The sequence below is a fragment of the Dolichospermum sp. UHCC 0259 genome (assembly GCF_009711935.1).
GTDB lineage: Bacteria > Cyanobacteriota > Cyanobacteriia > Cyanobacteriales > Nostocaceae > Dolichospermum.
Genome location: NZ_VIKX01000275.1, coordinates 1 through 53,049, shown reverse-complemented (window position 1 = coordinate 53,049; position 53,049 = coordinate 1). Strand labels below are relative to the sequence as shown.

The 53,049-nt window shown below is 39.0% G+C and carries 57 protein-coding genes and 1 tRNA gene; 35 read left to right on the top strand and 23 right to left on the bottom strand.

All coding sequences use genetic code 11. The annotated features are described in order from the left end of the window. Window positions 1-485 precede the first annotated feature (485 nt). Window positions 486-1,145, top strand: a complete 660-nt coding sequence (locus FJR05_RS23555; protein WP_168646360.1) for a rhomboid family intramembrane serine protease — start codon at window positions 486-488, stop codon at window positions 1,143-1,145. Between the two features lie 232 nt (window positions 1,146-1,377). Here the strand turns inward: FJR05_RS23555 and FJR05_RS23550 are convergent, their stop codons facing one another. Together FJR05_RS23550 and FJR05_RS23545 are read right to left on the bottom strand one after the other, a co-directional pair. Continuing rightward, window positions 1,378-1,854, bottom strand: coding sequence for a DUF1499 domain-containing protein (locus FJR05_RS23550; RefSeq protein ID WP_168646359.1), 477 nt, complete (start codon window positions 1,852-1,854; stop codon window positions 1,378-1,380). Window positions 1,855-1,989: 135 nt separating this feature from the next. Next, window positions 1,990-3,498, bottom strand: coding sequence for a UbiD family decarboxylase (locus FJR05_RS23545; protein ID WP_168646358.1), 1,509 nt, complete (start codon window positions 3,496-3,498; stop codon window positions 1,990-1,992). A gap of 170 nt (window positions 3,499-3,668) precedes the next feature. Here FJR05_RS23545 and FJR05_RS23540 point away from each other — a divergent pair, with 170 nt between their 5' ends. After that, window positions 3,669-5,036, top strand: coding sequence for a hypothetical protein (locus FJR05_RS23540; RefSeq protein WP_168646357.1), 1,368 nt, complete (start codon window positions 3,669-3,671; stop codon window positions 5,034-5,036). A gap of 60 nt (window positions 5,037-5,096) precedes the next feature. Here the strand turns inward: FJR05_RS23540 and FJR05_RS23535 are convergent, their stop codons facing one another. Next, window positions 5,097-6,350, bottom strand: coding sequence for an FGGY-family carbohydrate kinase (locus FJR05_RS23535; protein WP_168646356.1), 1,254 nt, complete (start codon window positions 6,348-6,350; stop codon window positions 5,097-5,099). Window positions 6,351-6,545: 195 nt separating this feature from the next. Between FJR05_RS23535 and psaM the strand changes: the two genes are divergently transcribed. Both psaM and FJR05_RS23525 read left to right on the top strand, forming a co-directional pair. Next, window positions 6,546-6,641, top strand: coding sequence for a photosystem I reaction center subunit XII (psaM, locus tag FJR05_RS23530; protein WP_027404816.1), 96 nt, complete (start codon window positions 6,546-6,548; stop codon window positions 6,639-6,641). 249 nt (window positions 6,642-6,890) lie between these two features. Further along, window positions 6,891-7,301 (top strand): hypothetical protein, encoded by a 411-nt coding sequence (locus tag FJR05_RS23525; RefSeq protein WP_168646355.1) that lies wholly within the window; start codon window positions 6,891-6,893, stop codon window positions 7,299-7,301. A 43-nt stretch (window positions 7,302-7,344) separates the two neighbouring features. On the opposite strand, the gene FJR05_RS23520 is transcribed toward FJR05_RS23525, so the two are convergent. Beyond that, window positions 7,345-8,055, bottom strand: a complete 711-nt coding sequence (locus FJR05_RS23520; protein WP_168646354.1) for a tetratricopeptide repeat protein — start codon at window positions 8,053-8,055, stop codon at window positions 7,345-7,347. A 297-nt stretch (window positions 8,056-8,352) separates the two neighbouring features. On the opposite strand from FJR05_RS23520, the gene FJR05_RS23515 reads away from it, so the two are divergent. Both FJR05_RS23515 and FJR05_RS23510 read left to right on the top strand, forming a co-directional pair. After that, window positions 8,353-8,817 carry a hypothetical protein gene (locus FJR05_RS23515; RefSeq protein ID WP_168646353.1) on the top strand — a complete coding sequence of 155 codons (465 nt, stop codon included), beginning with the start codon at window positions 8,353-8,355 and terminating at the stop codon, window positions 8,815-8,817. Window positions 8,818-8,831: 14 nt separating this feature from the next. Further along, on the top strand, window positions 8,832-9,386 hold the full coding sequence (locus FJR05_RS23510) for a glutathione S-transferase family protein (RefSeq protein WP_168646363.1): 555 nt from the start codon (window positions 8,832-8,834) through the stop codon (window positions 9,384-9,386). 120 nt (window positions 9,387-9,506) lie between these two features. On the opposite strand, the gene FJR05_RS23505 is transcribed toward FJR05_RS23510, so the two are convergent. The 5 genes from FJR05_RS23505 to cofG form a co-directional block, all read right to left on the bottom strand. Then, window positions 9,507-9,998 carry a YajQ family cyclic di-GMP-binding protein gene (locus FJR05_RS23505; RefSeq protein ID WP_168646352.1) on the bottom strand — a complete coding sequence of 164 codons (492 nt, stop codon included), beginning with the start codon at window positions 9,996-9,998 and terminating at the stop codon, window positions 9,507-9,509. A gap of 187 nt (window positions 9,999-10,185) precedes the next feature. Next, entirely contained in the window at window positions 10,186-10,602 is a 417-nt protein-coding gene (locus FJR05_RS23500) for an MAPEG family protein (RefSeq protein WP_168646351.1), read from the bottom strand. A gap of 138 nt (window positions 10,603-10,740) precedes the next feature. Continuing rightward, the gene (locus FJR05_RS23495; RefSeq protein ID WP_168646350.1) at window positions 10,741-11,244 is read right to left on the bottom strand and encodes a DNA recombination-mediator protein A; all 504 of its coding nucleotides are present in this window, start codon (window positions 11,242-11,244) and stop codon (window positions 10,741-10,743) included. A gap of 250 nt (window positions 11,245-11,494) precedes the next feature. After that, window positions 11,495-12,376 carry an HpsJ family protein gene (locus FJR05_RS23490; RefSeq protein WP_168646349.1) on the bottom strand — a complete coding sequence of 294 codons (882 nt, stop codon included), beginning with the start codon at window positions 12,374-12,376 and terminating at the stop codon, window positions 11,495-11,497. Window positions 12,377-12,538: 162 nt separating this feature from the next. After that, on the bottom strand, window positions 12,539-13,501 hold the full coding sequence (cofG, locus tag FJR05_RS23485) for a 7,8-didemethyl-8-hydroxy-5-deazariboflavin synthase subunit CofG (protein ID WP_168646348.1): 963 nt from the start codon (window positions 13,499-13,501) through the stop codon (window positions 12,539-12,541). 266 nt (window positions 13,502-13,767) lie between these two features. Here cofG and psbA point away from each other — a divergent pair, with 266 nt between their 5' ends. Next, the gene (psbA, locus tag FJR05_RS23480) at window positions 13,768-14,850 is read left to right on the top strand and encodes a photosystem II q(b) protein (RefSeq protein ID WP_168646347.1); all 1,083 of its coding nucleotides are present in this window, start codon (window positions 13,768-13,770) and stop codon (window positions 14,848-14,850) included. A 54-nt stretch (window positions 14,851-14,904) separates the two neighbouring features. On the opposite strand, the gene FJR05_RS23475 is transcribed toward psbA, so the two are convergent. Continuing rightward, complete coding sequence (locus tag FJR05_RS23475) at window positions 14,905-15,351, bottom strand: SRPBCC family protein (RefSeq protein ID WP_168646346.1); 447 nt, start codon at window positions 15,349-15,351, stop codon at window positions 14,905-14,907. A 369-nt stretch (window positions 15,352-15,720) separates the two neighbouring features. Between FJR05_RS23475 and FJR05_RS23470 the strand changes: the two genes are divergently transcribed. Beyond that, window positions 15,721-16,035: an RNA-binding protein gene (locus FJR05_RS23470; RefSeq protein ID WP_168646345.1), complete on the top strand. Its 315-nt coding sequence runs from the start codon at window positions 15,721-15,723 to the stop codon at window positions 16,033-16,035. A gap of 11 nt (window positions 16,036-16,046) precedes the next feature. On the opposite strand, the gene FJR05_RS23465 is transcribed toward FJR05_RS23470, so the two are convergent. Continuing rightward, window positions 16,047-16,196, bottom strand: coding sequence for a hypothetical protein (locus FJR05_RS23465; protein WP_168646344.1), 150 nt, complete (start codon window positions 16,194-16,196; stop codon window positions 16,047-16,049). A 52-nt stretch (window positions 16,197-16,248) separates the two neighbouring features. On the opposite strand from FJR05_RS23465, the gene FJR05_RS23460 reads away from it, so the two are divergent. Both FJR05_RS23460 and FJR05_RS23455 read left to right on the top strand, forming a co-directional pair. Beyond that, a complete protein-coding gene (locus FJR05_RS23460) occupies window positions 16,249-17,163 on the top strand; it encodes a ribonuclease D (protein WP_168646343.1) in 915 nt (304 codons plus the stop codon). A 321-nt stretch (window positions 17,164-17,484) separates the two neighbouring features. Next, window positions 17,485-18,327 carry a tetratricopeptide repeat protein gene (locus FJR05_RS23455; protein ID WP_168646342.1) on the top strand — a complete coding sequence of 281 codons (843 nt, stop codon included), beginning with the start codon at window positions 17,485-17,487 and terminating at the stop codon, window positions 18,325-18,327. Between the two features lie 9 nt (window positions 18,328-18,336). Here FJR05_RS23455 and FJR05_RS23450 read toward each other — a convergent pair whose 3' ends face one another. The 4 genes from FJR05_RS23450 to glpX all read right to left on the bottom strand — a co-directional run bounded on the left by FJR05_RS23450 (window position 18,337) and on the right by glpX (window position 23,199). Further along, window positions 18,337-19,992: a sodium:solute symporter family protein gene (locus FJR05_RS23450; protein ID WP_168646341.1), complete on the bottom strand. Its 1,656-nt coding sequence runs from the start codon at window positions 19,990-19,992 to the stop codon at window positions 18,337-18,339. Between the two features lie 9 nt (window positions 19,993-20,001). Then, window positions 20,002-20,253, bottom strand: a complete 252-nt coding sequence (locus FJR05_RS23445; RefSeq protein ID WP_168646340.1) for a DUF4212 domain-containing protein — start codon at window positions 20,251-20,253, stop codon at window positions 20,002-20,004. 485 nt (window positions 20,254-20,738) lie between these two features. Next, window positions 20,739-22,025: a glutamyl-tRNA reductase gene (locus FJR05_RS23440; protein WP_168646339.1), complete on the bottom strand. Its 1,287-nt coding sequence runs from the start codon at window positions 22,023-22,025 to the stop codon at window positions 20,739-20,741. 136 nt (window positions 22,026-22,161) lie between these two features. Then, the gene (glpX, locus tag FJR05_RS23435) at window positions 22,162-23,199 is read right to left on the bottom strand and encodes a class II fructose-bisphosphatase (protein ID WP_168646338.1); all 1,038 of its coding nucleotides are present in this window, start codon (window positions 23,197-23,199) and stop codon (window positions 22,162-22,164) included. 265 nt (window positions 23,200-23,464) lie between these two features. On the opposite strand from glpX, the gene FJR05_RS23430 reads away from it, so the two are divergent. The 7 genes from FJR05_RS23430 to FJR05_RS23400 all read left to right on the top strand — a co-directional run bounded on the left by FJR05_RS23430 (window position 23,465) and on the right by FJR05_RS23400 (window position 29,157). Further along, window positions 23,465-24,022, top strand: a complete 558-nt coding sequence (locus tag FJR05_RS23430) for a hypothetical protein (RefSeq protein WP_168646362.1) — start codon at window positions 23,465-23,467, stop codon at window positions 24,020-24,022. Between the two features lie 78 nt (window positions 24,023-24,100). Further along, a complete protein-coding gene (locus tag FJR05_RS23425) occupies window positions 24,101-24,742 on the top strand; it encodes a DUF3318 domain-containing protein (RefSeq protein ID WP_168646337.1) in 642 nt (213 codons plus the stop codon). A gap of 861 nt (window positions 24,743-25,603) precedes the next feature. Next, a complete protein-coding gene (locus FJR05_RS23420) occupies window positions 25,604-26,653 on the top strand; it encodes a sugar transferase (protein WP_168646336.1) in 1,050 nt (349 codons plus the stop codon). A 358-nt stretch (window positions 26,654-27,011) separates the two neighbouring features. After that, window positions 27,012-27,449 (top strand): ribosome silencing factor, encoded by a 438-nt coding sequence (rsfS, locus tag FJR05_RS23415; RefSeq protein WP_168646335.1) that lies wholly within the window; start codon window positions 27,012-27,014, stop codon window positions 27,447-27,449. 5 nt (window positions 27,450-27,454) lie between these two features. Beyond that, window positions 27,455-27,955 carry a CGLD27 family protein gene (locus FJR05_RS23410; protein ID WP_168646334.1) on the top strand — a complete coding sequence of 167 codons (501 nt, stop codon included), beginning with the start codon at window positions 27,455-27,457 and terminating at the stop codon, window positions 27,953-27,955. Between the two features lie 111 nt (window positions 27,956-28,066). Next, on the top strand, window positions 28,067-29,020 hold the full coding sequence (locus tag FJR05_RS23405; protein ID WP_168646333.1) for an asparaginase: 954 nt from the start codon (window positions 28,067-28,069) through the stop codon (window positions 29,018-29,020). A gap of 60 nt (window positions 29,021-29,080) precedes the next feature. Next, window positions 29,081-29,157: transfer RNA gene (locus FJR05_RS23400), tRNA-Met, on the top strand. A 125-nt stretch (window positions 29,158-29,282) separates the two neighbouring features. Here the strand turns inward: FJR05_RS23400 and FJR05_RS23395 are convergent. After that, window positions 29,283-29,621 (bottom strand): metalloregulator ArsR/SmtB family transcription factor, encoded by a 339-nt coding sequence (locus FJR05_RS23395; protein WP_168646332.1) that lies wholly within the window; start codon window positions 29,619-29,621, stop codon window positions 29,283-29,285. Between the two features lie 421 nt (window positions 29,622-30,042). Here FJR05_RS23395 and FJR05_RS23390 point away from each other — a divergent pair, with 421 nt between their 5' ends. From FJR05_RS23390 to FJR05_RS23345, 10 genes are all read left to right on the top strand, one after another. Beyond that, window positions 30,043-31,248 (top strand): DUF4336 domain-containing protein, encoded by a 1,206-nt coding sequence (locus tag FJR05_RS23390; protein ID WP_168646331.1) that lies wholly within the window; start codon window positions 30,043-30,045, stop codon window positions 31,246-31,248. A gap of 49 nt (window positions 31,249-31,297) precedes the next feature. Further along, window positions 31,298-32,758 (top strand): aminotransferase class I/II-fold pyridoxal phosphate-dependent enzyme, encoded by a 1,461-nt coding sequence (locus FJR05_RS23385; RefSeq protein ID WP_168646330.1) that lies wholly within the window; start codon window positions 31,298-31,300, stop codon window positions 32,756-32,758. 115 nt (window positions 32,759-32,873) lie between these two features. Continuing rightward, a complete protein-coding gene (locus tag FJR05_RS23380) occupies window positions 32,874-33,209 on the top strand; it encodes a cation:proton antiporter subunit C (protein ID WP_168646329.1) in 336 nt (111 codons plus the stop codon). After that, a complete protein-coding gene (locus FJR05_RS23375) occupies window positions 33,206-34,639 on the top strand; it encodes a cation:proton antiporter (RefSeq protein ID WP_168646328.1) in 1,434 nt (477 codons plus the stop codon). Before FJR05_RS23380 ends, FJR05_RS23375 begins: the two co-directional genes overlap by 4 nt. After that, window positions 34,636-35,022 (top strand): Na+/H+ antiporter subunit E, encoded by a 387-nt coding sequence (locus tag FJR05_RS23370; protein ID WP_168646327.1) that lies wholly within the window; start codon window positions 34,636-34,638, stop codon window positions 35,020-35,022. The genes FJR05_RS23375 and FJR05_RS23370 overlap by 4 nt, the downstream gene beginning before the upstream one ends. Further along, on the top strand, window positions 35,019-35,276 hold the full coding sequence (locus tag FJR05_RS23365; RefSeq protein WP_096671064.1) for a hypothetical protein: 258 nt from the start codon (window positions 35,019-35,021) through the stop codon (window positions 35,274-35,276). Before FJR05_RS23370 ends, FJR05_RS23365 begins: the two co-directional genes overlap by 4 nt. Further along, window positions 35,273-35,551, top strand: a complete 279-nt coding sequence (locus FJR05_RS23360; RefSeq protein WP_168646326.1) for a monovalent cation/H(+) antiporter subunit G — start codon at window positions 35,273-35,275, stop codon at window positions 35,549-35,551. Before FJR05_RS23365 ends, FJR05_RS23360 begins: the two co-directional genes overlap by 4 nt. Next, on the top strand, window positions 35,544-36,110 hold the full coding sequence (locus FJR05_RS23355) for a DUF4040 domain-containing protein (RefSeq protein WP_168646325.1): 567 nt from the start codon (window positions 35,544-35,546) through the stop codon (window positions 36,108-36,110). The genes FJR05_RS23360 and FJR05_RS23355 overlap by 8 nt, the downstream gene beginning before the upstream one ends. Next, window positions 36,107-36,769, top strand: a complete 663-nt coding sequence (locus FJR05_RS23350; RefSeq protein WP_168646324.1) for a Na(+)/H(+) antiporter subunit B — start codon at window positions 36,107-36,109, stop codon at window positions 36,767-36,769. Before FJR05_RS23355 ends, FJR05_RS23350 begins: the two co-directional genes overlap by 4 nt. Before the next feature lie 87 nt (window positions 36,770-36,856). Next, window positions 36,857-37,357: a DUF2059 domain-containing protein gene (locus FJR05_RS23345; RefSeq protein WP_168646323.1), complete on the top strand. Its 501-nt coding sequence runs from the start codon at window positions 36,857-36,859 to the stop codon at window positions 37,355-37,357. Between the two features lie 104 nt (window positions 37,358-37,461). On the opposite strand, the gene dusB is transcribed toward FJR05_RS23345, so the two are convergent. Next, entirely contained in the window at window positions 37,462-38,514 is a 1,053-nt protein-coding gene (dusB, locus tag FJR05_RS23340) for a tRNA dihydrouridine synthase DusB (protein WP_168646322.1), read from the bottom strand. Window positions 38,515-38,620: 106 nt separating this feature from the next. Here dusB and FJR05_RS23335 point away from each other — a divergent pair, with 106 nt between their 5' ends. After that, a complete protein-coding gene (locus tag FJR05_RS23335; protein WP_168646321.1) occupies window positions 38,621-39,115 on the top strand; it encodes a TM2 domain-containing protein in 495 nt (164 codons plus the stop codon). 200 nt (window positions 39,116-39,315) lie between these two features. On the opposite strand, the gene nth is transcribed toward FJR05_RS23335, so the two are convergent. Both nth and rseP read right to left on the bottom strand, forming a co-directional pair. Beyond that, complete coding sequence (gene nth / locus FJR05_RS23330) at window positions 39,316-39,987, bottom strand: endonuclease III (protein ID WP_371416936.1); 672 nt, start codon at window positions 39,985-39,987, stop codon at window positions 39,316-39,318. Between the two features lie 309 nt (window positions 39,988-40,296). After that, entirely contained in the window at window positions 40,297-41,403 is a 1,107-nt protein-coding gene (rseP, locus tag FJR05_RS23325; RefSeq protein WP_168646320.1) for an RIP metalloprotease RseP, read from the bottom strand. Between the two features lie 276 nt (window positions 41,404-41,679). Between rseP and FJR05_RS23320 the strand changes: the two genes are divergently transcribed. The 4 genes from FJR05_RS23320 (at window position 41,680) to FJR05_RS23305 (ending at window position 44,806) form a co-directional block, all read left to right on the top strand. Further along, a complete protein-coding gene (locus tag FJR05_RS23320; RefSeq protein WP_168646319.1) occupies window positions 41,680-42,300 on the top strand; it encodes a Uma2 family endonuclease in 621 nt (206 codons plus the stop codon). A 214-nt stretch (window positions 42,301-42,514) separates the two neighbouring features. After that, complete coding sequence (locus FJR05_RS23315) at window positions 42,515-43,630, top strand: RRXRR domain-containing protein (protein WP_168646318.1); 1,116 nt, start codon at window positions 42,515-42,517, stop codon at window positions 43,628-43,630. A gap of 28 nt (window positions 43,631-43,658) precedes the next feature. Further along, on the top strand, window positions 43,659-44,549 hold the full coding sequence (locus tag FJR05_RS23310) for an ABC transporter permease (RefSeq protein ID WP_168646317.1): 891 nt from the start codon (window positions 43,659-43,661) through the stop codon (window positions 44,547-44,549). Window positions 44,550-44,632: 83 nt separating this feature from the next. Beyond that, on the top strand, window positions 44,633-44,806 hold the full coding sequence (locus tag FJR05_RS23305) for a hypothetical protein (RefSeq protein ID WP_168646316.1): 174 nt from the start codon (window positions 44,633-44,635) through the stop codon (window positions 44,804-44,806). A 10-nt stretch (window positions 44,807-44,816) separates the two neighbouring features. On the opposite strand, the gene FJR05_RS23300 is transcribed toward FJR05_RS23305, so the two are convergent. Together FJR05_RS23300 and FJR05_RS23295 are read right to left on the bottom strand one after the other, a co-directional pair. Beyond that, on the bottom strand, window positions 44,817-45,332 hold the full coding sequence (locus tag FJR05_RS23300; RefSeq protein WP_168646315.1) for a type IV pilin-like G/H family protein: 516 nt from the start codon (window positions 45,330-45,332) through the stop codon (window positions 44,817-44,819). Window positions 45,333-45,471: 139 nt separating this feature from the next. Further along, window positions 45,472-45,633 carry a hypothetical protein gene (locus tag FJR05_RS23295; RefSeq protein WP_168646314.1) on the bottom strand — a complete coding sequence of 54 codons (162 nt, stop codon included), beginning with the start codon at window positions 45,631-45,633 and terminating at the stop codon, window positions 45,472-45,474. 213 nt (window positions 45,634-45,846) lie between these two features. On the opposite strand from FJR05_RS23295, the gene FJR05_RS23290 reads away from it, so the two are divergent. Next, window positions 45,847-46,734: an ROK family protein gene (locus FJR05_RS23290; protein WP_168646313.1), complete on the top strand. Its 888-nt coding sequence runs from the start codon at window positions 45,847-45,849 to the stop codon at window positions 46,732-46,734. Window positions 46,735-46,950: 216 nt separating this feature from the next. Here the strand turns inward: FJR05_RS23290 and FJR05_RS23285 are convergent, their stop codons facing one another. Further along, window positions 46,951-48,588 (bottom strand): CTP synthase, encoded by a 1,638-nt coding sequence (locus FJR05_RS23285; protein WP_168646312.1) that lies wholly within the window; start codon window positions 48,586-48,588, stop codon window positions 46,951-46,953. Between the two features lie 208 nt (window positions 48,589-48,796). Here FJR05_RS23285 and FJR05_RS23280 point away from each other — a divergent pair, with 208 nt between their 5' ends. Both FJR05_RS23280 and FJR05_RS23275 read left to right on the top strand, forming a co-directional pair. Next, window positions 48,797-50,548, top strand: a complete 1,752-nt coding sequence (locus tag FJR05_RS23280; protein WP_168646311.1) for an N-acetylmuramoyl-L-alanine amidase — start codon at window positions 48,797-48,799, stop codon at window positions 50,546-50,548. Window positions 50,549-50,782: 234 nt separating this feature from the next. Next, window positions 50,783-52,537, top strand: a complete 1,755-nt coding sequence (locus tag FJR05_RS23275; RefSeq protein ID WP_168646310.1) for an N-acetylmuramoyl-L-alanine amidase — start codon at window positions 50,783-50,785, stop codon at window positions 52,535-52,537. A gap of 46 nt (window positions 52,538-52,583) precedes the next feature. On the opposite strand, the gene FJR05_RS23270 is transcribed toward FJR05_RS23275, so the two are convergent. After that, a complete protein-coding gene (locus tag FJR05_RS23270; protein WP_168646309.1) occupies window positions 52,584-52,829 on the bottom strand; it encodes an HNH endonuclease in 246 nt (81 codons plus the stop codon). Between the last annotated feature and the right edge of the window lie 220 nt (window positions 52,830-53,049).

The following is a 53,049-nucleotide window of genomic DNA, read 5'->3' as shown; positions in this document are numbered from 1 at the left end:
TCAGCCGTTAGTTCAAGTTTAGATAAATAAATTTTGGGTATCGGGAATGCGACAGCGAACCGCGACCTAGTAATCGCTATTATTGACAAATAATTTCTCCATGAACAACGCACAATTCTTTTCCTAAATGTTTCATAAGAGCTTCAGTAATTCAGGCTATACATGATCCTCAACAGTTTGTCTTTGCTTAGAATTTAATTGGCTTGTTGAAGTTTAGCTCAATACGTTAACTCCTGACTGGGCAAAATTCCATTGATTTTGGGTCTTGCTACAACCCAACATACACAAGTTACAGCAAGTGGCGTAGTTTGGAAGGTACAGAATCTAAATTAAAACCTATACACAAAGCCAGTTTTACTCGGCGACTCCTGACTCGGTGACTCCTGAATTCTGCCGTAAATTAATATTCTTTTCCAGAAGGAGAGCGGTAAAACCGAAATTATTATGATTAACTGTAGATATACAGTTAAATATTTGCGATATTTGTGTTTCCCCTTTACGATGAAAACCCGACCCGAATTACGCCATATTTTACCTATGGTTTAATCGGCATGAATATTCTAGTTTTTCTCCATGAAATAAGTTTGTCGAATTTACAACTAGAACAATTTTTCCAATTGTATGCTGTAATACCGCAAGAATTAACCATCAACTGGAGTGGAGAGTGGACAACCTTATTTACCTCGCAATTTTTGCATGGAGGTTGGTGGCACTTAATATCTAATATGGTCTATCTGTGGGTATTTGGTAACAATATTGAAGACCGATTAGGGCATTTTAAATATCTATTGTTTTATTTAATCTGTGGTGCTATAGCTGCTTTATGTCAATGGTTTATTGGTATATACTCCACAATTCCTTCCTTGGGTGCAAGTGGGGCAATTTCTGGAGTTTTAGGCGCATATTTGATCTGGTTTCCTCAAGCAAGAATTACCACTTTAGTGTTCCTCGGTTTTTTCATTACCACAATTAATATTCCTGCATTAGTAGTTATTGGTATTTTCTTTATACAAAATCTCATCGCTGGTTTTGCCAGTCTCCAAGCAGCAGCTAAAATGAGTGTAGAAACGGGAGGAGTTGCTTATTGGGCGCATCTTGGAGGTTTTGTTGTGGGAAGTATTTTTGCCCTGGTAAATAGAGAATAGAGAATAGAGAATTGGTAATTGGTAATTGGTAATAAAATCTGGCGTTGCTGAATCAAGATACGAAAATCAAAAATTCCATTTCTCAAACTCTTCCTCTCTGCGCCTCTGCGTGAGATTAATTCATACTTTCATTCACCAACGCCGATAATAAAATCTCTATTCTCATCCTGTTAATCCTTAAATCCTGGAAATCCTGATATGGCTTGCGCCACGCTACGCTATCAGACAATAATTAAATATTCAAATCCTGTAAAGCTAACCGAATTTGTTCTAAGCGTGTGCGGTTGACACCAAAATCAGAATCTCCTACACGAGATGCAGAACGGATATGAATGACTGATTTATCACTAGGAAAATAAAACTCCACATCATCAACAAACTTGAAAATGCGACTTTTAGAAATTGCATGAATATAATTATCTGTTTGTGATACAATTGTGGTGCGGGGAACAACAGTGAGAACTTTTAGTAAAGTTTCTCTCGCTTTATCTCGTTCTCCATGATAAGTAATCGGTTCAATAGCGTGTTTAGCATCAGCATTTTGACTAACAACACAATTAGGAGAATTTGGACAAGAACTAAGACTACCTGACTCAATTCCTATGCTAGAAGCCGAGGCAGTTGCAGGGATTATAAAACTAATGATCAAAGTTAGAAAAATCGAGACAATAATCTTTTGTAGTTGAGCGATTGTTGTTAAATTGAACATAATTCAGTCAATCTTTATCTTCTGTTATTTTTTGTATATTATCAGCTTTCTATACATTATCATCAAATTAGGTTTTTCAGATTTTCCATCTTCAAATCACACTCCCCTCCTGATCAAGAAGGGAAAGTGTGGGTATTACTTCATATCGTAACCAAATAAATTAGGATCAACTTCTCCTAATTGTAAATCTGCTAAACCATATTCTTGCCAACGTCTTTCTACCATTTCCGCAACATCGGGATCTGATTTTAATGGTTCACCCCATTCATGTTCTGTTTCTGGAGGAATTTTTGTAGTGGCATCTATGCCCATTCTCCCACCTAAACCAAGTTTTTCACTAGCAAAATCTAAAGTATCAAAGGGAGTATTTGGTAATATAAATACATCTCTGGTAGGATCAACTTTGGAACTGATTGCCCAAACCACTTGACGGGGATCACGAACATTGATATCTTTATCAACGACAATCACAAATTTAGTGTAAGTAAATTGTGGTAACGCACTCCAAAACGCTAAAGCTGCTCGTCGTGCTTGTCCTGGATAGGCTTTATCTATGGAAATAATTGCGGCTTTGTAACTTAACGCTTCCATTGGCAGGAAGAAATCAACTATTTCTGATACTTGTTGTCGTAAAATAGGGGTGTAAATGCGGTTAAGAGCGATCGCCATCATGGCTTCTTCTTTCGGTGGCAACCCGCTAAATGTGGTAAGATAGATTGGGTCTTTGCGGTGTGTCATACACTGAAACCGCACCAAAGGTGAATCTTCCACTCCGCCATAATATCCCATGTGGTCGCCAAAAGGGCCATCCGGTAAAACTTCCCCCGGTGTAATTGTCCCTTCTAAAACAAATTCGGAATCTGCGGGAACTTCCAAATCTACGGTTTTACATTTGGCTAAGTTAACTCCCGAACCGCCATACAATCCAGCAAACAACCATTCGGATAAATCTACAGGAATGGGTGTGGCTGCTGCCATAATGATTAAAGGATCTACACCGAGAGCGATCGCAACTTCTAACTTTTTACCACGTTCTGCCGCTTTGCGTAAATGTCTCGCACCACCTCGTACCGATAGCCAATGTACGGTCATAGTATTGTTGGATTGTAGTTGTAAGCGATACACACCTACATTGGGGATTCCTGTCTCACAATCCTTAGTAATTACCAATCCTAGCGTAATAATCTTTCCGGCATCTCCCGGATAAGGACGTATTAAAGGTAACTTATTTAAATCTAAATCATTCCCTTCAATTACCACCTGTTGACAAGCGGGAAAAAAGTCCCTTCCCGGTTTAGCTTTCACCACATCAAACAGAACTTTACCAAAATCTATAGCTTGGGAAATCTTTTTCGGTGGTTTGGGTTGCTGAAGCATACTTAGCTTCTTTCCCAGGGTTTCCAACTCTTCCGGTTTTTCCATATTCATCGCCCAGCATATCCTTTCCACAGTCCCCATTAAGTTAACTGCGACGGGAAAAGATGCACCTTTAACATTTTCAAAGATTAAGCCTGGACCACCTTTTTGCAGCATTCGGTTGGAAATCTCCGCAATTTCCATATCTGAGTCAACTAAAGCTGAAATTCGCTTCAATTGTCCTCTTTCTTCTAGAATTTTAATGAATCCCCGTAAATCTCGCGCCATTTTTTTCTTTTAATTATTAAGAAGTGTAAAGCTATTTTTATTTTAGTCTTCATTCAGGTAATTTGACTTTTTAGTATATATGTACTATAATGAGAGAAACATAGATTTTCCTCTCCACCCTTCTGCGTGAGGGAAATAGAGTTTTTACCTGATAAAAGTTAGGGGGTTTTATGTCGAAGTTAAATCACCAGATTTCCCTGTTAGAACTTATCCAAATTTTATCGGCACATCGTCAACATATCATTTTGAATTTACATAAATTAAAGGAAGATTACCAGCGAACCGGAATTAAACGGGTAAAGGGTGTTAGAGATATTAATGGTGATTTGATTTCTCCTAGTTTACAAACTGACGATATTTATGCTAGTGATTTTGTGCAAATGGGTGTGTTTGCTATAAATCGCAACACTGCTACTATTAATATGTTGGTAAAGCGGAAAGTTAAACTACTAAAGTCTGAAGATAATACCCCTATTATTGAAGTTGCGGGTTTGCTGGCTCATGATTTGGATAATTTTAACAATTATACCATTGTCAAAGATGGTAAAGTTCATGTTTCGGCTTTAAATATCAAAATCAGCAATAAGAAAGTATTTGATTTATTGCAATCTAAAGGTGTAATTCTTGCTGATAAGTTTGAATTTGATTGTGAATATCAGATTCAATTAGATAATTTACCATTAGTTCCTGTTAATATCAATTTTGGTAATATTGATGGCTTATTTACGCAATTAGCAGAAATTAAGGTGATTACAAGTATTTTGTCTGCTTGTTTACGCCATCAATCAGAATTATTTGTGAGTAACCAAGTAGAGGAATTAAAACAACATTATTTGTCAAAGAATCTCTATCTAAATTTTCCCACAACTCAGGAGTATTCAGATCCAATTGACTCTCATATTAGTCATAAAATTGAGTTTGGTAATCAGGATATTCTGAATTTGAGTAAATTATATGCTGCTAACCAGTTTTTAGGGCGGAGATATGAAGTTTATGATCAAGAAACTGGCGAGATTTTCCTGAAACCAACTTTAGAAATGGTGTTAAATCAAAATACCGCTTTTCGACAAAAAGCCATTTCTGCAAGAATGAAACTAACCAAGGTTGATGATTTAATGAAACCCATTTTTGATGACTTTCTGGGAATCAATATCAATGGAAAAGTAGGAGAAATTCTCAGCAAAGTTGGTGAGCATAACTTGGCGTTATTATTGTATACTCAACACGCTAATAAATCTGTTAATAAAGAAGATTTGATCGAAGCTATGACGACAGCTTACAAAAAGTTAGCAGCTTATGTTGAGCAAATTTACCAAGAAAATATTTCTCCTATGGTGTTTTATATTGGTTCGACAGGACTCTTACCAAATAAAATCCCTGCTACAGCGTTAACGGCTGATCAATTAGCGGTTAAATACCCACATTTGCAATTTTCTAAAAATGAACAATCAGGAACATTTTTTGAAGTTGGAAATACCATTATTAGCATTTACCCGCAAACAGAATATTACAGTAAAAAGTCATTAGCCGTTAGTTAAGTAGAATAAGATCCCCGACTTCTCCAAGAAGTCGGGGATCTGAATAATCTGAATCTTCAACTATATCTGTACTTTTCCCATTGCTAAAAGTGCTGTTCCATAAGCTGCTTCCGTATGAATTGATGAAACAACTGGTACTTTCAAATAACGTTGACGAATAGCTGTCCAAGTGGAATTAGTCGCACCACCACCAGCAGTATAAATATGGGTTAAAGAATCTGCACCTAGATTTTGTAATAGTTCATATCCTCTAGTTTCTATTCTCGCCATACTTTCTAATAAACCATGTAGAAATTCTTTATTTTGATCTGGACGCGGTTCTAGTCTGGGTAATAATTGGGGATCATTAATGGGAAAGCGATCGCCTGGTTGCAATAATGGGTAATAATCTAACTCACTAGGTTGAGTCGGATCAATTTCTGCACTTAACCTTACTAACTCAACATTGCTAAAAAAGTGCTTTAAAACAGCACCTCCCGTATTAGAAGCACCTCCAGTCAACCATAAATCACCTAAACGGTGACTATAAATTCCATATCGCGCATCTTCAATTCTTTGACGACTTAAAAGTTTTAGTACCAAAGTCGAACCCAGGGAAGTTACCGCTTCCCCCGGAAATTTAGCTCCACTGGCTAGAAAAGCCGCAATACTATCTGTCGTACCAGCAACCACCAAACAATCGCCTTTAAAGCCAAAATCAGCCGCAATCTGGGGAAGTAATTCACCAATAGCAGTTCCGGGTGCTAAGACCTGTGGTAAATGAAGGGGAATTTGTAACTGTTCCAACCATTCTGGATATTGCAATTTTTCTACGTCATAACCTAATTTTAAGGCGTTATGGTAATCGCTAATACCTAACTTGCCATGTAAAAGAAACCCCAGCCAATCGGCTTGATGTAATAAATATCTGGCTTTTGCAAAATCAGGTAATGCTTGCATCCAGAGGAGTTTCGCTAGACTAGATGTAGCACTTAACACAGTATTATTCGCTGGAGCAACCTGACTCAACCGTTCTAAAACCACCGCACCCCGACCATCATTGTACAACAGCGGCGCGTCCACAGGCTCTCCAGCCCCATCAGTCAGCAAAATAGTGGAAGAAGTCCCATTAATAGCGATCGCCCCTATTTTCCCCCTTAAAGCCCCCGGAATTTGCCCCAATAGACTCCATAAAGCCTCTCGCCAACATTTTACCCAATCAACAGTCTCAGCCAGCCAATAATGACGCATTTCCGACAAAACGCGACCTTCTTCATCAATTACCACACCCCGTGCGCCAGAAGTGCCAAAGTCAATACCAAGGGATAAATTCATAAGATTCAGGTGACAGGGAGCAGGGGAGCAGGGGAGCAGAGGAGAAAATTATCCAATGACCAATGACCAATGACCAATAACCAATGACCAGTTTTTGTTGCATCTTGTAACAAGATGTTTCCTAATCTTGCTAAAACAGGGAAAAGTAGTAAACGAAGTCTTGAAAATCTAGTTCAACTTAGGAGGATTTCCATCATGCCTATCTCAGATACTCAAGTTTACATTGCGTTGGTTGTAGCACTAATTCCAGGAATTCTAGCTTGGCGTTTAGCTACAGAACTATACAAATAACACCAATGTAACTCTGTTACAGGTGATCAAGCCTAGTATACGTAAGTGTGATTTCTAAATTCTTGTAGTTCTAAGCTATGGGGATTTTGAAAATTGCACCTTACCTTACTAGGTAATATTTTATTCATTTTCATACTTGTATAAATTTCCCAAAAATGAAGTAATATAGCAGCTAAATTAAGCCGCAATTAGCACCTGTTTGCTTCTGACGGTCATTACCGTAAATTATGCAAGCCTCTTGTTAGCACCATGAATGCGTTTCAACCATCTAGACCTCCTCTACAACCCGTAGAACAAAAACGAACTGTACCAAGACCTAAACGACATTTACGCCAACGTGCTTATAAGATAATGGCACTGGAAACTACAGCCAAAGTAGCAGTTAATATAGTTATTAGTGCAGCAGCGGTATCTGCTTTAGTACAATTATTGCCTTATCATTGGTCACAACAGGATAAGTTACGAACAGTCCGTACCGAAGTAAAAGTTATGGAAGGGCGGGTGCAAAACTTGCAGACAGAATTTAGCCGCAACTTTGATCCCGGTGAAGCTAAAAGTATTATGCAACAAAAATCATTTCGCTTTGACCCTAATCAGCGTCCAGTTATATTGATGAATCAAGATCAGACTGTAATAGAACAATCTAATTCAGCACCTTGATACTCCCCCTGATAATTCTGAATTAAGTCATCTACTGCTAAAATTAATCTTCAAAAAAAAGCAACTCATTTAACCAGGTTTCGAGTTGTAAACGCAAGCGATAACCAGAAACATCTTGATAATTCAAAGATGGTAGCTCTGCCAATGCGCGACGGTAATCAGCGATCGCACAATTCCAATCACCCCAGAGATGATAAGTCCGTCCCCGTTCCGCCCAAATATGGCCTTTGAGTTGACCAAATAGCATAGCAATTTCCAAGTTTTCAATAGCTTCGGCATAGTTTCCCAAATCGCGTAAAGTAATACTACGATTAATCCAAGCCCGAACATGATGGGGATTGAGATCTAACGCCTGTTCATAGTCAGCTAATGCGTCCGTTAATTGACCACAAGCAGCGTAATAATTAGCCCGATTATTGTAGGCACTAGCTAATTTAGAATTTAGATCCAAGGCTTTGTTATAATCGGAGATGGCTTTTTGACTATCACCACTTTGAAAATAAATTAGTCCCCGGTTATTGTAATCAACGGCATTTTCGGGATGATGGTCAATCAGGTGACTTAACAGAGCGATCGCTTTGGTATAATCCCCTTGTTGTGCTAACTTCAAAGCACAAGAGCGTAAATAACGTTCTTCTAGCATTGATTCATTACCATCTTGTAACCGCTCACATTGATAACAAGGATTGTTTTGATCAGAAACACATACTTGATTGTTTTGAATATCAGAATTTAAAAAAGAGTGCTTATTCATACGTTGCCTATTTGATTTACTTGATTTGTCAAATAAAATTACAGTCTTTGTGTCTTGATGCCTCTAGGATTGTTGAAGAACGTGGATTTTACATCCAGCAACAGATGAGCCATAAGTCTAATAATGTATACTTCATACCCAAGTTCAATTCCCGAATCAGTAAAATTCTAAAGAATTGAAGTGTAAATTTTAATGATGACAGGGAAAAAGCAAAGGAAAGAAGCACAAGACAAGAGAAATTTTTACCAGTAACAACTGACAAACCCCTATTTCCCAATTTTAGAAGAGACATTTCTTATGACAACAACAATTTCTTATGCTGATGCAACCGACCTCAATACCGAGGACTATATTGTTCTTGGTTTAGCTACGTGCTTTTATAAAGAAGATGGGGAAGTGCATCAAATTGAAGTGATAGAACCCATTCCTTCCGCAGCTTTAGAAGCTATATGTAAACAAATTCCCACCTCTTACAGATTGATTTATGCAACAACTTTGGGATCTGTATTAGAGGGTGATAAACTATTTTTGCCAGAAGGGTTTCCAGAGTCAGCGCAATTTGGAGATGAGTTTCCATTACGGTTATTTTCTGCGGCTCGTACCTATAAGCGCCGTGAAGTAGCCCAAACATTGATTCCCTTGGGAACTACTAAAACCGATTTGAATTATTCGACAGAGCGCAAACGGGTACTAAATGCAGCTAGAGTTGTCACCAAAGACGACAACGTAAAACAACACTCTCACACTCACAAAGTTCTTTAATATTTCAGATGACTATGTTGAAACTTTACGGCGGCGCTCGCAGTCGGGCTGCGATTATCCAGTGGTATTTAGAAGAACTGGAAGTTCCTTATGAATTTGTGCTGTTAGATATGAAAGCAGGGGAACATATCCAGCCTGAGTTCCTCAAAATTAACCCTATGGGTAAAGTTCCCGCGATTGTGGATGGTGATTTACAGCTTTGGGAATCAGGGGCAATTTTGCTTTATTTGGCGGAAAAATACGCCAAAACGGCTTATTCTTTGGAAGAAAAAGCCATATTTGCCCAGTGGGTATTATTTGCTAACTCTAGTTTAGGAACAGGTATTTTTATAGAAGCTAATCGTGAACGAGAAATGCCACGATTATTGACTCCTTTAAATGAAATTTTGACAAAGCAGCCTTTCTTACTAGGTAATGATTTTACCGTTGCTGATGTAGCAGTGGGATCAATTCTCTGTTATATCCCTATCATGCTCAAATTAGATTTAAGTGCTTACCCAGCAATTGTGAACTATATTCAATCAATGTCTGAACGTCCCGCATTTCAAAAAAGCATCGGGGGAAGTTAAGTAATTTAGTCATTGGTCATTGGTCATTGGTCATTGGTCATTGGTCATTGGTAAGAATTTATTCCTTCCTTTTATCTCTTCCCAATGACAACGGACAACTGACAACTGACCAATAACTCTTTAACGATAATTGGTAAATTGCAAGGCAACTGGGAAATCTTCTTGTTTAAGACGTTGAATCACCAGTTGTAAATCATCTTTTGATTTAGCACTCACTCGCACAGCATCACCTTGAATTGAGGCTTGCACCTTTTTAAGTTCGTCTCGAATCAACTTAGAAATTTGTTTGGCAATTTCTTGGCTGATGCCTTTTTTGAGGGTGATTTCTTGACGGACACGATTGCCGCTGGCAGATTCGATTTTACCAAATTCAAAGATTTTTTGGGAAAGGTTACGCTTGGCAGCTTTTTCTCGCAGAATAGTATGGACAGACTCTAAGGTAAAGTCGCTGTCAGTGCCAACGGTAATTTTTTCTTCGCCTAATTCAATTGTGGTTTGAGTATCTTTAAGATCGTAACGGCTTTTAACGTCTCTTGTGACTTGATCAATAGTATTAACTAATTCTTGTCTATCAAAGTCGCTGACAATATCAAAAGAAAAAGAAGCAGCCATAAATAAAATTGGTAATTGGTAATTGGTAATTGGTGATTGGTGATTGGTGATTGGTGATTGGTGATTGGTGATTGGTGATTGGTGATTGGGAAGAGGCAAGAGGCAAGAGGCAAGAGGCAAGAGGCAAGAGGCAAGAGGCAAGAGGCAAGATGAAAAATAAATATTCTCCTTATTCCCTTTTGCCTAATTATTTGATTTGCATGAGACTGAGGTAAAACAGAGTTCCAGAACTGAAAGAAGCAATACCGAACATGAGCGATCGCAACAGGGGTATATTCGTAATATAGAAAATAGAGTATAGCAAACGAGCAATATTAAAAGCGATCGCTGCGGTTACTGCTTCAGTGGAATTCACCCCAGTCACATAGGCCATTAACGCCGCTGCTGCAAAAACCATAAACCCTTCAAAGGAATTTTCATGGGCCCATGTTGCCCTTTGGGCATAAGGTGGCAACTTGTCAAACATAGCACGAGGCGCAGACAGATCATATCCTACTTGCACTCTAGCAAAAGCTACCAATAAATAGGGTAGATAAACGAGAATAGCCGCAACGACAATAGAGTATAAAAAAATAGCAGGTACTGGTAATAGAGATAGCGACATTCAACTAATTTAATTAGGGTACTTGGTCAAGCATTAATCATTCTTATCAATGGATAAGGGGTAATTTGGTTAACTTATTACCCTTTACCCAACATTTTCCCGTCTCCATCATTCGCTTTGCAAAAACAGCAGTTCACTCTAGTCAAAGTAGAAGAGTGTTACCACTTTTCGCTGGTCTTCTGCATCACTACAGGTTTGTAGCAGAGTCCGACTATCATGAAATGCAAAACAGATTAGTTGTTGACAACGAGAAATGATTTCTTTGTTACATAAGTAACTCGCTTCAGCTAGAGACAAGTTATCATTACTGGGGTTTTCCACCAAGTGCATTACCTGTTCTAATTGCTGGCGCGATTCTTGGGGTTGACGTTCCAAGCTTTGGGGTAAAATTACCGTGAGTAAGTTGGGATCAGCCTTAGTTGCGCCCCGGATGGCCGCAGAGTTTGTGCCTGTAGCGCCAGAAGTAATGATGCGGTTGCCCGATAAAATCAGAGCATAGGTCATCATTTCAATTAGGTTCTGGTGGGTAATTGGCACATGACGAGAGCCTAGCAAGGCAATCCGCTTGGAACCTGTTTGCTGGATAGTTGCTAGTTCTTGGGCTAATGTATCGAGGTTGATAGTTTCTATTGACTGACTCAAAGATGAAGATCATGAGATTAAACAACCTAGATATTCTACCAAACAGCGTGTAGATGGCAAACTAACTAGAGTTACAAGTTTATTAAACAGGAGTCAGGAGTCAGGAGTCAGGAGTCAGGAGTTCAGGAGTTCAGGAGTTCAGGAGTTCAGGAGTTCAGGAGTTAGAAGGAAGAAGGAAGAATAAAATTACCCAATGACCAATGACCAATGACCAATGACCAATGACCAATGACCAATGACCAATGACCCATTACCTACCTTTTAATCCTGTCCAACCAATAACGATATAACCAATGGACAACAATATACTACTAATCCCAATCCGTAATTCCTTCCAAGCATCTTCCTGAGTTTTTTTCAACTGTTGTGCTTTTTGGGTGCGAAGTTGGGTGATTTTTTGGTTGGCTTCTTGAGTAATTTTAGTGATTCTCTGGGTTGCTAAGGCGGCTAATTGTTGGGGATCTGTTTGCTGACTGATAAAATCATCGAGAGCTTGAGGATTTGATTTATACTGCTTGAGTAAATTCTTTTGTGCTTCTGGTAAGTCTTTATTATTAAGTGCCTGATTATACTTATTCTCATCTTTAATCAGTTCATTTAATTGAGCGGCTAACTGCTGTTTTAATACCGGACGTTGTTTCTCTACAGCGGCTTTTATTTGCTCATTACCAAATTGATTTTGTATTTGTGCTAATTGATTGTTAATTTCGGTTTGCTCTTGTGTTAATTGATTTTTAATTTGGCTTTCTAGCTGTTCAGATTCTTGATTAATCCGGGTTAAAGCCTGATTCTTCACTTGATTGACGTTACTGAGGTGGAGAGGAAAAATTAATAAAAATATCAGTCCTAACAAACTGGAGAGGATAAAAACTGGCAACTTGAGACGCGAAGATGAGCGACGGGTTTCATCAACTCTATCCAACCAATATGCCGTTAAAATTGCTCCTAAACCCAGCATTGGTTCGATACCACGTTCTACAAAAGTTCTGGACAAGTTGATTTGCCAAAGTTTATCTGTGAGTTGCAAAGGTAATAATAAAAATAGAAAGTTGAGAACAAAGGACAATATACAGATTATACCGATGAATTTCAGTAAAAAAGATGTATTTGAGGGTGTTGTATGGGTAGCCATATTTGTTGATACTGTGAATACATTAGATTAATTAGCATATAACCTTTCCTAGTTTGATGAAGTACAAATTCATCTGCGTTTATCTGCGTCCATCTTCCTTCCATCTGCGGTTAATTATTTTATTATTTTTTGTCATTTTCATCATATTCTCCGCAAAATCAACTAAAATCTTCCTCGCCATTCTTGTACCTGCTGTAGTAACTCTGCACCCAACCACTCATCAAACTGGGGATACAGTGGTAAACGTGGTACTAAGTCCCAGCCTCCAGACTCTAAAATGTTTCTGAGTTCCTGTTCCTCTAAATGGGGATAATCAGGATTAACTTCATCTTTGGGACTTATTCCTCCTAAATCCCTCGCTCCAGCGGCTATACAAGCAAGTAACCAATTTTCATCTGCAACTAAATTGGGAGGAATCTGAATTGTAATGTCTGCTGGTAAAATTTCCCGCGCTTTAGCGATAACTTCCGGTAATTGCTGGGGGTTAAATGGTGGTGCATCAAAGGTTTGCACAGTTCCAGGGCTGTGGGGTTGAAGAATTACCTCTTGAATATGATGGTAATGTCCATGAGATTCGGAAATAGCGGTTAAAGTTTCCCACCAATCTGCTTCTGTTTCTCCTATTCCTAAAAGTAATCCTGTGGTGAAGGGGATTTTTAGCTCTCCTGCCCATTGTAATTGTTGCGATCGCACTTGGGGCAATTTACTCGGCGCATGACGATGGACTGTATTTAATAGTTGTGGTGTTAACTGCTCCAACATTAACCCCATTGACACATTCACGGTTTTAAGTTTCTCCATTTCTGTCCAACTCAATGGACCAACGTTGGTATGGGGTAAAAATCCCATTGCTAATGCTAACGCACACAAATCATAAATTCGCTCCAACCAAGCTTCCCTTCTAGCTGAATGAGGATGGACTTCACCACTCAAAATCAGGATTTCACAGACATTTTGATTTTGAAGTTGTAAAAAAATCTCTTTAGCAGCCTCAAGAGTCAACCAAGGACTTTTACCCGGTTCTGTGCGGAAATTGCAATAGGAACAGCGGTTAAAGCATTCATAAGTCGGGACAATAGTATAAGCAGGACTGTAGGTAACAATATTTTGACCAGATAGCGACATATACAGTAGGGGCGCAGGGCCTGCGCCCAAAATTTCAGGGTCTGCACCCAAAACTCCAGCGGTTTATGAGAAATTTTTACAAAAGAGATTAATAGCTAAAACCCTCACTCAATCTAGGATACAAGCTTATCAATCACCAAAATTTTGAGATTTGTTAAAAAATATTACGAAAACCCCTTTACAAATCGAAACATAAGGCTTAATATAAATTCATGAGGTAGAAACACCTACCAAAACATACATAACTCAAACGCAATTATAAACACATGACAACCACCTTACAACAGCGCGAAAGTGCTAACGTATGGAGCCGCTTCTGCGAGTGGATCACCAGCACCGACAACCGCCTATACATCGGCTGGTTCGGCGTAATCATGATCCCCACCCTCCTATCTGCGATCGCTTGCTTCGTAATTGCATTCATCGCTGCTCCTCCCGTAGACATTGACGGTATCCGCGAACCAGTTGCAGGTTCTTTACTCTACGGAAACAACATCATCTCCGGTGCAGTAGTTCCTTCCTCCAACGCTATCGGTTTACACTTCTACCCCATTTGGGAAGCTGCTTCCTTAGACGAGTGGTTGTACAACGGCGGTCCTTACCAATTAGTAGTATTCCACTTCTTAATCGGCGTATTCTGCTACCTCGGTCGTGAATGGGAACTTTCCTACCGCTTAGGTATGCGTCCTTGGATTTGCCTAGCATTCTCCGCACCTGTAGCAGCAGCTACCGCAGTATTCTTGATCTACCCCATCGGTCAAGGTTCATTCTCTGACGGTATGCCTTTAGGTATCTCTGGAACATTCAACTTCATGATCGTGTTTCAAGCTGAACACAACATCTTGATGCACCCCTTCCACATGTTAGGTGTAGCTGGTGTCTTCGGTGGTTCTTTGTTCTCCGCAATGCACGGTTCACTCGTTACTTCTTCCTTGGTTAAAGAAACAACCGAAAACGAATCACAAAACTACGGTTACAAATTCGGTCAAGAAGAAGAAACCTATAACATCGTTGCTGCTCACGGTTACTTCGGTCGCTTGATTTTCCAATACGCTTCCTTCAACAACAGCCGTTCCTTACACTTCTTACTCGCTGCATGGCCTGTAATTGGTATCTGGTTCACCGCTTTGGGCATCAGCACAATGGCGTTCAACCTGAACGGTTTCAACTTCAACCAATCCATCATGGATTCTCAAGGTCGCGTCATCGCTACCTGGGCTGACGTAATCAACCGCGCTAACTTAGGTATGGAAGTAATGCACGAGCGTAACGCTCACAACTTCCCCCTAGACTTGGCTGCTGCTGATGTTGCTCCTGTTGCTTTAACTGCTCCTGCAATCAACGGTTAATAAGTTTAGTTAAATAAAAAACGCTCTCCAATCATGGGGGGCGTTTTTTTGTGTTCATTTTTCACATTCGCGTTTAGTCACATAATGCCGATAGCGAAACATTGCTTCTAGTTGTGCTTGCACTAACCAACCACTCATAAATTCTATGCCATCACCGCCGGGCATGGCATAAGTAATATTATCAGTTAATTGAGTTTTGCCATTTTCTTCTGTAAATTCATGACGATGTACCCAGGACTCAAAAGGTCCAGATATCTGTTCATCGGTAAACCAATGATATTTTTCATAGTCTGTGTGCCGTGCTAACCAAGTTAAAGGTAAAATTCCTAGAAAAAGCCGAAATTCTGTAATTGCCCCAGTTCCTAGTCCTCCTTCTCGTCTAACGATTTGTACAGGTTGCCAAGGTGGAGTGAGTATTTGCAGTATGTCTGGTCTTTCGTGGAATTGCCAAACTACTTCAACTGGTGCATTAATGATTGAGGAATGTTTAAAGTGCAACATGAACAAAAAACCTAAAATTGAGCCTTTAGATTCATTATTGACAATTTTATGAGTAAATAGGCGGAAAAACCCGGAACTGATATCTAAAAATAGTTAAATTTAGTATAACGAGAGAATGCGTTAAAAAGCTGATGCAGCGATAGGGAAGCCCTGCTGCAAGCAGTTCGCTAATTTAGGTATAAAAAAATATTTTATAAAATATTTGGAATTTATCCGTCTTTATATCATTTATTGTGCAATAATGGGAGTCGAGAAGTAATTCGGTGGACCTCGTTTGTTTTTAGTATTGATAGGCTTTTTCCCTTTGGTATTTACAGACTTTTCTCCGAAATCTAAATCTCTACACTCTTATGATTTTGGAGAAAATCTATGTCAATTTATGTAGGCAACCTCTCTTATGAAGTTACCCAAGACGGCTTGAGCGAAATTTTTAAGGAATATGGCACTGTAAAGCGTGTTCAGCTACCTACCGACCGAGAAACTGGTAAAGTTCGCGGTTTCGGTTTTGTAGAAATGGACTCAGATGCAGAAGAAGAAAAAGCCATTGAAGCCCTTGATGGTGCTGAGTGGATGGGACGCGATTTAAAAGTGAACAAGGCTAAACCAAGAGAAGAACGCAGTTCTTTTGGTGGTGGAAATCGTGGTGGTGGAAACTTCGGCGGTGGAAACCGTAACCGTTACTAATATCTATAGATTTAAGGTGGATAAATATCCGCCTTGAGGATAATTAGGTTTAACAAAAGCTCAGGAATGAATACCTGGGCTTTTTTCATGGCAAGTTTTCTCCACAAAATCAATATGGTATCAGAAGAGGTATTTTGGCAATAATCATCATGATTAGTCATAAAATGTTACGTTAGAAAACTATAACTAAGTTACATTTTCCGACATCTACCCATGCCTTATCTTACCACTGCGGGGGAAATTCGTTCCCTAATTACTGAATATGGAAAAGCCAAAACTCTGTGGATAGATACAGAAGTTGCTGATTATAAAACTCGTAATCCTAGATTATCACTAATTCAGGTGTTGGATAATCCTGAAGATATGACTGGTAATAGTGTTTATTTGTTAGATGTTCTCGATAAATCAGATGTAGTTGCTGATTTTGTGGAGAGGATTATGATTAATGATGCTATTGAAAAAGTTTTTCATAATGCTGGTTATGATGTGCAATATTTGGGAGGTAAAAGGGCTAAAAATATTACTTGTACTTTGGCAATGGCTAAGAAAATTCCTGTTTATTTACTACCGTTACCTAATTATCAACTAAAAACTTTAGCCACTGAACTTTGTAATTTTCATGATATTGATAAACAAGAACAAGGGAGTGATTGGGGAAAAAGACCATTAACTGAAGCGCAAATAGAATATGCTTATCTTGATTGTATTTATTTGGCTCAAGTACATTTACGATTATTAGAATTAGAGGCTAATTTTCAGGTAGATCCAATTAAGGAAGATTTAAGTTTATTGACTGCTAGATATAGAGAAATTGAACAGCAACAAAAAATACTTAAGTCAGAATTTGAGCATTTACAAGAACGGGTAAAAAAAGCGATGTTAGTTCAAAATGTTTCTGAAACATCACATTGTAAACTAACAAGTTATGAGCGAAAAACTTTTAAGACTCAGTTTCAAGAATTGGTAAATTTAGTAGAAAATCAAGGTGTTGATTTAGATTTTACCATTACTTTAACTGAAGATATTCGCAAAAATTTGGGAGTAAATCTAGAAAAATTGCCTGTAAATGTTGATACAAATACATATTGGAAAATCGCTCCTAAAAATCACGAAGATGAGGAAGAATAAGAACAAATACTAAAAAACTCCGTGAACTAATTTTAATCCTACTTGGGGATACTGGTATGAAAATTTTCCTGAAAGTGCTAACAAAATTAACAGAACTATCTGCGGAAGTTTAGTAATAATATAAATGTAGAGAGCAAGGATTTTATTTTTAATATTTACTAATATGCGGTGATTGGCTGGATAAATTTATTCCTTAATTCTCCATAACTTCAGGGAAGTTTATAATTTGAATTGAATATTAATCAAAAAGCAGGCATATTGCAGAAGTAAGTAATTTAGTGGCTGATTTACTCCCAGTAAGATGGCAATTTTTGGTAAATTATGAAATGGCAGTTATTGACACAAAAACGGCAAGGAGTAAACAGGGCATTCACTATAGCAATGTTTACAATTTTCAGTAGTATTATTTGCGTTTCTTGCGTTAATAATCAAGATGTTTTGGTGACGGAAAGGGGGGCTAGTACCCCAAATCCACAGATAGGGAGAACATCTAAAGCTGGAGAATTTTATGTTCAGGGACAAACTCAACATCTGAAAGGTAACTCCCAAGCGGCTATTGCTGCCTATAGTAAGTCTATTAGTCTTAATCCTGAGTATGCACCAGCATTTAAAGGACGGGGATTAGTTTATTTTGATATTGGTAATAAAGAGGGAGCGATCGCAGATTATAATCAGGCATTACGTCTCAATCCCCAGGATGCGGAAGCATATAATAACCGTGCTAATGCTTTTGCTTCTATGGGAGATTATAGAAGAGCGCTTGCGGATTATAATCAAGCAATTAGCATTGCCCCAAAATCGGCTGAGGTTTACAATAATCGAGGTAATGCCCGTGCTAACCAAGGTGATAAGAACGGGGCGTTAGAGGACTATACTCAAGCGATTCGGATTGATCAAGAATATGCTGTAGCTTATAATAATCGCGGTAACGCCTATGCTGCAAGAGGAGAACAGCAAAAAGCAATATCTGATTATAATGAAGCTGTTCGCATTAATCCTAATTTTGGTGCTGCTTATAATAATCGTGGTAACGCCTATGCTGCAATTGGCGATAAACGGGGCGCATTAAAAGATTTACAACGGGCGGCAGCTATTTTTGACAAACGAGGAAATAAGGACTTGTATCAACAAGCAATGAAGAATATTGAGGAATTGGCTAAGTAATTGTGTCATCTATTCTTCAATAATTGGGGTGCGTAAATCCTCTACCAAAGCCTGAATTTCTGCGGGTGGTGGTGGTGTAAGTCGAGAAACTGTGAGGGTGACAATAAAGTTAATAATCATCCCTAAAGTGCCAATTCCTTCAGCAGAAACGCCAAAAAACCAAGGTGTCATACCGACAAATTTTACGCCGACAATGTAGATAACTGTAAATATCAAACCTGTTAACATTCCGGCAATTGCACCTTCAGAATTGGTGCGTTTATCAAAAATTCCCAGAAATATTACCGGGAAAAAACTTGCAGCCGCTAAACCAAAGGCAAAAGCTACCACTTCACTCACAAATCCTGGTGGATTTACACCAAAATATCCAGCGAGAACAATGGCGAAACCAACAACAACTCGCCCTACAAATACCCGTTTTTTTTCTGAAGCTTGGGAATCAAAAATGCGATAATAAACATCGTGAGCGACAGAACTAGAAATTACTAATAATAATCCAGATGCAGTGGATAAAGCAGCAGCTAAACCACCAGCCGCAACTAAAGCAATTATCCAAGGAGGCAAATTAGCAACTTCTGGGGTAGAAAGAACAATGATATCTTTATCAATGATGATTTCGTTGGTTTCTTTGTGCGGAGTTAACTGAAAACGGCCATCTTTATTTTTATCTTCAAAAGCTAGAAGCTTGGTTTTTTCCCACTTATTTGCCCAATCTAATTGCTGGACTTCGGCAATTGTTTTATTATGCAAAGAAGTAATGAGATTGTAACGAGAAAACATCCCGATTGCGGGGGCTGTGGTGTAGAGAATGGCGATAAATAATAATGCCCAACCAGCAGAAAACCGGGCGGCACGAACACTTTTAACTGTGTAAAACCGGACGATAATGTGGGGTAAACCAGCAGTTCCTACCATCAAGGCAATGGTGATGAACAGAACATCTAGCATTGATTTGTTGGCAAAAGATTGGGTATATTCTTTAAAGCCTAAGTCAAGTTGAATGAGGTTGAGTTTATCAGCAATATCGCTGGTGGTAAAGGCTAATTGGGGAATAGGATTACCTGTGAGTTGGTAGGCGATCGCAATTGCTGGAATTAAATATGCGAAAATTAATACACAATACTGGGCTACTTGTGTCCAGGTAATGCCTTTCATTCCTCCCAAAATTGCGAAAAAGCCGACAATGATCATGCCAATGATGACACCAGTATTCACGTCTACTTGTAAAAAGCGACTGAAGACGATTCCCACGCCTCGCATTTGTCCAGCGACGTAGGTGAGAGAAATGAAAATAGCTGCAACTACCGCCACCAAACGAGCTATATTGGAATAATAGCGATCGCCGACAAAATCCGGGACAGTATATTTACCAAATTTCCGTAAATAGGGTGCTAATAATAATGCTAATAAAACATATCCACCAGTCCAACCCATCAAATAAATAGAACCGTCATATCCCAAAAACGAAATCAACCCGGCCATAGAAATAAAGGAAGCCGCAGACATCCAATCAGCCGCAGTGGCAGCACCATTAGCAATTGCGGGTATTCCCTGACCGGCAATAAAAAAGTCTTTAGTATTTTCTACTCGTGATTGCCAACCAATGTAGATGTAAAGTACAAAAGAAAGGCCAACTAATATAATCGTCCAAAGTTCAACTGACATCGTTTATCCTCACTTCTTATTGTACTTCTGGTCTAATTTATCCATTTGGAAAGCATAAATAAAAATTAATACCACAAAAACCAAAATTGATCCTTGTTGCGCCATCCAAAAACCAAAGGGAACACCAAAAAACCGAATTACATTTAACTGTTGAACCAGCAATATACTAAAAACTACGGAGACTAAAGCCCAAACAATTAAAAGATTTCTAATTAAATTTGTATTAGCCCGCCAATAAGCGCGACGCTGATTTTCGTCCATTTTTCTTTGATGATCACTGCATCACAGATGATATCACCAAGACCAGATAATGCTGTTTTATTTGGATAATTTTTTAGTGAAGTTTTATATAGTTTCTAAGTAGCTAGTACACTGCGGCGTAAGTAAATGAATCATTTTCAATCGTCAAAAATCTTGCTAAATATAATAAATAAACATCATCACTCTACTGAGGATGAGAGATACTCGCCATCTTTCAGCAGCGAGAGATTAAATTGATTTTGTGTGTTGGACTTCAGTTTTATTCAGCAAGCCCTAAGTAGATTAGCAGGAGTGTTAAATGTTAAGAAAATAGCCCCAAATCTAACATATTTTGATTGATAATGATTATAAACTCATTTACTAGAGAGGATTAAAATAAAAAGAGAAAAAATCTACAACAGCAACCCAAAAAGCCAACTTAAAACCCCAGTAAAACAGGGAACAATCCCAGGAATGGCATCACCTTTCCCTGTTTCTTGATGATTTCAGCTAAATTGTTCCTCAGCGTCCAAATTAAATAACATTTGCAGAGTTTGCATACATCGTCTTCTAGCTTCCACATCTTGCTGGGCGCGCAATTGCACCATCGGATCATGCAAAATCTTATTGACTATTCCTCTTGTCAAAGCCTCAATTACTTCTTGATGCTTTTCGCCAAATTCTGAACCCAAACGAGATAAAGCCTTTTCTAATTCTTGTTCGCGGATAGTTTCTATTTTATTGCGTAAAGAACTAATAGTAGATACGGTTTCTAAACTTCGCCACCAAATATCAAAAGCTTCAACTTCTTCATCTAAAATCTTCTCAGCTTCCTGTGCCATTTGTCGGCGGCTTTCATAATTTTGCGCTACAACTGCTTTCAAATCATCAACATTAAAAGCCTTCACATTTGCCAAATCATTGACATCTGCATCCACATTCCGGGGGACGGAAATATCAAATATCATCAATTTTTGACTGGGTTCTAACACCGTTTCTAACTTCACCCGATCTAAAATGGGTTCAGTTGAAGATGTGCTAGTAAATACTATGTCACTAGCGGCAATAACTGACATCATTTCTGGCAGCATAGCAATTTGAATAGGTTGTTCTGGGAACAACTTCGCCAACTCTTCCGCCCTGCTGCGAGAACGATTAACAATACTAATTTGAGTTGCACCTTTAGAAATCAGGTGTTGTACAAGTAACCGGGACATTTTCCCAGCGCCGAGAATAGACACACGATATGTAGATAAATTTTCTACTTTCATCTGTGCCAATTCCACAGCAGCCGAACTGATAGAAACCGCACCAGTCCCAATACTGGTTTCGGTGCGAACCCGTTTACCCGCTGTTAAAGCTTGTTTAAATAAGCGATTTAAAATGGTTTTGATGCCATTAAATTGTTGTCCCAGTTTGTGGGTATTTTTAACTTGAGCGAGAATTTGACCTTCACCTAAAACCAGACTATCCAACCCAGCCGCAACCCGTAAAATATGGGTGACAGCATCAGCATGGAGTAACATAAACAAATGATGTCGCAAAGACATGATGGGGAGTTTGCTATGTTCAGAAAGGAACTGTGTTACTTCATGAATCCCGTGAGTAGTTTCGTTGCTAACAATATAAATTTCTAAGCGGTTACAAGTGCTGAGAATAGCAACTTCATCAACATGAGGATAACTGAGAAGTTGGGCGATCGCACTTTCGATTTCAGGTTCAGGAATACTTAATTTTTCTCTAACTTCGACTGGGGCTGTTTTATGGCTTAACCCCACCACTGCAATATTCATTTCTTAAATAGGTAATTGGTATTGGGGACTGGGTATTAGGGACTGGGGACTGGGGACTGGGGACTGGGTATTGGGGAATTGGTAATAGTTTTTTCCCTTTACCAATTACCAATTACCAATCACCAATCAGCAGTTACTACCGCAGTTGGATAGTCTTGGGTTCGTCCCACAGGTGAACTGTATCCACAAACCGAGCGGTTTTGGATTGGCTAGAAATAACCAAACTTTGGGTTCTAGCGCCACCGTGGAAGAAGCGTACACCATCCATCAAAGTTCCAGGAGTAATACCGCAACCAGCAAATAGCACTGTTTCACCAGAAGCTAATTCATCAGCGTTATAAACCTTATCTCCATCAGTAATACCCATTTCATTTAAACGGGCAAGATTACCTTCTCTGCTTTCACCAATTAAACCTGTTTGGACTACTTCTGGATCATAGATTAATTGTCCTTGGAAGTGTCCACCTAAGCAGCGTAAAGCCGCCGCAGAAATTACACCTTCGGGTGCAGCACCAATACCCATTAAAGCATGAATGTTAGTACCAGCAAAAGCACAACAGATGGCAGCAGAAACGTCACCATCGCTGATTAGTCTCACTCTTGCGCCAGCGGTGCGAATTTCTTGAATTAGGTCTTTGTGACGGGGACGATCCATCACTACAACTACCAACTCTTCAACAGCACGGTTTAAGCACTCAGAAAGGATTTTGAGGTTTTCTGTAGCAGACTTGTTGATATCAACATGACCTCTAGCGGCTGCTGGGGCTGCAAGTTTACGCATATAGAAGTCAGGAGCAGCAAATAAGCCGCCCTTTTCAGAAATTGCCAAAACTGCCATTGAGCCATTTTGACCATAAGCAACTAGGTTAGTGCCTTCGCAAGGGTCAACAGCGATGTCAATTTCTACAAGTTCATTAACATTACAGAAATCTTTTGCATCTGGTCTGGTACAGATACCAACTTCTTCACCAATGTACAGCATGGGAGCTTCGTCCCGTTCGCCTTCACCGATAACAATGCGACCACGCATATGGATTTTGTTCATCCGTTCGCGCATGGCTTCCACTGCTACTTGGTCAGCAATGTTCTTTTCGCCCTTACCCATCCACTTAGAAGAAGCGATCGCCGCTTGCTCAACTACTTCTATAATCTCTAACCCAAGTGTATTTTCCACGAAGTCTGCCCTCTAAATTACTTGTCTTAGCGTCGTTTTCTTAGCTATTTCAGTTTTTAAGTTTACCAAAGTGCGGATACATATTAGAAAAAACTCTGGAATAGCAACTATGTTAAGTTTTGCAACCAAGGCAACCTGACTAGATATTAATACATTTGTATTAATGCGATTGAGGCAGAAATTACAGCAATCATTGAGTAAATGCGCCTAGCGGGTTAAAATAGTTTTGGTGACAGCCTCTTGTACTGTTCCTTACGAGGCTTTTATGGCAGCAAATCTCAAACAAATAGCCAAGTACCTAGATAATCTTGGTTGGGACTACCGTATTGACGAAAAAGAAGAGCGGATTATTACAGGTGTTGAAGCGGAAAACATCGAAGATTTCCTGATAGTTGTCCAACTGGATGAAGAGGGAAAATTTTTCCGGCTATTTGCACCCCAAGTTTTGGCGGAAGTAAAAGACCATCCCCACAAAGACGCTATCCTCCAGACGATGCTGGCTATTTCCTGGGAAACCAAAATGCTGCAATGGGAATATGATCCATCCGATGGTGAAATCCGCGCTATCATCGAATTTCCCCTGGAAGACTCCATGCTCACCGAGAGACAATTTAACCGTTGTCTGAGCGGATTAATCCAAATTGTGGATACCATTGCCCTACCGCGTTTGCAAGAGGTAATGGAAACAGGAGAAGATCCGGGAAATCTAGACTTAGGAGAAAGATTATTGTTGAGTATTCAAGAACAAGCTCCTGGATTATTAGAACTCCTAGAAAAAGCTATGGAAGCGCGGAAAAAGCGCGGTAGTTTTGCCGATGATTAAGGCGGATAACTACTGAAATCCCTAGACTGCAAAGTGATAACCTGATCATATACTGAAATTTTGTAAGGCTGGATTTTTATGACATCCTATGCAACCTCCTCTGCTAAAGCAGAAATGAGTGAACTCCGGCGGTTAAAAAGCTTGTTACCCCCAGAATTGCAAAGTTGGGTAACGGTTGAAGGCACAATCGAGGTTAATCCATCCCTGATTCGTTGCGAAGAAATTGGCAAAGACCAAGTAGAAATTCAAATTGACTTGGTAAAATGGGATGCTCTGGCAATGGATCAGCGGAATTTGCTGTTTTGGCACGAAGTTGCTCGCATTCAAAATGACACAATTCCCAAAGATGGTTGGGAAATGGCAGCATTAGCTATTGGTTTGGGTGGTGCTGTAGGTGAGTTATGGGTACAAGATGGATTATTGCTAGTATTAGCTTTAGCACTTTGTGGTGTGTCCGGTTGGCGATTATATCAAAAAAATAATGGTGGTAAACAGGTTAAAGAATTGCTGGATGCGGACGAAAAAGCGATCGCTCTAGCAACCCGCTTTGGTTATAGTTTACCTAACGCCTATAAAAGTCTTGGTAGCGCCTTAAAAACTTTGGTGGAAAACACTCCTAGCAAACGTCAGCGTTCTCGATACGAAGCCAGACTTTCTGCTCTCAAACGGAGCGCCAACAAAGCTAAAACTAAATCGAGGAATGAGGATTCTGGTCTTTGATACTCTCAGGGCTAGTGGGTTGGGTGTTGCCCACCCCACTAGGACATAGATTCATCCTCTATCTTCTATTTTCCTCTTTCTTGCTCCTGACTCCTTCACGCCATATTAAAACTTTATCAAACTTTATTATTTCGCTCATCAAAAATTTTTAAATAACCCAATCGCTGCAATATTTTATAATTTAAAAAGTCACAGATTACAAAAATACCGGAATCTGATCATTCAGCTTCGCAACTAATAAAACTGCCCATTCTAAGTTTTTAACAACTGTACTTTGGAAGACAATTATTTTTACAAATACCTCTAATTTAGTGTTAGAGACAAGTTATATAGCGATATGGACTTTTTGTAAAATACATTCAGTAAATCAAAAACCTGGAGGGGCAAGGTTTCCTGACTCTCGTTGTATCAAATCCGATTTCTTTTCGCTGTGGGGAAATTTGAAATCCATACATACGGAGTCTAAATAGGGTTTGCTGAAAAAGTTATCTGTGAGGGCTAGGAGTCAGGAGTCAGGAGTCAGGAGTCAGGAGGAAGAATTAGAAGGAGATAAGAATAGTCTCAAATTCCAGAAAGTGATAGGTTTTTAATGGTTTCAATGCTTATTCCTTGCACCTAATTCACTTTTTTAACCCGGAAACTCTTAATATATCTAGGTTTTCGGTTTATTCAGCAAGCCCTAAATAGATTCGACATATTCACAACAGCAAAAACTTTGTAAATCGCTGCTATTGTGAAGTTTTATTGGTGATATTTTCTCTAATCTTTGAAAATCTACCAAGTTGTGATTCATCAGACAGATTAAAGGTAAGGTTAATTGTTTTTCTAAAGAAAAATAACGTTGAGCAAATTAGATTATATATGGCAACTAAAGTCCAGAGTTTTATGAGTAGCCAACCCATATCAGTAGATTTTTCAGTGACTTATTTAGAAGACGCAGCCATCTTGCAAGTTCCAGTGAGGTTAACTGTACTTGAAGCTGTCAATTTTAAACAAACGTGCCAAAACTTAATTCAAGCGGATGTACCACCTGGGCAAATTTTCATTGATTTTCAAAATACTACTTTTATGGACAGTAGTGGTTTAGGTTCTTTAGTCAGTAACTTTAAAAATTCGAGAGAATTGGGAATTAAAGTCACATTGCGTCATGTGACACCCCAAGTCATGGCCGTTTTAAATCTGACGGGACTAGATCAGGTGTTTCCTATTGAATCTCTTCACAACCTCACATTAATAGCAACGGATAATGTAACAGATGCCGGAAAAAATAATACTCGCAAAATAGATCCACTTCCCCAAACTCATCACTCTGTAGCATCTTGGATGAAACGAGCCATTGATATTGTGGGATCATTGGTGGGATTAGTCATTACATCTATTTTATTTATTCCCATAGCGATCGCCATTCAAATTGATGATCCCGGTCCGATTTTATTTCAGCAAACCCGTTGTGGCTGGATGGGTAAGCGGTTTGCAATTTGGAAATTTCGCTCTATGTGTGTAGATGCCGAAGCCAGAAAATCCCAAATCAAAAACCAAGCCGAAGGTGCTTTCTTTAAAAATGACAATGATCCCCGAATTACTAAAGTAGGTAAATTTTTACGCCGTACCAGTCTTGATGAACTACCTCAATTTTGGAATGTTCTCAAAGGAGAAATGAGTTTAGTCGGGACTCGACCACCAACTCCCGATGAAGTAGAACGCTACGAAGTCCCAGAATGGCAACGTTTGGACGTTAAACCGGGCATGACTGGGGAATGGCAAGTTAACGGTCGCTCTAAAGTGCGGAGTTTTGAAGATGTGATTCGGTTAGATTTACAGTATCAGCAAAATTGGACTTTAGTTTACGATTTAAAGTTAATTTTCAAAACCATCGCCATTTTGTTTAATAAAAACAGTGGGGCTGTTTAAATTATCTACTCCTAAACTAAATTTACAAATTTATCTATGCAATTTACCCAAGTCATCAATAGGCTTGGGCTTATTTTTATGCAAGGGAACGGGGAAAAACTCATGTTATAAAAACATAAAATGGGAATAATGATACTGTTTTTTTCGGGCTACGCATTTTGTGAAAACATCTTTTTTTTGACGGAATCTCTAAACTGGTGAAACTTTACTTTCTTATCTGTTCCCTGTTCCTTTTTTTTGTAATCCACTGTAGGATATGTTACTATTTAGAGAAAACCTATTCATACAATTGCGGTTCAGAATATTTGTAAGCGAGTTGAATGAGTATTTGCTTCCATAAAAAAATACATGAGGTTGAATGACTGAATCTTTAAGAGGGAATTTCCCATTGACAAAGAACGCTTTGAGCAGACCTAAAACTGACACAGAAGCCACAAGCAAAAATTTAGCTTTAACCATTGCTGAGGCGGCTTTAGACCGCAAAGCTGTGGAAATTATCCTGCTTGATGTGGCAGAAATTTCTTACCTGTCCGATTACTTTGTGATGATGACTGGTTACTCTAAGGTACAAGTGAGAGCGATCGCTGACGCAATTGCTGGACAAGTGGAAATTGACTGGCAACGACGACCCCTCAGAACCGAAGGCAAAGCCGAGGGAACTTGGGTACTCCAAGATTATGGTGATGTTATCGTCCATATCATGATGCCAAGGGAACGGGAGTTTTATAATTTAGAAGCGTTCTGGGGACACGCGGAACGTATTCCCATACCAAACTCCGAAAATGTTGGGGGTTAACCAATATGATGCGATCCTCTCTAGAGAATTGCCCAGTTCCGACGGAACAACAACCGCTGAATGAGTACGAAGAGCTAAAAAATGCTTGGCTATTTCGAGATAGTACCCTAAGTTGGGGTAACTACACCAAAAAAATGTTTTGGATTTGGGCTTGGTCTTGGTTAATCGCCGGACCTGTGGCCGCAGCCAGTTTTCCACCCCAAAAGCAGATGTTTAATTTTCTGCTTTGTGGATCTGGTGCTGCTAGTGTAACTGTAGTGCTAGTATTGGTACGGTTATATTTAGGTTGGTTCTATGTACGCGATCGCCTTTACAGTCCCACCGTATTTTATGAAGAATCTGGTTGGTATGACGGACAAACCTGGACAAAACCTCCAGAAGTCATGAACCGCGATCGCCTAATTGTTACCTACGAAATCAAACCCATTTTCCAACGCTTGCAAATTACCTTTGCCGCCCTGGCTCTCATGTATCTTATTGGTACTATAGTTTGGTATTTCTTGTAATTAGTCATTAGTCATTAGTCATTAGTAAAACAACTAACAACCGACAACTGACAACTGACAACTGACCACTGACAACTGACCACTGACAATTCACAAAATAGATATAAACCCATGACAATGGGAAAACGAACTCAAGCCGCAGCACTGGAAGTCCGGTTACTGCGTGAAGGTATTATCGAATCTCGGCATATAGTCCAGGCTGTAGTTAGTGATGACCGGGGACGGGTACTTTCCGTTGCTGGTAACGCTGAAACCGCCGCATTTGTCCGTTCTGCCCTCAAACCATTTCAAGCCCTGGCTGTCACCAGCACAGGCACAATGGAACGTTATAGTTTGAGCGATCGAGACCTAGCAATCATCACCAGTTCCCACAAAGGCAGCATGGAACAGGTGAGACAGGTATTTAACATTCTGTGGCGGGCAGACATTGATATCAATTCCCTGCATTGCCCAATCCCTAAAGATAAGCGTAGTTCTCTAGAATATAACTGCTCTGGTAAACACGCAGGAATGTTAGCTGTTTGTCAGCAACGCCATTGGCCATTAACTAACTACTTGGATCGTAAACACCCAGTCCAACAGTTAATTATCACCAAAATAGCCGAATTGTTGCGAATGCCAGCGGAAGAATTTCTCACCGCCCATGATGACTGCGGCGCACCCACCTATCTCTTGCAACTCAGTCAAATGGCATCTTTATATGCTGTCTTATCTTCTAGTAATAGCGTAGACATGGAACGAATTGTCCGCGCCATGAACCATCACCCTACAATGGTAGCAGGTGAAGGAGAATTTGATACAGAATTGATGCGTCTAACTCCTGGTGAACTGGTTAGTAAATCTGGGGCAGAAGGAGTACAGTGTATAGGCAGACTTGGTGAAGGCATGGGATTAGCTATTAAAGTCATTGATGGCTCAAAACGCGCTAAATATGCCGTAGCTATTCACATCCTCCAACAAATGGGTTGGATTAGTCCCAGCGTTGCCCAAAGCCTGTCTGAAAAATTTATGAACCTGGGGAAATACAAGCGTTTGGAAGTAATTGGAGAATTATCGCTTTTGTAGTTGACAAACTTTTGACTTCGCGCTATATTAAAGGAGTCGAGAGAAACGCGACGAAGGCGACGCGGGATAGAGCAGCCTGGTAGCTCGTCGGGCTCATAACCCGAAGGTCAGTGGTTCAAATCCACTTCCCGCCACCAAATTAAAAAATGAATCCCTGTAATCTTCCAAGGTTGCGGGGCTTTATTTTATGAACGTAGGGGCGCAGGGCCTGCGCCCAGAATTTAGGTCTGCGCCCAGGAAATAGTCCAAATTCATCTCATACTTATTCACCACAGGAACGAGGGGATAAAAGTCCAAAATTGATGTGAAATTCTGCTAGATATGTTTCTAAAATCTGAAATTGGGAAATATTCAAGCTGTAATAAATCCAGCGTCCTTCTTGACGGGAATTTACTAAACTTGCTTCTTTGAGAGTTTTGAGATGAAAAGAAAGTTTTGACTGATTTATTTCTAACGCATCACATAAGTCACATACACATAGTTCACGCTGACGCAGAAGTTCTATAACACTGATTCTAATGGGATCTGATAGGGCATGAAAACCGGATACTATTAAATTGTGAGTGGTAATAGGAGAAGTTAGTGGTTTATTTAAGAGCATTAGGTATCTATCCTGATGATATTTGATTTTAGAGATAGGCGATCGCCTAGTAATATTAAGTTTAGTTAAGCCGATGAATTAACACTAATATTGGCTAACAGGAGATTTTCTAGAATCGTCATATCATCAATTTTTATAATGGAATCACTTATCAATTCTGGAACATCATCAAATCTATTAGCGAAAATCTTGAGAATATTATTTTAGCAGGTTTTTGTATAACCTTTTGCTTCTGTCATCACAATGCTGAATTGCCTTTTTACCAAACTATCGTCTAATCCATAAAATCTTTCATGCTGAGAAACCCAATTTCTTGAATAAATCAATAATCTTATGCTGATTACCCCCATAATTTGCTAAACTCCAAATTTAGAAAAGCAAACAAAAATCTGAGTATTGGGAATTGAGAGAGGTTCGCAAAGTGGTGGAAAGTGAAGACATAGAACAAATTCATCCCCAGGATTTTTCATGGCAGTTTTGGCCTGTTGTGCCAATTTATCCTTATGGTAAACGACGCACTCTTCGTAAAGAAGTTGTCAAAGATACCATCTGGACTTTTGATCAATTACAAGGAATTTTCTATGTAGTTGTGCCAATTCGCATGACTGTAGTTAAACTGGAAAGAGGCGGTTTGCTGGTTTATGCACCTGTCGCACCTACTGGAGAATGTGTTCGCTTACTGAATGAGTTGGTGACAAAATATGGTGAGATTAAGTATATTATTTTGCCTACGATATCAGGAATAGAACATAAGGTTTTTGTTGGCCCTTTTGCGCGACGCTTTCCCACTGCACAGGTTTTTGTTGCTCCCGGACAATGGAGTTTTCCCGTAAATTTGCCTTTGAGTTGGTTGGGTTTACCTGGTAAACGAACTCGCATACTGCCCGAAAATAGTCAGGAAGCTCCTTTTGCTGAGGATTTTGATTATGCAATCCTCGGACCGCTTGATTTGGGGTTGGGTAAGTTTGCAGAGGTGGCTTTTTTCCACAAGCGATCGCACACTCTCTTAATTACAGATACCATAGTTTCAGTACCAGCAGAGCCACCAGCAATTGTTCAACTTGACCCCTATCCCCTACTGTACCACGCCAAGGATAAAGCCTTTGATATCGTTGCCGATACCTCCGCAAATCGCCGTAAAGGATGGCAGCGAATCACATTATTTTCCTTGTATTTTAGTCCCAGTGTGTTAGAAGTACCCACATGGGGTGAAGTATGGCATGATGCCCAAACAGCCCCAGAACGTTCGCGCAAAGCCTATTTTGGGTTTTTCCCCTTCCAATGGCAAGAAAATTGGCAAGAATCATTTAATATTTTGCAAGGAAATGGGCGAATATTTGTTGCCCCAATTTTACAAAGTTTGATTTTAAATCGCGCACCACAGGAAACTATAAATTGGGCTAATAAAGTTGCTAGTTGGGATTTTCAAGGGATTATTCCCTGTCATTTTGATGCCCCAACTAAAGCGGAACCGCAGCAATTTCGTCAAGCATTTACGTTTTTGGAAAAATGTAGTTTATTTAGTAGTAATTATCCTTTACCGGAGGATGATTTTAAGTTATTGAGAAATATTGATTCAGGATTAAATAAGTTGGGTATTGTCCCACCTGCGAGAGATAAGCTGTAGAATTTAGGGTATTATTCAAGGTTTTAAATTCAACAGTTTTCCGCCAAAAATGCTCAATCAAAACCAAACCCCCCTCATAGATGCCTTAAAAGCCTGTACAACCCGTCCTCACGCACCCTTTTACACCCCAGGACATAAACGCGGTGCGGGCATTTCCCCAGTTTTAACAGATTTAATAGGTAAAGATGCCTTCCGTGCTGACTTAACAGAATTAGCAGAATTAGATAATTTATTCACACCTCAAAGCGTAATTCTTGCAGCCCAAGAACTCGCAGCGGAGGCTTTTGGGGCTGAAAAAACATGGTTTTTAGTAAATGGTTCTACCTGCGGAATTGAAGCTGCTATTCTCGCTACTTGTAGAACAGGAGATAAAATTATTCTGCCTAGAAATGTCCATTCTTCAGTTATTTCTGGGTTAATTCTTTCCGGTGCAATTCCTATTTTTATAAATCCTGCATACAACTCAGATTTAGATATTGCATATAGCATTACACCAGCAGCATTAAAAGCAGCATTAGCAAAACATCCAGATACAAAAGCAGTGCTGATAGTTTATCCTACTTATAATGGTGTTTGTGGAGATTTGCCAGCATTTGTAAACCTTACTCACCAATATAATATTCCTTTAATTGTAGACGAAGCACATGGCGCACATTTCCATTTTCACCCAGAATTACCCACGTCAGCTTTAAGCGCAGGTGCAGATTTAACTGTCCAATCAATTCATAAAACATTGGGGGCAATGACACAGGCATCAATGTTACATATTCAAGGTAAAAGAATTGATATTGATAGAGTTAATAAAGCTTTACAATTAGTTCAATCTACAAGTCCTAGTTTTATTCTTTTAGCTTCTCTAGATGCTGCACGTCAGCAAATGGCAATACAGGGAGAAAAGCTGATGTCTCAAACTTTGCAATTAGCGCAAGCAGCAAGAATAGAAATTAATCAAATTTCCGGTTTATCTACTCCTCTTGCTAAAAAAGAAAAATCACCAGGATTTATAGATTTAGATAAAACGAGATTAACAGTTAACGTTAGTAAATTAGGATTTACTGGCTTTGAATCCGAAGAAATATTAGATGAAAAATTTAATGTCACTCCAGAATTTTCATCTTGGCAAAATCTCACATTTATTATTAGCTTAGGAAATACCGATACAGATATTCAAAACTTAATTAAATCTTTAAATAATCTTACTCATATTAATCCATTAAAAATTCAAAATTTATGGTGTAAACCTAAAAAATATCATACAAGTAATATGATAGCTATTTCTCCCCGTGAGGCTTTTTTTGCTGATAGTGAAACTGTACTTTGTGAGAAAACTCAAAACCGGATTTGTGCGGAAATTATTTGCCCTTACCCTCCAGGAATTCCTGTATTAATGCCTGGAGAACTCATTACAAAATCAGCTTTAGAATATTTGCAAGAAATTCAAAATATGGGTGGTTTTATCACTGGTTGTGCAAATGAAAGTTTGCAAACTTTAAAAGTTGTGAAAACATAAATCATTGAGTATAATTATAATAATCATAAGAATATTCTAGTTATGAAATTACTCTAGCACTAAAAATTCGTGCTTATATATAGTTAGCACTTTATCATAAAATTAAATAATTCCCGTGTTAGAAGCGTGCGTACTGATAACAATACTGTGTGGTTTTTTTGGCATCATCCTCAAAAAAAACTTAGTGATGAAAATTGTCTCAATGGATGTGATGAGTACAGGTGTGATTGCCTTTTATGTACTAATTGCATCACAAAATGGCTTATTTACTCCCATTATTTCCGACGTGGAAAATATTGCTTATGCTGATCCTGTTCCCCAAGCAGTCATATTAACAGCGATAGTGATTGGGTTTTCGATACAGGCTTTGATGCTGGTTGGTGTAATGAAATTAGCACGGGATAATCCCACATTGGAAAGTAACGAGATTGAGAAAAATAATACACCATGAATACCATTACGCTGAGTTGGATTGCTACCCCATTTTTTCTAGGGTTCATGATTTTTCTAGTCCCCAAACTTAACCGGCATTTGACACTATGGGGGACTATTGCTTCCGCTGCTTATGGGTTACAGCTATTTCTCGAACCATCACCCATTACCCTAAATTTACTGGATAGTTTCGGTATCACTTTAATAGCCGATCAGTTAAGCAGTTACTTTATTATAACAAATGCCCTGGTAACGGCTGCTGTTGCCCTCTACTGCTGGCGTAGTGATAAAACGGCTTTTTTCTATGCCCAGATGATTATTGTGCATGGTAGCCTGAATGCTGCCTTTGTCTGTGCCGATTTCATTAGTCTATATGTGGCGTTAGAAGTAAGCGGTATTGCGGCTTTTTTATTGATTGCTTATTCTCGTAGCGATCGCTCAATTTGGGTAGGCTTACGGTATCTGTTTATTAGCAATACTGCCATGTTGTTTTATCTGGTTGGTGCAGTGCTGGTTTATCAGACACATCATTCCTTTAGTTTTGCCGGTTTAAAGGGATCACCACCAGAAGCACTAGCATTAATTTTTCTGGGATTATTAATCAAAGCGGGGATTTTTGTCTCCGGTTTATGGCTACCTTTAACTCATTCTGAATCAGAAACACCAGTTTCCGCATTGATGTCAGGAATTGTCGTTAAAGCCAGTGTTTTGCCTTTATTGCGTTGTGCATTTGTTTCCGAAGAAATTGATACCATAGTCAGAATTTTTGGTGTGGGAACAGCTTTAATGGGTGTATCCTATGCTGTCTTTGAAAAAGATACCAAGCGCCTGTTAGCATTTAGCACTATTTCCCAGTTAGGCTGGATTCTCGCTGCACCGGCTGTAGGTGGATTGTATGCCCTCACTCATGGATTAGTCAAATCGTCTTTATTTTTGATTGCTGGTTCTTTACCCAGTCGCAACTTTAAAGAACTGCAAAATAAACCCATTCATACAACAATTTGGATAGCCTTAGCGATCGCTAGTTTATCAATTTCCGGTTTACCTTTGTTATCAGGTTTTGAGGCAAAAGTATTAACGACTAAAAATTTAGAATCTTGGCAATTTATCCTGATGAATATTGCCGCAGTTGGTACAGTAATCTCCTTTGCTAAATTCATTTTTCTCCCCCATACAACAGCAGAAGAACAGAAAATCAAACCAGGTTTTTGGATATCAGTAATATTTTTGATTGCTGGATTATTTGTGGCAAATGTTATCTATCTTCCAGCTTATGAAATCACCAATATTACAAAAGCACTTTTAACTATCGCTGCGGGGTGGTTAGGATATCATTTAATTTTCAAAAAGTTATCAATATCTCTGCCTCGTGTATTTGAGGAATTTGAGCATTTAGTTGGTGTTATGAGTCTAACTTTAATCTTACTGTTTTGGATGGCTTTACCATGATTGGACATCTCATATTAAGACTAACAATTTGGTTATTACTCACTGCTAATATGAGTTTAACAAATATTATCATTGGCGTAATTATCGCTCTTCTTTTACCACGTGGTAAGTCCTCACCAGAAAAATTAAAATCTTGGTTAAAGGTAATAATTAAAATCTTTGTTGCTATTCCGGTAGCTTTTATGGAGGCATTTGAAATTATCTTCCGCCCCCATAAACAAGAAGAAATTATCATGGAAAAAGTCAAACTCAACAGATCACCGTTATTGGTTTTCATTGATATATTTCTGATTACCTTTACCCCCAAAACTATAGTTTTGAAATACCACGAAGAAGGATGGTATGAAGTTCACCATATTAAACCCAGGAAAAAACAAGCATGAACTTAGAAATAGTCTTAATAGCAATGATTTTGGCTTTACTAATTCCCATCTATGAAGCCTGGAAAACAGATGATACTTGGCAGTTGATGTTAGCATTTGGCAGCATTTCTAGTAAAGTGGCTATCATGATTCTCGTAGTTTCCGTTTTGCGCGATGATTGGATGATTGGTGTAGTTGCAGCGATTATTTTAACAGTAGGAAATGCCGGATTAATGTTATTAGCACATATCCTCAGAAGATTAGGTGAAGTATGATCAACTTTCTTAGTTATACCTGCATAGGTATTGGTATATTTTTCTGGTTTTGGGGAACTTCTCATTTAGTCAGCAACAGATCAGTATTATTCAAATTACATGGACTTTCTGTTGCGGATACTTTAGGTTCAATGATGATTATTGTCGGACTATTACTGAAAATACCCAATGAATGGCCATTACTTGTTCTTGGCATTATTTCCTTAGCAATTTGGAATACTATGCTGGGTTATGTATTAGCACACTGTTCAACAGAAGAGGCAAACGATGAATGATACTTATCTCTATTTAATTATTGCTTTATTACCCTTAACTGCGGGGATGTTAGTAACTCAAACTAACCCCTATCATGCCTTAATACTTCGTGGGGTACTCGGTGCAGTTGCAGCAATGGTAGATGCAGTTTTAGGTGCAGCAGATGTGGCTTTAACAGAAGCATTAATGGGAACGATGTTATCAATTACTTTGTATGCGATTGCAGTTCGTTCATCCTTAGTATTACGTCTTGGTGTCATGGAACATCAGTCAATAGAAAAAAATCAGGATAGCAATTTTCAACAACTGATAAACGACTTCCGCAGCATTTTTAACAAACATTATATGCGCCTAGAACTCGTACCTTACACCACTACAGAAACTTTACAACAGGCATTAATAGAAAAGGAAATTCATGCTACCTGTACGCCATTAGCAGAAGTTGTAGAAACAGAAGAAACATATCAAACTGTGATTAGAGTGCAACGCATTTACAACATCGTAGAAAGTGAACTTTCATCACCAAAAACCACTTTAAAATATTTCAATGTTATGGATTCAGGGAAGCAAACTTTATGAAATTAGTTTACATTTTAGCCGGAATAGCTTTATTTGTGAAAATGCTGATCATGCCTAATTCCGAACCAAATTCACTAGATATTTCTATTGTGGAAACAGTGGTGAAAGAAAGTGGAGTTCCCAATGCAGTCTCAGGAATTATTTTCAGAAATCGGCTATATGATACAATTTTTGAAGTTATTGTTTTTACTATTGCCATTCTCGGAGCTAATTTTTTATTAGCTAATGAAAAACCATCTTGTAGCATCTATCAATTTAAAGATCAACCATCAATAATATTAGCTCGTTTAGGGGCGACAATTGCGGCATTAGTGGGCATTGAATTAGCAATTAGAGGACATTTGAGTCCGGGAGGTGGTTTTGCTGCTGGAGTCGCTGGAGGAACAGCAATCGGACTAATAGCAATTACCTCATCATACCAATGGATGCAGGATATTTACCAACATTGGCACGCTGCTATTTGGGAAAAGATTTCGGTATTGGTTTTCATTGTTTTAGCAGTGATAACTTTGTCGGGATTTGAGTTACCACATGGGGAATTAGGGGCGTTATTTAGTGGTGGAATTCTTCCGATATTAAATATCCTAGTTGCTGTTAAAGTAGCATTAGGTTCTTGGGCGGTGGTTTTGATTTTTATTCGTTATCGAGGTTTGTTATGAAAAATGGGAGTTTGAGGAATTAGCGATCGCACTTAGCTTGTGTTAACCTATTATCAGCAAAAATGAGAAAAAATAGGTTTTCCAGCAATGCAGATCAAAACTTTGGTTTTCGCAGCTTCACTTTCCTTACTCACGACTATAAATTTACCAGCTTTTGCTCAAACTCCAAATAGTCCTACCGTACCCACTAACAAAATTGAAGATCCAGAAAAAATCAATAACATCAAAAAGTTATTAGATATAACTGGTTCAAAAAATCTTTCCCGAAAAATAATTACTCAATTAATAAATAGTTTCAAATCTGAATATCCCCAAGTACCTGCAAAATTTTGGGATGCTTTTATAGATGAAATCAAACCAGAAGAAATGGTAGATGAATACATTCCTATTTACAGCAAATATTTCACCAATGAAGAAATAAAAGGCATTATCACATTTTATGAAACACCATTAGGGAAGAAAACATTATCTGTAATTCCCCAAATCTCCCAAGAATCTACAACAATTGGTATCAAATATGGGAGACAAGCAGCCGAAAGAGTCTTAGAAAAATTGAAATCAGAAGGATATATGAGTCCTAATAAATGAAACTTCATTACCTTTGCTATTTTTTGTAGGTTAGGTTGTAATAGGATGAAACTTAATACATTTCTTGGGTTGCGCTATCGCTTAACCCAACCTACAAATCAATACTAAAGTGCAATAATAGCTGGTACTTCTTCCTCAATTTCATAACCTTGAGCTAATCTTTCTATTGCACCATCAATCAAATCTAAACCTTGTTGCACAGTTTCCATTAAACTTAATTTACCCCGTAAATCAGCCGCACCCATAAAGCCTTTAGCATACCAAGTCATGTGTTTACGAGCTTGACGTACCCCCCTATCTCCTTTGTATTCCCATAAAGCAAAAAGATGTTCTCTGGCACATTCTAAACGTTGAATTGGGTTAGGTGGTGGTAATAATTCTCCAGTTTTTAAGAAATGATCAACCTCACCAACTAAAAACGGATAACCTAAAGTTCCGCGAGAACACATTACTCCATCTGCACCAGTTTGTTCTAAACATTTGACCGCAGCTTCCACAGAAAAAATATCCCCATTCCCAATTACAGGAATTGATAAAATATCCTTGACTTTTTTGATCCATTCCCACCGCGCATTACCATTATAACCTTGAGCGCGAGTGCGTCCATGCACAGTAATCATTTTTGCTCCCGCGTCCTCCATTCTTTTCGCAAAATCAAGAATAGTAATTTCCTGATCATTCCAACCAATGCGGGTTTTTACAGTTACAGGCACATCTACCGCTTTGACAACTTCCCGCACAATTGCTTCCGCGATTTCTGGTTGACGTAATAAGGAAGAACCACCACCATTTTTAGTAATTTTATTCACAGGACAACCCATATTAATATCAACAGTATCCGCACCTTCAGCAACCGCTTTTATGGCTGCTTCTGCTAAAAAATCGGGACGACAATCAAATAATTGAATACTAATTGGACGTTCGTTAGGATCTACTTCCATAATTATTGGTAATTGCTGAACATAATGTAAGCCTGTCGCATTTACCATTTCTGTATACAGCATAGATTCTGGGGCATAACGACGCACTAAACGCCGAAATACCATATCTGTCACTCCCGATAGAGGAGACTGTAAAACCCGGCTTTTAACCTCAAATGAGCCAATTTTTAGGGGTGTCGAAAGTCTAGCTTGCAGTTCAGGAGAAAGGGAAATCATGGTGATAAATAAATATAATGGTTAATTGGGGAATCGAAGACTAACCAAGGGTAGTTAATTGCAGTGTGGGTTTTTAAACCAGTAAATCCTAATGGACATAAATAAGATGACTATAAAAAATACTGAACATAAAGACCGTCTTCTTGTCTCTTACATCTTGTGTGGGGCTGGTTTTTTGGGAATAGGTGGTTTACATCGCTTATATAATGGTAAAACGGCTACTGGTTTATTATGGTTCTTTACCTGTGGGTTCTTTTACTTGGGACAAATCTATGATTTATTAATCATACCTAATATGGTGGACGAATATGAGCAGAAATTACTACTAAAAGCAGGTTTATCACCTTTAGGCGTACCCATGAATGAACGGATATTTATTTCCCAAGTTCACAAACCAGCGGAGAAACCAATGATTGTTAAACTAATAGAAGCCGCAGAAGCTAAGGGTGGTAGTTTAACTGTAACTCAAGGTGTTAAGGCTACAGGAATGAGTTTTGCAGAAGTCGAAGCTACACTCCAAGAAATGCTGAAATCAAATCATATCAGAATTGGTAATGACCCCATTTCTGGAGTCGTAACTTATTATTTTGATGAATTGTAATAATCAAAAATAGCATCTTTATTAATTACCTCAGTCACACTAAAAATCTGTTGTAGGGTGCGGTTCGGCAAGCTCACCAACCACGTCAGATATCAATAATCTGTTTATTGGCAGGATTTATGCAGTCTGACGCACTCTACCAATGTGCCAGTTGCGTAAGTCCTGTAGGATTGCAATAACTCATTTAGATTATGAATGAGTTACTTTGTTTTTTGTGACTTTGTGTCAGATAAATTCATATCACATAAGTCAAGCAACTTACAAATATCACAACTAGGAGAACGGGCTTTACAGACAGCCCGACCATGATAAATTAATCTAATTGACCAATTTTCCCAATCTGGTTGGGGTAATAACTTCATTAAATCCTTTTCAATTCCCACAGGTTCGGTATTTTTTGTCAATCCCAACCGCTGACTTAAACGCTTTACGTGAGTATCTACAGTTACTCCAGCATTAATACCATAAGCATGAGCTAAAACCACATTTGCAGTTTTTCGGGCTACCCCTGGAAGCTTTAATAAGTCTTCCATTTTGTTGGGAACAACAGAGTTAAAATCCTCAACAATCATTCGACAAGCGCCTTGAATATTCTTGGCTTTATTGCGATAAAAACCCGTCGAACGTACCAATTCTTCTAACTCTGTTAAATCTGCATTTGCTAAACTTTCCGCGTCAGGAAATTTGCTAAATAATCCTGGCGTGACTTTGTTTACCCTTTCATCTGTACATTGAGCGGAAAGAATAGTTGCTACTAATAATTGTACAGGAGTAGCATAATCTAGGGAGCAAGTTGCATCTGGATAAAGATGCTGGATACGGGAAAGAATTTCTAAAGCCCGTTGTTTTTTGGTTAATGATTTGCGAGTCACATCAGCAATTTTAAATTTAGGATTATTATTTTGGTGTAGTAGAGGTAAAACAAGAGCTTCATAGGTGTCAACTTAGGCTACAGATAGCTTATTTGTTTGGCTTCCACACCCGTCAGGGAATAAATTCCCTGTCTTATAGCTCAAGTCCGTTAAAACGGACTAATAAATTTTCCTAATGTTTAGTCATCAAAAGACAACTTTTTCTATTAGACTGGGAATTCATTCCCAGGTGGGCTATGGGTTTTACGTTAAGTTGACACCAATTAGCTTTTGCTAAACCCCTACAATTCCTATTGAGAATAACTGGAGTTACAATTTTTGAAACAATTTTTGTACCCATTCTAGCTGGGATGTTAATTGGGTTGTTTCTTTGACAATTAGGAAAATACCTAATCCTAAAAGTAACACTAAGCCAGTTTGCATCACACTTTCTTGAATTTTGTTAGGTAAAGGCTTACCAAATAATCCTTCAATCAGTAAAAATGCTAATTGTCCACCATCTAAAGCGGGAAGAGGCAAAATATTAATAATTGCCAGGTTAATACTAATAATTGCCGCAAAAGAAAATAAGTTTGTGCTATCACTAGCTGCTAATTGTGCGCCAATTTGGACGATTTTCACGGGTCCAGAAACTTGTCCTACCGTTTGCCCAAAATTAGTAATTAACTGCCCAAAACCTTGAAATGTTCCCACAACTAACTGCTGGAAGCGATTAGCAGCAACTTTGATAATCTCGACAATATTTTCAGGACGACGATAAACTGCTTTACCATTAGGACCTAATTCAATTCCTACCACACCTTTACCATCAGCACCTTGTTTAGGTGTTAGTTTCAGGTTGGTTTGTTGGGTTTCGTGTTGAATTTTGAGGTCAATTTCTTGATTAGGGTGGGTTTGGATTTCCTTGGTTAATAATGTGGTTGCATCTTTACCTAGTGGAATTTCTTGACCATTCACAGCGATAATAATGTCTCCTTCCCGAATCCCTGCTTGGTAAGCGACGGATTGTTCGTTTACAGGTTTGACAATTACACCTGGTTGATACTGAAATTCTTGAGGTATACCAACGATGCCCAGTTGCAAAGCCAACATTAAATACGCAAAGATTAAATTGGCGATGACACCGGCACTAATAACTATCGCACGGTCTAAAACTGGGCGGTTACGCAGCAAATTCGGGTCATTGGGGGGAATTTCGCTATCTGGATCATCGTCGGGAAAGCCGACAAAGCCACCCAAGGGAAAGGCACGGATAGTGTATTCTGTTTCTGATCCTTGGTACTTTAAAAGAATCGGACCAAAACCCAGGGAGAAGCGGTTTGCATAAATGCCTTGAGAACGGGCGGCTATGAAATGTCCCAACTCATGTACTAAGATCAAAATAGCCAAGACTGCGATCGCTGCTAAAACTGACATAGAGCAAATTAATCAAAATATTCGGATATATATTTTTATTGTAGTTTGGGAATGGACAGACAGACCCCATTTCCTGTATTGGTTTTGTCTCAGTTGGGCTATTCTTACCCAACCAATGCACTTGCGTTACTTTTTTGATATAATCATGGGCTGCAAATATGATATAGTGTGATCCACTTGAATGGAGTATAAAAATTAGGTCAAAAGCCATATATCACGGTACTCTTACGGTTAAACATAGCTAACTCACTCTACAATTTTATAGGCGGGTAAATTATGATTCAAGCTTTACCTCAAACTAAATTAGTCAGCTTTGAAGAGTTTACAGAGTGGTATCCAAATACAGGAGTCCGCTATGAATTACATGATGGAGTAATTTTAGAAATGACACCACCCGGAGGAGATCATGAAGAAATTGTAGGATTTTTAGCTACACAAATTACATTAGAGTTTAGTCGGCTAAAACTTCCTTATTTCATCCCCAAAACAGCTTTAATCAAATCAGCAAATAGCAAATCAGCATACTTACCAGACATAATACTGTTAAATCGGTCTAATCTCGTCAATGAACCTTTGTGGAAAAAACAGTCTACTATTAGTGAATCAGCCTCTGTTCCTCTTGTTGTGGAAATTGTCAGTACAAATTGGCGTGATGATTACCACAAAAAACTGGCTGATTATGAACAAATGGGGATTGTTGAATATTGGATTGTTGATTATGCTGCTTTAGGTGGTAGAGCATTTATTGGCAATCCCAAACAACCAACTATTTCTATTTATCACCTAATAGATGAAGAATATCAAGTTAGTCAGTTTAGAGATAATGACCTGATAATATCACCAAGTTGGCCAGAGTTAAATTTAACTGCTAATCAAATTTTTAAAGCCGGTGTTTAGGTCAATAACTCAGCCCTAAAGGGACTGAGCTTGTAAGAAATCAAGACTTACGTGTTTGACTAGCTCATTGAGACGTAATTTGGTACGAACTTCCAGATACTTCCCTAGTCTGGATTATCTTCAAGCTATCTTGTAATAGCGTTGGTTAAAGCCAAGACATCTTGATTGCGTTGAGCGAAGGGACATTAAACTTTACTCGAAGGATTATCTCTTTATGCGAGTACCCGTAATTTCAGTAGACAATACGCCATTAATGCCAACTAAACCAAGTCGAGCAAGACGATGGATCAAAGATGGTAAAGCAATCGGCAAATTCGACAAACTTGGCATTTTCTATGTCCAGTTATTAGCCGAACCAAGTAATACCGAAACGCAAGAAATAGTTATTGGTTTAGATCCTGGTAAACTTTTTTCAGGTATAGCGGTTCAATCCAAAAAGTTCACCTTGCAGATGCTACATTTAGTTTTGCCATTCAAAACAGTCAAAGACCGGATGGAGCAACGATCAATGATGCGACTTAATAGGCGCGGAAGGCGAATCAATAGGAAACTGTCTTTCAATGTCCGTAATCATCGCCAAGCAAGACTTGATAATCGTCGTGGCTCAAAATTGCCTCCAAGTATTAGGGCAAACAAAGATTTAGAATATAGAGTAATTAGTTTACTCCTCCAACTTTATCCAATTAAAACTATTGTTATTGAAGAGGTTGAAGCACGCGGTAATAAAGGCTTTAGTCCCGTTATGGTTGGTCAAAGATACCAAATTAGCCGACTATCAAAACTTACAAATGTCGTTTTGAAGAAGGGCTGGGAAACATCAAACCTTCGTAAGCATCTGGGATTGCATAAAGAAAAATCCGATAAATCTTTGCAAATACCAGAAACGCACGCTGTTGATGCAGTAACGTTAGCTTGCTCTGAATTTGTTAAATACCAGACATGGGAAGGAGCTAAAAATCATGGTGCATCTTGGGTAGGAGGCGTAGATGTCACTGAATCCCAATTCACTATTGTGCGTCGCCCACCAATTAGTCGCAGACAATTACATTTAATGAATTTTAGCCAAGGTGGTGATCGTCGGAAATATGGCGGATCTACAACCCGTCATGGATTTAGAAAAGGTGACTTTGTAAAAGCAAGCCAGGGCAATAAAACATTCCTTGGTTGGGTTAGTGGAGACACTGAAAAACAAGTCTCTGTTAGTGATGCTAATTGGAAAAGATTAGGACAATGCACTGTTAAAAAAGTTAAATTAATTCGACGATCAACAGGTCTAATTGTCACAGCGGTTAAAACCGCCCGTGTCGCTTCCCTCTCAGCACTAAAGTGACTGAGTTTCCCACTCACCGCGAGGTCTTATGACAATTACAAAAAAGCAATTACCGAATTTTTGGAAATTTCCTAAAAATCCTACCCTCTCCCAGCGATTAATGCAGATTGGGTTAGGTATGACTCTATTTTTCATCTTTTTAGCCTTTTTTGCCCCTGTTTTCCAAAGTTGGGGGTGGTTGCAAAACCCGAAGGAATTTCTTTCTAACCCTATTCATGAAGCACCTTCGGCTAAACATTGGTTTGGCACAAGTCGTTTAGGTTATGATGTCTTCTCTCGCAGTGTGTTTGGTGTGCAAGCGGCGTTGCAAGTTGTAACTTTAGCAACATCTTTGAGTATGATCATTGGTGTGCCGTTGGGAATGGTTAGCGGTTATTTGGGAGGGAAATTAGATAAAGCTCTATTGTTCCTTATGGATAGCATTTATACACTGCCAGGATTGTTACTGTCAGTAACATTGGCTTTTGTCGTGGGCAGGGGTATCTTAAATGCTGCGATCGCCATTAGTATAGCCTACATTCCCCAATATTATCGCGTTGTCCGTAACCACACCGTTAGCGTCAAAACTGAAGTGTACATCGAAGCTGCACAAGCAATGGGCGCTTCTACCTGGGTTGTTTTATCACGATATCTATTTTTCAATGTTATTCAAAGCGTCCCTGTCCTCTTTACCCTCAACGCCGCAGATGCCATATTAGTTTTAGGTGGTTTAGGATTTTTAGGGTTAGGATTACCCGAAGAAGTACCGGAATGGGGATATGATTTAAAACAGGCTTTAGAAGCTCTACCTACAGGCATTTGGTGGACTACCTTATTTCCTGGTTTAGCAATGACAACTTTAGTGGTAGGGTTATCACTACTTGGTGAGGGGTTGAATGAATTTGTCAATCCTCGTCTGAGAAGAGAAAATAGTCGTTAGTCATTGGCCATTGGTCATTGGCAAAAAATAACAACTGACAACTAACAATTGACAACCAACAACTGACAATCTGAGAGAGTTTTGTGAACGATAATATTACTTTAATTGCGGCTGCTACCGGTGGATTAATGCTTTCTGTAGCTTTATCTGGTATTTTGAAAGGTACGCCAATCACAAATTGGCAACAGGCACATAATAATTCACAGCCGATTGTGAACGTGCAAATGATCAGCCAAAATAAATCAACGGTTAATTAACAGTTAATTCCTAGTCCATAGTTGTCATCGTTCCTGCACAAGCGGCACTAGTAGGAGTTAAATTAGGGGTGGTAATGGGATTAGTATCTTGAGGTCCTGCTGTTTGACAAGCAATAGCCAAAGTCTGTCCAGCCGAGAGAACGGTGACACCACCATTAAAACCTTTAAGAGCAGATGTATCGTTAGCTGTTGCTGTAATAGTAGCAAAACTTGTGTTTCCTGCGATCGCATAACTATAGTTATTGGTTGAGGCAGGAATGCCAATTTGCAAAGTGTCAATATCCCCAGCAAATGATGTATTCTCCATTCGGTAAGCTTGCTGCGCTCTGTTTACTGCACCAATGTAGGTTTTTGCTTCAGATTGTTGGGCTTTTGCGGCTTGGTTGAGGAATGAAGGTAGAGCAATGGCAGAAAGAATACCAATGAGGATGAATACAATTAACAATTCAATTATAGTAAAACCTTCATGATCTTTGTTTTTATGCAAAACGTATTGAATTAATTTGGCTTGCAGTTCACTTTTCATAGTAATTTTCCCTGGGGTATTGTTTTTACTGTATGTAAATAAGTTACCCAAATTTAATCAATTTCATATAGCAATTCTCTCTAATTCCTGAAAATGGCAAAATATGGCTTATGTCACCGTCACCCGGCACTGTTAAAAATTATGGTTCATTTCCTATACATAGTAAGCTTCCTGAGATTTTTTTATCTAAAGTTTGCATATTAGGTACTGAAGAACCACTTTTATTAATATTAATTTGTTTACTTTCTGGTATTTGTAATAAATTTAAAGTTTCTTTTTGAAATGGTAAAATATCCAACATTCGATGAAAATAAATATTGTTTGTTAAACCAGCTAATACAACTACATTCCCTTCTATGAAATGAATTGGAGGGAGAAGTTCAATGCCCAGACGCAGAGGCGCAAAGAGTAAGAGTGTGAGAAAGGGAATTTTTGATTTTCATACCGCCATTATCCAACGCTAAAAAATGATATATTAACTCTTTATATAGTTTTTATAAAATAAATTAACATTGTGCAGCAAGTAATTGGGATTGATTTAGGGGGAACTGCGATTAAGTTGGGGCGATTTACAGCGGATGGTAATTGTTTGCAATCTTTATCTGTGGATACTCCCCAACCTGCGACACCAGAAGCGGTATTATCTACAATAGTAGATGCGATCGCTCAAATTGACCCCAATAATGAAAGTATCGCTATTGGTTTGGGTACTCCGGGTCCTGCTGATGCTACGGGACGCATTGCCAAAGTTGCCATTAATCTTATAGGATGGCATGATGTCCCCTTAGCGGATTGGTTAGAAGCCAAAACGGGTAAACCGACAATTTTGGCAAATGACGCTAACTGTGCCGGTTTAGGAGAAGCTTGGTTAGGTGCAGGTCGAAATTTCCCCAATTTGATTTTACTAACTTTGGGAACTGGCGTTGGTGGGGCAATTATTTTTGATGGTAAATTATTTGTCGGACATCAAGGTGCAGCAGCAGAATTAGGTTTAATTACCTTAAATCCCGATGGACCGATGTGCAATAGTGGCAATCAAGGTTCATTAGAACAACATACTTCCATATCGGCTATCCGTCGTCGCACAGGCAAAGAACCAGCAGAATTAGGCGCACTTGCCCAAGCTGGAGATTCAGAAGCCTTGACTTTTTGGCAAGAATATGGTAGAGATTTGGGAATCGGTTTAACCAGTTTATTATATGTGTTGACACCCCAAGCCATTATTATTGGTGGTGGTGTAAGTGCAAGTTTTGATTTTTTCTTACCTTCACTAAAAGCAGAAATCGAAAAACGAGTTTTACCAACATCTCGCGCAGGTTTGCAAATTCTCCCAGCAGAATTAGGAAATGCAGCCGGAATGGTAGGCGCTGCTAAATTAGCATTGGGAATAGGTAATTGGTAATTGGTAATTGGGAAAACCTTCTTCCTCTTAGTATTTCCTCTAGTATTGAATTTTAACTCAGTATGCCACAAAATTCCCTCGGAACTGACTACACATTTTTGCTGATTTTAAGGTAATTTAACCCATAATTATAGCAATTGCGTGTTTTAGTTTCCAGCCTTCCGAGGGGTTTAAGTATAGATAAACAACTGACAACTGACAACTAACAACTGACAATCAAGAAACTTGTACAGGCTTAGGTGTAGCAGTTGCGGAATGGGATTGAGAAATGGCAGCGGTCATAAATCCTTTGAATAAAGGATGAGGTGCGTTAGGGCGAGATTGAAATTCGGGGTGAAATTGACAAGCGATAAAGAAGGGATGTTTGGGATACTCGACAATTTCCACTAATCTACCATCTGGAGACGTGCCACTTACCAAATAACCAGAATCTAACAACTGACTACGGTAGACATTGTTGAACTCGTAACGGTGACGGTGGCGTTCATAAATGACTTCTTCTTGATAAAGTTGGAAAGCTAGGGTATTGGGAAGTACCCGACAAGGATATAACCCTAAGCGCATTGTTCCGCCTAAGTCTACTACATCCTGCTGTTCTGGCAAGAGGTTAATAACTGGATTGTCCGTATATGGGTCAAACTCGGCGCTATTGGCATTAGATAAGCCTTCGACATTTCTCGCCCATTCAATCACGGAACACTGCATTCCTAAGCATAAACCTAAAAAGGGAATTTGGCGATCGCGGGCGTATTTAATCGCCGCAATTTTCCCGTCTATGCCCCGACTACCAAAACCGCCAGGAACAATGATACCATCAACGCCAGAGAGGTATTTTTCTGCTGATTCATTTTCCAAAACTTCGGAGTTTATCCACCTTAACCGCAAATCGCCATGAGTAGCAATAGCCGCATGACGTAAAGATTCAACAACGGAAAGATAGGCATCACCTAACCGTACATACTTACCAACAATAGCAATTTCGACAGTATATTTGGGATTATACATCCGTTCTACCATTGTTTCCCATTGCGTCATATTGGGTTGACGTTGTTGCATTTGCAGTAAATCCAGGACTTGTTCTGCTAATCCTTCCCTTTCTAAAATTACAGGGACTTCATAGATACTGCGGGCATCTGGACTGGTAATAACACATTCTACTGGGACATCACAAAACTCTGATAACTTTTGTTTCAAGCCAAGAGGGATGGGGCGATCGCTCCGACATACTAGAATATCCGGTTGAATACCAATGGATCTCAATTCTTTCACAGAATGCTGAGTAGGCTTGGTTTTCATTTCTCCCGCTGCCGCAATCCAAGGCAACAAAGTAACGTGCATATATAACACATTACGCTTTCCTACTTCCTTTCGCAGTTGGCGAATTGCTTCTAAAAATGGCAGTGATTCAATATCACCCACAGTCCCACCAATTTCCGTAATTACGGCGGAAGGATTAGTTTCTTTAGCAACTCTGAGGATTCTGTCTTTAATCTCATTGGTAATGTGGGGAATTACCTGAACAGTGCCACCATTGTAGTCGCCTCGGCGTTCCTTATTAATAACTGACTGATAAATCAAGCCAGTAGTAACACTGTTTAACCGAGACATAGAAGTATCAGTAAAGCGCTCGTAATGACCCAAATCCAAATCTGTTTCTGCACCGTCTTGGGTGACAAAAACTTCCCCATGTTGAAAAGGACTCATTGTGCCTGGATCAACGTTAATATAAGGATCGAGTTTGAGAATCGAAACCGAATAATCCCGCGATTTAAGCAAACGTCCCAGACTTGCTGCTACAATGCCCTTACCAATACTGGAAACAACGCCCCCAGTTACAAAGATAAACTTAGTCATAGTATTTTCAATTTCTAGCAACTCTTAATAGATTTTGTTCCCGAAGGAGAATTTGTGTAGACAATCTTGGAGGCTTGTATGCAGGATGAATTTTACCCGATTGAATTCTCTTGTTTGAGGCCAATGTATTGCCACTTTTGCATTCATATTTGATTCCATCTTGGCTATTGTGCCACAGTCTCTATCCTGAAATCTTCTGTGTTTGTCCATGAAAAAACTCTTAGGGTTAGTATTATTTAATTTTTTATTCACCTCCTCAGTTGCATTAGCACAAGAACCACTTTTAGTAGTTTTTCCCCCGACAAACTACCAAACCAGCACAGAAAAAATATTTTTTATCGGTACAGCCCCCCCCGATGGTCAGGTTTTAATTAATGGTAAACTGATTAACCGTAGCAAAGCTGGGCATTTTTCCCCTAGTTTTCCTTTGCAGTTAGGAGAAAATATATTTAAAGTCCGTTACCAAAATCAAGAACGAGAGATTAAGATCATGAGGGTGTCTACTCAACCTGAGTTACCCCCAGGTTTAGGCTTTGCGAAGGATTCTTTGACTCCTGCTGCTGATATTGCCAGATTACCAGGAGAATTAATTTGTTTTAGTGCAGTTGCACCACCTCAAGCTACTGTCTGGGTGAATCTGGTAAATCAAAATATTGCCCTTTTACCCCAACCGTCACTTGCACAACTACCTCCCAATTCCAGTGTTTTGACGGGGTTAAATCAACCTAATCCATCTAGTCTTAGCAAATACCAAGGTTGTACAACAGTCGCAAATGCTGCTGATTTGGGAAAACCCCAATTTAATTTACAACTTAATAATCAAACAATAACTCAAACTGGTTTAGGCAAAATCGAAATTCTGTCGCCGACACAGTTACGAGTTGCGGAAATTGCATCAAAATCAGGCGTTACTCGTACCGGTCCTAGTACCGATTATTCACGACTGACACCATTGCCAAAAGGGACTATGGCAAGTGTTACGGGGAAAGAAGGTGAATGGTTGCGCTTAGACTATGGGGCTTGGATTAATAGCAAGGAAACCACAATTATATCAGGTGCGGTTGCACCACAGACGGTAATTCGGAGTGTTGGCTATCGGCAATTAGCTGAAGCTACAGAGATTCGTTTCCCCTTACAAATTCCTGTGCCGGTGAGTGTGGAACAGGGAAATAATTCCTTTATGCTCACCCTTTACAATACCATTACTCAAACAGACACAATTCGCCTAGATGATAACCCTCTTATTTCTCACCTAAATTGGCAACAGGTAAGCCCCAAACAGGTAAAATATACTTTTAACCTCAAAAACCTCCAACAGTGGGGCTATAAGCTAAGGTATGACAATACGACTTTGGTTTTAACTTTACGTCATCCACCAAAGCTTAAAAATAGCAAACTTTTACCTTTATCTGGCATCAAAATTGTACTCGATCCAGGGCATGGTGGTAAAGAATCTGGTTCGAGTAGACCGACGGGATATTTAGCAAAAGATGTAAATTTGCTAGTTTCTAAATTACTGCGGGATGAGTTGGCCAAGCGTGGTGCAACAGTGGTAATGACAAGGGATGATGATCAGGATGTTTCTTTGGTGCAACGTCAGGAGATAATTAATCAAGAAGAACCAGCGATCGCTCTTTCTCTCCATTACAACTTTTTACCTGATAATAGTAATACTGCCAATACTAGGGGTTTAGTCAGTTTTTGGTATCATCCTCAAGCACATAGCCCCACAGTATTTTTACATAATTACCTAGTTAATAAACTCCCTCAACCCTCTTTTGGTGTATTTTGGAATAACTTAGCCCTGACTCGTCCTAGTGCTGCACCTTCGGTATTATTAGAATTTCGGTTTATGAAAAATGCTAATGAGTTTGAGGATATAGTCAACCCTCAACAACAGCAAAAAATCGCCAATATATTGGCCGATGGAGTGACTGAATGGTTTAAAATGGTGAAATAAGGAGTCAGGAGGAATAAGCCCTAAATTAGGATATGAATATAAGTTGCTAGTTATAAACTGTCAGAATCAGGTGGTTATCGAGCGAAGTCGAGATAATGTCCAGGATTTAAGGATATACAGGATGATAACTGAAATTTTATCACCAATTACCAATTACCAATTACCAATCACCAATCACCAATTACCAATCACCAGATTTATTAATCTTTTTATTCTTTTTTGGTTATTTTTACCGTGAAAAAACTTTTAGGATTAGCAGTATTTAGCTTTATTTGTACTCCGTCTATTGCTGTGGCACAGTCATCACTTTTAGTGGTTTATCCCCCAGCAAACCACAAAACCAGTACAGAAAAAATATTTTTTATCGGTACAGCACCCGCAACTGGACAAGTCTTGATTAATGGTAAATCTATTAAACGTAGTAAGGCTGGACATTTTGCTCCTAGTTTTCCCTTGCAATTCGGGGAGAATGTGTTTAAGATCCGTTATCAAAACCAAGAACGCGAGATTAAAGTCAACAGGATTTCTACTCAATCAGAATTACCACAAGGTTTAGGCTTTGCTAAGGATTCTCTGACACCTGCGGCTGATATTACTAGATTACCAGGAGAACTGATTTGTTTTGGCGCAGTTGCACCTCCCCAAGCTAATGTCTCCGTCAAACTAGCTAATCAAACTGTTAATCTTTTATCGCAGCCTTTAAAAGCTGAATTACCTGCTAATTCCAGCATTTTAACCGGGCGCAATCAGGCTAAAATTTATAATATTACCAAATACCAAGGTTGTACAACAATTACCGATACAGGGGATTTAGGACAACCTCAATTTAGTTTGACATTGAATGGTCAGACAACGACTGAAACGGGTAAAGGCAAAATTCAAATTCTTGCACCTGTACAGTTACCAGTTGTCGAGGTAATAGCCGCATCAGGTGTCGCCCGCACGGGTCCAAGTACAGATCATTCTCGACTGACACCTTTGCCTCAAGGAACAAGAGCAACAGCTACAGGTAAAGAGGGTGATTGGTTACGCTTAGACTATGGGGCTTGGATTAATAGTAAAGAAACCAAAATTCTCCCTGGTGCAGTTCCTCCACAAACAGTAATTCGCAGTGTCGGATATCGTCAACTAGCTAGAGAAACAGAAATCCGTTTTCCCTTGCAAATGGCTGTACCGGTGAGTGTCGAACAGGGAAATAATTCCTTTACCCTGACTCTCTACAATACCACTGCTCAAACAGATACTATTCGCCTGGATGATGACCCTCTAATTTCTCGCCTAGATTGGCAACAGGTGACTCCACAACAAGTTAAATACACCTTTAACCTCAAAAAGTCCCAACAATGGGGTTATAAGCTGAAATACGACAATACAACTCTAGTGTTGACTTTGCGTCATGCACCAAATATTGACAGTAGAAAACGCCTACCCCTATCTGGTATCAAAATCTTACTTGATCCAGGACATGGCGGTAAAGAATCCGGTGCAACTGGTCCAACTGGGTATCCCGAAAAAGATGTAAACTTGGTAGTTTCTAAATTACTGCGAGATGAATTGGTGAAGCGCGGTGCTAAAGTAGTGATGACCAGAGAAGATGATCGTGATGTTTCATTAGTCGAACGTCAGGAAATGATTAATAAAGAAGAACCTGCGATCGCTCTTTCAATCCATTATAATGCTTTACCAGATAATGGTGATGCCGAAAATACCAAAGGATTTGGAACGTTTTGGTATCATCCCCAATCGCACAACGTCGCCATATTTTTACAAAATTACGTAGTCAAAAAACTCGGTAAACCTTCCTATGGTGTCTTCTGGAATAATTTAGCCCTAACTCGTCCTCATATTGCACCTTCAGTATTATTAGAATTGGGTTTTATGAGTAATCCCGATGAATTTGAAGAGATAGTTAATCCCCAACAACAGAAGAAAATGGCTAATACTTTGGCTGACGGAGTGACAGAATGGTTTAAAACTGTGAAAGAATAAGAATCAGATCCCCGACTTCTTAGAGAAGTCGAGGATCTAAACATAACTAACTATCAAAATGTCGCCGAAAACGATTGTCAATGTTATTAGTTTTTTGCTGATTACAAGTTAAACAGAGTGTTTGTAAGTTACTAATATCGTTTTTTCCCTCACGAGATAAGGGGATAATATGATCAATGGTGAGTTGAGTTTCTTGGGAGATTTTACCGCAGCTTTGACATTGATATTTATCTCTTTGGAAAACGTAGGTTCTCACTTCTGGGGGTATGGGAATTCGTGGGGTTTTATTCATATTGATGCACAAAATTCTTGAAAATCTTCGTTAACTTTTTCGGCGTAATTACGTGCATATTCTAAAATAGAATTATGCCATTGAGAAGATTGACTAAAATCAATTAATTCATCAGCAATTACAGAACCTTGTCTTCCACTACTGCGTAATTGATCCCAAGCTGTTGTAGTTTTTCACTCTCCCCCCACTTTCGAGAGTTTATAGGGTAGGTAGAAGTAGG

Excerpts from the sequence above, each read along its gene's own strand:
- FJR05_RS23550 (WP_168646359.1), bottom strand. The coding sequence starts at position 1,854 with ATGTTCAATTTAACAACAATCGCTCAACTACAAAAGATTATTGTCTCG.
- FJR05_RS23545 (WP_168646358.1), bottom strand. The coding sequence starts at position 3,498 with ATGGCGCGAGATTTACGGGGATTCATTAAAATTCTAGAAGAAAGAGGA.
- FJR05_RS23540 (WP_168646357.1), top strand. The coding sequence starts at position 3,669 with ATGTCGAAGTTAAATCACCAGATTTCCCTGTTAGAACTTATCCAAATT.
- FJR05_RS23535 (WP_168646356.1), bottom strand. The coding sequence starts at position 6,350 with ATGAATTTATCCCTTGGTATTGACTTTGGCACTTCTGGCGCACGGGGT.
- psaM (WP_027404816.1), top strand. The coding sequence starts at position 6,546 with ATGCCTATCTCAGATACTCAAGTTTACATTGCGTTGGTTGTAGCACTA.
- FJR05_RS23525 (WP_168646355.1), top strand. The coding sequence starts at position 6,891 with ATGAATGCGTTTCAACCATCTAGACCTCCTCTACAACCCGTAGAACAA.
- FJR05_RS23520 (WP_168646354.1), bottom strand. The coding sequence starts at position 8,055 with ATGAATAAGCACTCTTTTTTAAATTCTGATATTCAAAACAATCAAGTA.
- FJR05_RS23515 (WP_168646353.1), top strand. The coding sequence starts at position 8,353 with ATGACAACAACAATTTCTTATGCTGATGCAACCGACCTCAATACCGAG.
- FJR05_RS23510 (WP_168646363.1), top strand. The coding sequence starts at position 8,832 with ATGTTGAAACTTTACGGCGGCGCTCGCAGTCGGGCTGCGATTATCCAG.
- FJR05_RS23505 (WP_168646352.1), bottom strand. The coding sequence starts at position 9,998 with ATGGCTGCTTCTTTTTCTTTTGATATTGTCAGCGACTTTGATAGACAA.
- FJR05_RS23500 (WP_168646351.1), bottom strand. The coding sequence starts at position 10,602 with ATGTCGCTATCTCTATTACCAGTACCTGCTATTTTTTTATACTCTATT.
- FJR05_RS23490 (WP_168646349.1), bottom strand. The coding sequence starts at position 12,376 with ATGGCTACCCATACAACACCCTCAAATACATCTTTTTTACTGAAATTC.
- cofG (WP_168646348.1), bottom strand. The coding sequence starts at position 13,501 with ATGTCGCTATCTGGTCAAAATATTGTTACCTACAGTCCTGCTTATACT.
- psbA (WP_168646347.1), top strand. The coding sequence starts at position 13,768 with ATGACAACCACCTTACAACAGCGCGAAAGTGCTAACGTATGGAGCCGC.
- FJR05_RS23475 (WP_168646346.1), bottom strand. The coding sequence starts at position 15,351 with ATGTTGCACTTTAAACATTCCTCAATCATTAATGCACCAGTTGAAGTA.
- FJR05_RS23470 (WP_168646345.1), top strand. The coding sequence starts at position 15,721 with ATGTCAATTTATGTAGGCAACCTCTCTTATGAAGTTACCCAAGACGGC.
- FJR05_RS23465 (WP_168646344.1), bottom strand. The coding sequence starts at position 16,196 with ATGACTAATCATGATGATTATTGCCAAAATACCTCTTCTGATACCATA.
- FJR05_RS23460 (WP_168646343.1), top strand. The coding sequence starts at position 16,249 with ATGCCTTATCTTACCACTGCGGGGGAAATTCGTTCCCTAATTACTGAA.
- FJR05_RS23455 (WP_168646342.1), top strand. The coding sequence starts at position 17,485 with ATGAAATGGCAGTTATTGACACAAAAACGGCAAGGAGTAAACAGGGCA.
- FJR05_RS23450 (WP_168646341.1), bottom strand. The coding sequence starts at position 19,992 with ATGTCAGTTGAACTTTGGACGATTATATTAGTTGGCCTTTCTTTTGTA.
- FJR05_RS23445 (WP_168646340.1), bottom strand. The coding sequence starts at position 20,253 with ATGGACGAAAATCAGCGTCGCGCTTATTGGCGGGCTAATACAAATTTA.
- FJR05_RS23440 (WP_168646339.1), bottom strand. The coding sequence starts at position 22,025 with ATGAATATTGCAGTGGTGGGGTTAAGCCATAAAACAGCCCCAGTCGAA.
- FJR05_RS23430 (WP_168646362.1), top strand. The coding sequence starts at position 23,465 with ATGGCAGCAAATCTCAAACAAATAGCCAAGTACCTAGATAATCTTGGT.
- FJR05_RS23425 (WP_168646337.1), top strand. The coding sequence starts at position 24,101 with ATGACATCCTATGCAACCTCCTCTGCTAAAGCAGAAATGAGTGAACTC.
- FJR05_RS23420 (WP_168646336.1), top strand. The coding sequence starts at position 25,604 with ATGGCAACTAAAGTCCAGAGTTTTATGAGTAGCCAACCCATATCAGTA.
- rsfS (WP_168646335.1), top strand. The coding sequence starts at position 27,012 with ATGACTGAATCTTTAAGAGGGAATTTCCCATTGACAAAGAACGCTTTG.
- FJR05_RS23410 (WP_168646334.1), top strand. The coding sequence starts at position 27,455 with ATGATGCGATCCTCTCTAGAGAATTGCCCAGTTCCGACGGAACAACAA.
- FJR05_RS23405 (WP_168646333.1), top strand. The coding sequence starts at position 28,067 with ATGACAATGGGAAAACGAACTCAAGCCGCAGCACTGGAAGTCCGGTTA.
- FJR05_RS23395 (WP_168646332.1), bottom strand. The coding sequence starts at position 29,621 with ATGCTCTTAAATAAACCACTAACTTCTCCTATTACCACTCACAATTTA.
- FJR05_RS23385 (WP_168646330.1), top strand. The coding sequence starts at position 31,298 with ATGCTCAATCAAAACCAAACCCCCCTCATAGATGCCTTAAAAGCCTGT.
- FJR05_RS23375 (WP_168646328.1), top strand. The coding sequence starts at position 33,206 with ATGAATACCATTACGCTGAGTTGGATTGCTACCCCATTTTTTCTAGGG.
- FJR05_RS23370 (WP_168646327.1), top strand. The coding sequence starts at position 34,636 with ATGATTGGACATCTCATATTAAGACTAACAATTTGGTTATTACTCACT.
- FJR05_RS23365 (WP_096671064.1), top strand. The coding sequence starts at position 35,019 with ATGAACTTAGAAATAGTCTTAATAGCAATGATTTTGGCTTTACTAATT.
- FJR05_RS23360 (WP_168646326.1), top strand. The coding sequence starts at position 35,273 with ATGATCAACTTTCTTAGTTATACCTGCATAGGTATTGGTATATTTTTC.
- FJR05_RS23355 (WP_168646325.1), top strand. The coding sequence starts at position 35,544 with ATGAATGATACTTATCTCTATTTAATTATTGCTTTATTACCCTTAACT.
- FJR05_RS23350 (WP_168646324.1), top strand. The coding sequence starts at position 36,107 with ATGAAATTAGTTTACATTTTAGCCGGAATAGCTTTATTTGTGAAAATG.
- FJR05_RS23345 (WP_168646323.1), top strand. The coding sequence starts at position 36,857 with ATGCAGATCAAAACTTTGGTTTTCGCAGCTTCACTTTCCTTACTCACG.
- dusB (WP_168646322.1), bottom strand. The coding sequence starts at position 38,514 with ATGATTTCCCTTTCTCCTGAACTGCAAGCTAGACTTTCGACACCCCTA.
- FJR05_RS23335 (WP_168646321.1), top strand. The coding sequence starts at position 38,621 with ATGACTATAAAAAATACTGAACATAAAGACCGTCTTCTTGTCTCTTAC.
- rseP (WP_168646320.1), bottom strand. The coding sequence starts at position 41,403 with ATGTCAGTTTTAGCAGCGATCGCAGTCTTGGCTATTTTGATCTTAGTA.
- FJR05_RS23320 (WP_168646319.1), top strand. The coding sequence starts at position 41,680 with ATGATTCAAGCTTTACCTCAAACTAAATTAGTCAGCTTTGAAGAGTTT.
- FJR05_RS23315 (WP_168646318.1), top strand. The coding sequence starts at position 42,515 with ATGCGAGTACCCGTAATTTCAGTAGACAATACGCCATTAATGCCAACT.
- FJR05_RS23310 (WP_168646317.1), top strand. The coding sequence starts at position 43,659 with ATGACAATTACAAAAAAGCAATTACCGAATTTTTGGAAATTTCCTAAA.
- FJR05_RS23300 (WP_168646315.1), bottom strand. The coding sequence starts at position 45,332 with ATGAAAAGTGAACTGCAAGCCAAATTAATTCAATACGTTTTGCATAAA.
- FJR05_RS23295 (WP_168646314.1), bottom strand. The coding sequence starts at position 45,633 with ATGTTGGATATTTTACCATTTCAAAAAGAAACTTTAAATTTATTACAA.
- FJR05_RS23285 (WP_168646312.1), bottom strand. The coding sequence starts at position 48,588 with ATGACTAAGTTTATCTTTGTAACTGGGGGCGTTGTTTCCAGTATTGGT.
- FJR05_RS23280 (WP_168646311.1), top strand. The coding sequence starts at position 48,797 with ATGAAAAAACTCTTAGGGTTAGTATTATTTAATTTTTTATTCACCTCC.
- FJR05_RS23270 (WP_168646309.1), bottom strand. The coding sequence starts at position 52,829 with ATGAATAAAACCCCACGAATTCCCATACCCCCAGAAGTGAGAACCTAC.